This is a genomic window from Bacillus badius NBRC 15713 (assembly GCF_001591605.1).
Lineage (GTDB): Bacteria > Bacillota > Bacilli > Bacillales > Domibacillaceae > Pseudobacillus > Pseudobacillus badius.
The window spans coordinates 1-56,451 of record NZ_BCVF01000023.1 but is presented as its reverse complement, the minus strand read 5'-3'; the positions used below and the strand labels follow the sequence as shown (position 1 = coordinate 56,451).

General features: G+C 44.1%; 59 protein-coding genes (1 of these 59 only partly in view). 44 read left to right on the top strand and 15 right to left on the bottom strand.

Annotation, left to right across the window (positions count from 1 at the left end):
* Both BBA02S_RS12455 and BBA02S_RS12450 read left to right on the top strand, forming a co-directional pair.
* Nucleotides 1–807: the 3' portion of an EamA family transporter gene (locus BBA02S_RS12455; RefSeq protein WP_041101560.1), read on the top strand. Its footprint begins 96 nt before the window's first position; 807 of the gene's 903 nt are visible here — the last part of the coding sequence; the start codon falls outside the window, past its left edge; it ends in the stop codon at nt 805–807.
* Between the two features lie 78 nt (nt 808–885).
* On the top strand, nt 886–1,980 hold the full coding sequence (locus BBA02S_RS12450) for a nitric oxide synthase oxygenase (protein WP_041101562.1): 1,095 nt from the start codon (nt 886–888) through the stop codon (nt 1,978–1,980).
* Between the two features lie 63 nt (nt 1,981–2,043).
* Here the strand turns inward: BBA02S_RS12450 and mreBH are convergent, their stop codons facing one another.
* On the bottom strand, nt 2,044–3,051 hold the full coding sequence (gene mreBH, locus BBA02S_RS12445) for a rod-share determining protein MreBH (protein ID WP_041101563.1): 1,008 nt from the start codon (nt 3,049–3,051) through the stop codon (nt 2,044–2,046).
* 264 nt (nt 3,052–3,315) lie between these two features.
* Nucleotides 3,316–3,825, bottom strand: a complete 510-nt coding sequence (locus tag BBA02S_RS12440; protein ID WP_041101566.1) for an acyl-CoA thioesterase — start codon at nt 3,823–3,825, stop codon at nt 3,316–3,318.
* A gap of 193 nt (nt 3,826–4,018) precedes the next feature.
* Here BBA02S_RS12440 and argF point away from each other — a divergent pair, with 193 nt between their 5' ends.
* Both argF and gltC read left to right on the top strand, forming a co-directional pair.
* Nucleotides 4,019–4,972 (top strand): ornithine carbamoyltransferase, encoded by a 954-nt coding sequence (argF, locus tag BBA02S_RS12435; protein WP_041101568.1) that lies wholly within the window; start codon nt 4,019–4,021, stop codon nt 4,970–4,972.
* A 128-nt stretch (nt 4,973–5,100) separates the two neighbouring features.
* On the top strand, nt 5,101–6,006 hold the full coding sequence (gene gltC, locus BBA02S_RS12430) for a glutamate biosynthesis transcriptional regulator GltC (RefSeq protein WP_041101570.1): 906 nt from the start codon (nt 5,101–5,103) through the stop codon (nt 6,004–6,006).
* A gap of 86 nt (nt 6,007–6,092) precedes the next feature.
* On the opposite strand, the gene BBA02S_RS12425 is transcribed toward gltC, so the two are convergent.
* Nucleotides 6,093–7,331, bottom strand: coding sequence for an aminopeptidase (locus BBA02S_RS12425; protein ID WP_041101572.1), 1,239 nt, complete (start codon nt 7,329–7,331; stop codon nt 6,093–6,095).
* 176 nt (nt 7,332–7,507) lie between these two features.
* The gene (locus tag BBA02S_RS12420; protein WP_041114376.1) at nt 7,508–7,954 is read right to left on the bottom strand and encodes an RrF2 family transcriptional regulator; all 447 of its coding nucleotides are present in this window, start codon (nt 7,952–7,954) and stop codon (nt 7,508–7,510) included.
* Nucleotides 7,955–8,129: 175 nt separating this feature from the next.
* Between BBA02S_RS12420 and hmpA the strand changes: the two genes are divergently transcribed.
* Nucleotides 8,130–9,335 carry an NO-inducible flavohemoprotein gene (gene hmpA, locus BBA02S_RS12415; RefSeq protein WP_041114377.1) on the top strand — a complete coding sequence of 402 codons (1,206 nt, stop codon included), beginning with the start codon at nt 8,130–8,132 and terminating at the stop codon, nt 9,333–9,335.
* An 83-nt stretch (nt 9,336–9,418) separates the two neighbouring features.
* Here hmpA and BBA02S_RS12410 read toward each other — a convergent pair whose 3' ends face one another.
* Nucleotides 9,419–11,434, bottom strand: coding sequence for a bifunctional diguanylate cyclase/phosphodiesterase (locus tag BBA02S_RS12410; protein ID WP_041114378.1), 2,016 nt, complete (start codon nt 11,432–11,434; stop codon nt 9,419–9,421).
* 259 nt (nt 11,435–11,693) lie between these two features.
* Here BBA02S_RS12410 and motA point away from each other — a divergent pair, with 259 nt between their 5' ends.
* The 4 genes from motA (at nt 11,694) to BBA02S_RS12385 (ending at nt 15,920) form a co-directional block, all read left to right on the top strand.
* Complete coding sequence (gene motA, locus BBA02S_RS12405; protein ID WP_041101580.1) at nt 11,694–12,485, top strand: flagellar motor stator protein MotA; 792 nt, start codon at nt 11,694–11,696, stop codon at nt 12,483–12,485.
* Nucleotides 12,478–13,251, top strand: a complete 774-nt coding sequence (gene motB / locus BBA02S_RS12400) for a flagellar motor protein MotB (RefSeq protein WP_041101582.1) — start codon at nt 12,478–12,480, stop codon at nt 13,249–13,251. Before motA ends, motB begins: the two co-directional genes overlap by 8 nt.
* Before the next feature lie 636 nt (nt 13,252–13,887).
* Nucleotides 13,888–15,270 (top strand): alanine/glycine:cation symporter family protein, encoded by a 1,383-nt coding sequence (locus BBA02S_RS12390; RefSeq protein ID WP_041101584.1) that lies wholly within the window; start codon nt 13,888–13,890, stop codon nt 15,268–15,270.
* 131 nt (nt 15,271–15,401) lie between these two features.
* Nucleotides 15,402–15,920 carry a type 1 glutamine amidotransferase domain-containing protein gene (locus BBA02S_RS12385; protein WP_041114380.1) on the top strand — a complete coding sequence of 173 codons (519 nt, stop codon included), beginning with the start codon at nt 15,402–15,404 and terminating at the stop codon, nt 15,918–15,920.
* A 29-nt stretch (nt 15,921–15,949) separates the two neighbouring features.
* Here BBA02S_RS12385 and BBA02S_RS12380 read toward each other — a convergent pair whose 3' ends face one another.
* Together BBA02S_RS12380 and BBA02S_RS12375 are read right to left on the bottom strand one after the other, a co-directional pair.
* A complete protein-coding gene (locus BBA02S_RS12380) occupies nt 15,950–16,171 on the bottom strand; it encodes a DUF1128 domain-containing protein (RefSeq protein WP_041101588.1) in 222 nt (73 codons plus the stop codon).
* A gap of 123 nt (nt 16,172–16,294) precedes the next feature.
* A complete protein-coding gene (locus BBA02S_RS12375) occupies nt 16,295–17,653 on the bottom strand; it encodes an alanine/glycine:cation symporter family protein (RefSeq protein WP_041101590.1) in 1,359 nt (452 codons plus the stop codon).
* A 424-nt stretch (nt 17,654–18,077) separates the two neighbouring features.
* Between BBA02S_RS12375 and BBA02S_RS12370 the strand changes: the two genes are divergently transcribed.
* Nucleotides 18,078–18,428 (top strand): YtxH domain-containing protein, encoded by a 351-nt coding sequence (locus BBA02S_RS12370; RefSeq protein ID WP_041101681.1) that lies wholly within the window; start codon nt 18,078–18,080, stop codon nt 18,426–18,428.
* Nucleotides 18,429–18,439: 11 nt separating this feature from the next.
* Nucleotides 18,440–19,273 carry a YihY/virulence factor BrkB family protein gene (locus BBA02S_RS12365; RefSeq protein WP_082028274.1) on the top strand — a complete coding sequence of 278 codons (834 nt, stop codon included), beginning with the start codon at nt 18,440–18,442 and terminating at the stop codon, nt 19,271–19,273.
* 111 nt (nt 19,274–19,384) lie between these two features.
* Here BBA02S_RS12365 and BBA02S_RS12360 read toward each other — a convergent pair whose 3' ends face one another.
* On the bottom strand, nt 19,385–21,301 hold the full coding sequence (locus BBA02S_RS12360; protein WP_041101592.1) for a heavy metal translocating P-type ATPase: 1,917 nt from the start codon (nt 21,299–21,301) through the stop codon (nt 19,385–19,387).
* Between the two features lie 293 nt (nt 21,302–21,594).
* Between BBA02S_RS12360 and BBA02S_RS12355 the strand changes: the two genes are divergently transcribed.
* From BBA02S_RS12355 to rlmD, 8 genes are all read left to right on the top strand, one after another.
* Nucleotides 21,595–21,984 carry an OsmC family protein gene (locus BBA02S_RS12355; protein ID WP_041101594.1) on the top strand — a complete coding sequence of 130 codons (390 nt, stop codon included), beginning with the start codon at nt 21,595–21,597 and terminating at the stop codon, nt 21,982–21,984.
* A gap of 83 nt (nt 21,985–22,067) precedes the next feature.
* On the top strand, nt 22,068–23,120 hold the full coding sequence (gene cax / locus BBA02S_RS12350) for a calcium/proton exchanger (protein WP_041101596.1): 1,053 nt from the start codon (nt 22,068–22,070) through the stop codon (nt 23,118–23,120).
* A gap of 105 nt (nt 23,121–23,225) precedes the next feature.
* The gene (locus tag BBA02S_RS12345) at nt 23,226–24,029 is read left to right on the top strand and encodes a YfkD family protein (protein WP_041114381.1); all 804 of its coding nucleotides are present in this window, start codon (nt 23,226–23,228) and stop codon (nt 24,027–24,029) included.
* 109 nt (nt 24,030–24,138) lie between these two features.
* Nucleotides 24,139–24,315 (top strand): SE1561 family protein, encoded by a 177-nt coding sequence (locus BBA02S_RS21000; RefSeq protein ID WP_087903772.1) that lies wholly within the window; start codon nt 24,139–24,141, stop codon nt 24,313–24,315.
* 152 nt (nt 24,316–24,467) lie between these two features.
* A complete protein-coding gene (locus BBA02S_RS12340; protein ID WP_041101599.1) occupies nt 24,468–26,009 on the top strand; it encodes a fumarate hydratase in 1,542 nt (513 codons plus the stop codon).
* Nucleotides 26,010–26,197: 188 nt separating this feature from the next.
* On the top strand, nt 26,198–27,133 hold the full coding sequence (locus tag BBA02S_RS12335; RefSeq protein ID WP_041101686.1) for a 1,4-dihydroxy-2-naphthoate polyprenyltransferase: 936 nt from the start codon (nt 26,198–26,200) through the stop codon (nt 27,131–27,133).
* A 72-nt stretch (nt 27,134–27,205) separates the two neighbouring features.
* On the top strand, nt 27,206–27,991 hold the full coding sequence (pdaA, locus tag BBA02S_RS12330) for a delta-lactam-biosynthetic de-N-acetylase (RefSeq protein ID WP_041101601.1): 786 nt from the start codon (nt 27,206–27,208) through the stop codon (nt 27,989–27,991).
* Nucleotides 27,992–28,066: 75 nt separating this feature from the next.
* Complete coding sequence (gene rlmD / locus BBA02S_RS12325; RefSeq protein WP_041114382.1) at nt 28,067–29,443, top strand: 23S rRNA (uracil(1939)-C(5))-methyltransferase RlmD; 1,377 nt, start codon at nt 28,067–28,069, stop codon at nt 29,441–29,443.
* A 63-nt stretch (nt 29,444–29,506) separates the two neighbouring features.
* Here rlmD and BBA02S_RS12320 read toward each other — a convergent pair whose 3' ends face one another.
* On the bottom strand, nt 29,507–29,893 hold the full coding sequence (locus tag BBA02S_RS12320; RefSeq protein WP_041114383.1) for a tyrosine-type recombinase/integrase: 387 nt from the start codon (nt 29,891–29,893) through the stop codon (nt 29,507–29,509).
* Between the two features lie 64 nt (nt 29,894–29,957).
* On the opposite strand from BBA02S_RS12320, the gene BBA02S_RS21775 reads away from it, so the two are divergent.
* The 7 genes from BBA02S_RS21775 (at nt 29,958) to BBA02S_RS12295 (ending at nt 34,392) form a co-directional block, all read left to right on the top strand.
* Complete coding sequence (locus BBA02S_RS21775) at nt 29,958–30,185, top strand: hypothetical protein (RefSeq protein WP_156141518.1); 228 nt, start codon at nt 29,958–29,960, stop codon at nt 30,183–30,185.
* Nucleotides 30,163–30,753, top strand: a complete 591-nt coding sequence (locus tag BBA02S_RS12315) for an RHS repeat-associated core domain-containing protein (protein WP_052475342.1) — start codon at nt 30,163–30,165, stop codon at nt 30,751–30,753. Before BBA02S_RS21775 ends, BBA02S_RS12315 begins: the two co-directional genes overlap by 23 nt.
* An 18-nt stretch (nt 30,754–30,771) precedes the next feature.
* A complete protein-coding gene (locus tag BBA02S_RS12310) occupies nt 30,772–31,284 on the top strand; it encodes a barstar family protein (protein ID WP_041101607.1) in 513 nt (170 codons plus the stop codon).
* 160 nt (nt 31,285–31,444) lie between these two features.
* On the top strand, nt 31,445–31,780 hold the full coding sequence (locus BBA02S_RS12305) for a hypothetical protein (protein ID WP_041101609.1): 336 nt from the start codon (nt 31,445–31,447) through the stop codon (nt 31,778–31,780).
* A 164-nt stretch (nt 31,781–31,944) separates the two neighbouring features.
* Nucleotides 31,945–32,106, top strand: a complete 162-nt coding sequence (locus BBA02S_RS20700; RefSeq protein ID WP_156136675.1) for a hypothetical protein — start codon at nt 31,945–31,947, stop codon at nt 32,104–32,106.
* A gap of 320 nt (nt 32,107–32,426) precedes the next feature.
* Nucleotides 32,427–32,918, top strand: coding sequence for an STAS domain-containing protein (locus BBA02S_RS12300; RefSeq protein ID WP_041101613.1), 492 nt, complete (start codon nt 32,427–32,429; stop codon nt 32,916–32,918).
* A gap of 172 nt (nt 32,919–33,090) precedes the next feature.
* Complete coding sequence (locus tag BBA02S_RS12295; protein WP_041101615.1) at nt 33,091–34,392, top strand: uracil/xanthine transporter; 1,302 nt, start codon at nt 33,091–33,093, stop codon at nt 34,390–34,392.
* A 130-nt stretch (nt 34,393–34,522) separates the two neighbouring features.
* Here the strand turns inward: BBA02S_RS12295 and BBA02S_RS12290 are convergent, their stop codons facing one another.
* Nucleotides 34,523–35,428 carry a TIGR01777 family oxidoreductase gene (locus BBA02S_RS12290; protein ID WP_041101617.1) on the bottom strand — a complete coding sequence of 302 codons (906 nt, stop codon included), beginning with the start codon at nt 35,426–35,428 and terminating at the stop codon, nt 34,523–34,525.
* 112 nt (nt 35,429–35,540) lie between these two features.
* Between BBA02S_RS12290 and recX the strand changes: the two genes are divergently transcribed.
* A complete protein-coding gene (gene recX / locus BBA02S_RS12285; protein WP_041101619.1) occupies nt 35,541–36,338 on the top strand; it encodes a recombination regulator RecX in 798 nt (265 codons plus the stop codon).
* 2 nt (nt 36,339–36,340) lie between these two features.
* On the opposite strand, the gene BBA02S_RS12280 is transcribed toward recX, so the two are convergent.
* Nucleotides 36,341–37,009 carry an SDR family NAD(P)-dependent oxidoreductase gene (locus tag BBA02S_RS12280; RefSeq protein WP_041101688.1) on the bottom strand — a complete coding sequence of 223 codons (669 nt, stop codon included), beginning with the start codon at nt 37,007–37,009 and terminating at the stop codon, nt 36,341–36,343.
* Between the two features lie 71 nt (nt 37,010–37,080).
* Between BBA02S_RS12280 and BBA02S_RS12275 the strand changes: the two genes are divergently transcribed.
* Nucleotides 37,081–37,398, top strand: coding sequence for a YfhH family protein (locus tag BBA02S_RS12275; RefSeq protein WP_223662760.1), 318 nt, complete (start codon nt 37,081–37,083; stop codon nt 37,396–37,398).
* A gap of 26 nt (nt 37,399–37,424) precedes the next feature.
* On the top strand, nt 37,425–37,694 hold the full coding sequence (locus BBA02S_RS12270) for a YfhJ family protein (protein ID WP_041101621.1): 270 nt from the start codon (nt 37,425–37,427) through the stop codon (nt 37,692–37,694).
* Nucleotides 37,695–37,811: 117 nt separating this feature from the next.
* On the opposite strand, the gene BBA02S_RS12265 is transcribed toward BBA02S_RS12270, so the two are convergent.
* Nucleotides 37,812–38,798, bottom strand: a complete 987-nt coding sequence (locus BBA02S_RS12265) for a metal-dependent hydrolase (protein WP_041114384.1) — start codon at nt 38,796–38,798, stop codon at nt 37,812–37,814.
* 132 nt (nt 38,799–38,930) lie between these two features.
* Here BBA02S_RS12265 and mutY point away from each other — a divergent pair, with 132 nt between their 5' ends.
* The 10 genes from mutY to BBA02S_RS12215 all read left to right on the top strand — a co-directional run bounded on the left by mutY (nt 38,931) and on the right by BBA02S_RS12215 (nt 49,578).
* Nucleotides 38,931–39,992: an A/G-specific adenine glycosylase gene (gene mutY / locus BBA02S_RS12260; RefSeq protein WP_041101692.1), complete on the top strand. Its 1,062-nt coding sequence runs from the start codon at nt 38,931–38,933 to the stop codon at nt 39,990–39,992.
* 68 nt (nt 39,993–40,060) lie between these two features.
* A complete protein-coding gene (gene fabL, locus BBA02S_RS12255) occupies nt 40,061–40,810 on the top strand; it encodes an enoyl-[acyl-carrier-protein] reductase FabL (RefSeq protein ID WP_041114385.1) in 750 nt (249 codons plus the stop codon).
* Nucleotides 40,811–40,875: 65 nt separating this feature from the next.
* Nucleotides 40,876–41,070, top strand: coding sequence for a gamma-type small acid-soluble spore protein (locus BBA02S_RS12250; RefSeq protein WP_370670956.1), 195 nt, complete (start codon nt 40,876–40,878; stop codon nt 41,068–41,070).
* A gap of 179 nt (nt 41,071–41,249) precedes the next feature.
* Nucleotides 41,250–41,780 (top strand): nucleoside tri-diphosphate phosphatase, encoded by a 531-nt coding sequence (ntdP, locus tag BBA02S_RS12245; protein ID WP_041101629.1) that lies wholly within the window; start codon nt 41,250–41,252, stop codon nt 41,778–41,780.
* 76 nt (nt 41,781–41,856) lie between these two features.
* Nucleotides 41,857–43,605 carry an ABC transporter ATP-binding protein gene (locus tag BBA02S_RS12240; RefSeq protein ID WP_041101631.1) on the top strand — a complete coding sequence of 583 codons (1,749 nt, stop codon included), beginning with the start codon at nt 41,857–41,859 and terminating at the stop codon, nt 43,603–43,605.
* Between the two features lie 353 nt (nt 43,606–43,958).
* On the top strand, nt 43,959–44,948 hold the full coding sequence (locus BBA02S_RS12235) for an ABC transporter ATP-binding protein (RefSeq protein ID WP_041101633.1): 990 nt from the start codon (nt 43,959–43,961) through the stop codon (nt 44,946–44,948).
* Entirely contained in the window at nt 44,945–45,922 is a 978-nt protein-coding gene (locus tag BBA02S_RS12230) for an ABC transporter ATP-binding protein (protein WP_041114386.1), read from the top strand. Before BBA02S_RS12235 ends, BBA02S_RS12230 begins: the two co-directional genes overlap by 4 nt.
* 32 nt (nt 45,923–45,954) lie before the next feature.
* Nucleotides 45,955–47,562 carry an ABC transporter substrate-binding protein gene (locus BBA02S_RS12225; RefSeq protein WP_041114387.1) on the top strand — a complete coding sequence of 536 codons (1,608 nt, stop codon included), beginning with the start codon at nt 45,955–45,957 and terminating at the stop codon, nt 47,560–47,562.
* Between the two features lie 83 nt (nt 47,563–47,645).
* Nucleotides 47,646–48,650, top strand: coding sequence for an ABC transporter permease (locus BBA02S_RS12220; protein WP_041114388.1), 1,005 nt, complete (start codon nt 47,646–47,648; stop codon nt 48,648–48,650).
* Between the two features lie 13 nt (nt 48,651–48,663).
* Nucleotides 48,664–49,578 (top strand): ABC transporter permease, encoded by a 915-nt coding sequence (locus BBA02S_RS12215; RefSeq protein WP_041101641.1) that lies wholly within the window; start codon nt 48,664–48,666, stop codon nt 49,576–49,578.
* A gap of 33 nt (nt 49,579–49,611) precedes the next feature.
* Here BBA02S_RS12215 and BBA02S_RS12210 read toward each other — a convergent pair whose 3' ends face one another.
* Both BBA02S_RS12210 and BBA02S_RS12205 read right to left on the bottom strand, forming a co-directional pair.
* Complete coding sequence (locus tag BBA02S_RS12210) at nt 49,612–50,691, bottom strand: FUSC family protein (RefSeq protein ID WP_041101643.1); 1,080 nt, start codon at nt 50,689–50,691, stop codon at nt 49,612–49,614.
* 54 nt (nt 50,692–50,745) lie between these two features.
* Nucleotides 50,746–52,035: a glutamate-1-semialdehyde 2,1-aminomutase gene (locus BBA02S_RS12205; RefSeq protein WP_041101645.1), complete on the bottom strand. Its 1,290-nt coding sequence runs from the start codon at nt 52,033–52,035 to the stop codon at nt 50,746–50,748.
* A gap of 143 nt (nt 52,036–52,178) precedes the next feature.
* On the opposite strand from BBA02S_RS12205, the gene BBA02S_RS12200 reads away from it, so the two are divergent.
* The 4 genes from BBA02S_RS12200 (at nt 52,179) to perR (ending at nt 54,809) form a co-directional block, all read left to right on the top strand.
* Nucleotides 52,179–52,580, top strand: a complete 402-nt coding sequence (locus tag BBA02S_RS12200; protein WP_041101647.1) for a potassium channel family protein — start codon at nt 52,179–52,181, stop codon at nt 52,578–52,580.
* A gap of 202 nt (nt 52,581–52,782) precedes the next feature.
* The gene (bcp, locus tag BBA02S_RS12195) at nt 52,783–53,253 is read left to right on the top strand and encodes a thioredoxin-dependent thiol peroxidase (RefSeq protein WP_041101649.1); all 471 of its coding nucleotides are present in this window, start codon (nt 52,783–52,785) and stop codon (nt 53,251–53,253) included.
* A gap of 20 nt (nt 53,254–53,273) precedes the next feature.
* On the top strand, nt 53,274–54,221 hold the full coding sequence (locus BBA02S_RS12190) for a D-2-hydroxyacid dehydrogenase (RefSeq protein WP_041101651.1): 948 nt from the start codon (nt 53,274–53,276) through the stop codon (nt 54,219–54,221).
* A 135-nt stretch (nt 54,222–54,356) separates the two neighbouring features.
* Complete coding sequence (perR, locus tag BBA02S_RS12185; RefSeq protein ID WP_041101653.1) at nt 54,357–54,809, top strand: peroxide-responsive transcriptional repressor PerR; 453 nt, start codon at nt 54,357–54,359, stop codon at nt 54,807–54,809.
* A gap of 99 nt (nt 54,810–54,908) precedes the next feature.
* Here perR and BBA02S_RS12180 read toward each other — a convergent pair whose 3' ends face one another.
* A complete protein-coding gene (locus tag BBA02S_RS12180) occupies nt 54,909–55,259 on the bottom strand; it encodes a YgzB family protein (protein WP_041101655.1) in 351 nt (116 codons plus the stop codon).
* Between the two features lie 147 nt (nt 55,260–55,406).
* Here BBA02S_RS12180 and BBA02S_RS12175 point away from each other — a divergent pair, with 147 nt between their 5' ends.
* Nucleotides 55,407–56,276, top strand: a complete 870-nt coding sequence (locus BBA02S_RS12175; RefSeq protein ID WP_041101657.1) for a nucleotidyltransferase-like protein — start codon at nt 55,407–55,409, stop codon at nt 56,274–56,276.
* Nucleotides 56,277–56,451: the final 175 nt, after the last annotated feature.

Here is a 56,451-nt window from a genome sequence, read left to right as displayed (position 1 = left end):
CAGGCGAGCCAGATGACAGGCTCGCAATATCTTTTTGGCCTTCTTTTGCTGCTCATTCCTTTCTTGCTGACGACCCGCATTTCATTGACATTTAAGCAAGTAGCTGCACTGCTTGGACTGGGGGTGCTGTTAAGCTTAACAGGTGTGTTCTATGCAACGAGCATTCAAGATCTTTCGGCCTCCATTGCCATTGTTCTGCTTTTTCAATTCACCTGGATGGGGATTTTCATTGAATCCTTATACTTGAAAGCTCTTCCATCTGGTGCAAAGATCATTTCAGCTCTGCTGTTGTGGGCAGGCACTTTTCTTGCCGCTGGAATATCTTCAGAAGGGATAGAATGGACCGGCCACACAAAAGGGATTGCTTCTGGCTTTTTGGCGGCCTTGACGTTTGCTTTATTCCTTTTCTTCAGCGGCAAGGCAGGAAAAGAAGTGCCGGCTATTCAAAAAAGCTTTATTATTTCTGCCGGCGGGCTGCTGACGGCTTTTTTATTTGTGTCGCCGGCTTTTATCACGGACGGCACGTTAACTGGCGGCTTATGGAAGTACGGGGTGCTTGTCGGGCTGCTCGGAGTGCTCGTGCCAGTTATTCTGTTTGCGCTCGGCACGCCGCACGTTGAACCGGGGATAGCAACGATTCTTGGCGCGGCAGAGCTGCCCGCAGCTATGATCGGGGCAATGTTCATCGTTGGTGAACACCTGACGTTTGGGCAAGCAGCCGGGATTACGCTCATCTTAATTGGCATTGCTGTACCCCAATTCATCAGCAACAGAAGGATAGGGCCCAAGCACTTGTACAGCGGCTGATTTCTCCAAGTTGTCACAAAGCAGAAAACCGAACAATGGTATACTGTCAGTAAATATGATGTACAGGGCGGTAAATAGATGAATAAACAATTATGGCAGAAAGCAAAAGACTTTATTACGGTATGTTACCGGGAATTAGATAAGCCCGCTGAAGAAGTGAACAGGCGGTTGAATGGGGTAAAAGAGGAAATTGAGAGAACCGGAAGTTATACACAAACGTTTGAAGAGCTGAGCCATGGGGCAAAAATGGCTTGGCGCAACAGCAATCGCTGTATTGGCCGTTTGTTTTGGCAAACCCTGCACGTATTTGATGAAAGAGCGGCAGCAACAGAGCAAGAAGTATTTGACGCTTTAACCCGCCATGTAGAGTTTGCGACGAATGACGGGAAAATCCGGCCAACGATTACAGTGTTTCGCCCAACGGCGCCTAACCAAGAGGACATCCGCATTTGGAATCATCAATTGGTCAGATATGCAGGATATCAAACAGAAGCAGGCCTAAAGGGTGATCCTGCTTCTGTTGAATTGACGGCCAAATGCCAGCAGCTGGGCTGGAGAGGAGCAGGCACCGATTTTGATGTTCTTCCCTGGGTGGTGCAAATAGGACAGCGGCCGCCGAAGCTGCTTGAAATTGACAAGGAGATTGTCAAGGAAGTCGCTATTACCCATTCGTCATATGACTGGTTTGCTGATCTTGGGCTGAAATGGTACGGCGTGCCGATCATTTCTGACATGAAGCTGGAAATAGGCGGAATTGATTATAAATTTGCTCCTTTCAACGGCTGGTATATGGGAACAGAAATCGGCGCCCGCAATTTAGCTGATGAATTTCGCTATAATCAGCTTCCTCTGATTGCAGAGAAGCTTGAATTAGATACCACTAAAGCCTCGACTCTTTGGAAAGACCGGGCGCTAGTCGAATTAAATACTGCTGTTCTGCATTCCTTTAAGTGTGCGGGCGTAAGTATCGTTGACCATCATACGGCAGCCCAGCAATTTAAAACGTTTGAACAAAATGAAGAAAGGGAGGGAAGGGGAGTGACTGGCGACTGGACCTGGTTAATTCCGCCAATGTCACCGGCAGCTGTTCATATTTTTCATAAAGAATATGAAGACGCGATCCAAACTCCGAATTACTTCTATCAGGAGCCGGCTTATCCGTTAAAAAAATAGAAGGCAAACAAAAAAGCAGCTATGTGACCGGCTGCTTTTTTGTTGATCATTCTGCTGTCAGAGTTAGCTTGTTACTTTTTGCAGGCTTTTCATCACGTGAAGCGAACGGCCCGTGCCAATGGCCACTGACTCCAGCGGATTGGGGGCCAAGTGGACAGGCACAATGATTTCTTCGCTGAGCCAATCCTGCATGCCATTTAGCAAAGAGCCGCCGCCGCTGATGACGACTCCTCTGTCGACGATATCACCGCTTAATTCCGGAGGGGAATTTTCCAGGGTTACACGGATGGTTTCTAAAATAGCCAGCAGCGATTCTTTGATTGCTTTTTGAATTTCATAAGAGCCGACTTCAATGGTTTTAGGCAAACCGGTGACCAGGTCCCGGCCGCGCACATCCATGATAATCTCTTCATGATCAACTAAAGCATAACCAATCTCCATTTTGATTTTTTCTGCCGTCCGCTCACCGATGAGCAAATTGTATTGCTTGCGCACGTATTGAACGATATCTTCATCCAGTTTATCGCCGCCGACGCGGATAGAGTTGCAGGACACTACGCCCCCATAAGAAATGATAGCCACTTCAGTTGTACCGCCGCCGATATCGACGATTAAGTTGGCGATCGGCTCCTCTACAGGCAAATCGGCCCCAATCGCTGCAGCGACAGGCTCTTCAATTAAATGAACGGATCTGGCTCCCGTGCTTTTTACAGCATCCTGGATGGCTCTCTTTTCAACAGATGTTGCACCGGATGGGGTGCATACAACCACACTAGGCTTGCGGATACTAAGCCCTAATACTTTGCCGGCCTTTTTCATCAGGCCTTTCAGTAATTCAGAAGTGATATCAAAGTCGGCAATGACCCCGTCTTTCATTGGGCGTGTAGCTATAATCCGTCCAGGCGTTTTTCCGATCATTTCCTTGGCCTCGGTGCCGATGGCCAGTACTTTTTTCGTTTCTGTATCAATCGCGACTACTGAAGGTTCATTCACGATAATCCCTTTGTCTTTGCTGTAAACGAGCAAATTGGCTGTTCCTAAATCTATTCCAATTTCGATTTGTCCAAACATAAATCATTCCTCCAACTGGCAATCCTCTTGAGTTTCTTTCATAAGTATAAAGATGAACAAAACAGGATGTATATGGGACAAAATGTGGAAAGCGGAATGTTACAATCCTGACTCTATTGTTACAATGTTTTTCTGCCATAGGAATAACTATTTATCAGAATTGAAAAGTAAAAAGCAGGGACCGCTGTTAACAAATTTTAATCTTCGTAAACTAAAAAGCCGCTGTAATTCAGCGGCTTTCACAGTTTATTCCATTCCTTCGGTCTATTTTCCCGGGGAAGAGAAAAATTCAACCAGTTCTTTGCTATATTTTTTTCTTGCTTTCCGATGGCTTGCCCGATTCACTGCTGTTTCGTTCAGCCACTTCTCGTCCTCTGTCTCAGGCAGCACTTCAGGAATAGCTGTCGGATGACCTGATTCATCTAAAGCAACGAATGTTAAAAAGGAAATGGCGGCAACTTCTTTTTCCCCTGTCATCAGATTTTCGGACAGGACTTTCACAAAGACCTCCATACTTGTTGTACCTGTGTATGTCACCATTGCTTCAAGCGTCACTGCATCGCCTACGCGAATGGGCTTTAAGAAATCAACGGAGTCTGTGGAGGCAGTAACCACAGGCTTTCTAGCTAGTTTTGTTGCTGATATTGAAGCGATATCATCTATATAAGCCATTAATTTTCCGCCGAATAAAGTGCCGTGATGATTAGTGTCAGGAGGTAGGACATACCCTGTTTTAATAGACAGTGTGTCTTTCATTGATCTTTTTTCTCTCATATACAGCACCTCGCTAATTATTTCATACACGTAGTATAACCTATGTACGCATAAATCTGTTGCTTTCTGAAAAAATAGAAGAATTCAGAAATTAAGGTTGTATTTTAATTAATTATAATGTATAAATATTAAATAAGATCATAAATGAAAAGAAACTTGCAGATAAAAAAATGAGGCATATGAGGTGAAAAGAATGCTAGTGACAGATATAAAAAACAGTCAGGAACTGAAGGGGAAAGATTTGTTAAAGCTTGCGGATTACACTCCTGAAACCATCGAAACGCTTGTATATTTAGCGGATGATATGAAGAAAAATAAGGAAAAGTATGCGGAAGCCTTAAAAGGGCAATTGCTCGGAATGATTTTTGAAAAGCATTCGACACGTACGCGTGTGTCGTTTGAAGCGGCTATGATTCAGCTTGGAGGACACGGCATGTTCTTAAGCGCCAATGATATGCAAATTGGGCGCGGAGAAACAATTGAAGATACCGGAAAAGTGCTAGCCGGCTATTTGGATGGCATCATGATCCGCACGCACAGCCATTCCAGAATTGAGGCGCTCGCCGAAGCGGCAAACATCCCGGTTATTAACGGGCTGACGGATTTATATCATCCGTGCCAGGCGCTCGCTGACCTCTTAACTGTATATGAAATCAAAGGGAAATTTAAGGGAAGCAAAATGGTCTACGTTGGTGACGGAAACAACGTGGCTCATTCATTAATGATCGGCGCGGTCATGGTTGGGATGGACTTCACGCTCGCTACGCCGGCCGGTTACGAAGCAGCGCCTCAAGTAGTGGAAATTGCCAAGGGAATCAGCGAGCAGACGGGAGCCAAGCTGGAATTTGTTGAAAACCCTGAGGAAGCCGTAAAAGATGCAGACTTTATTTATACAGATGTTTGGACCAGCATGGGGCAAGAGGAGGAGTCGGCCATCCGTTTACAGGCATTTGCTCCTTACCAAGTAAATGAGCAGCTTATGTCTTTTGCTAATCCGGATTGCAAATTTATGCATTGTCTGCCGGCGCACCGCGGTGAAGAGGTGTCGGCCGGAATTATGGATGGCACAGCTTCTGTTGTATTCCAGCAAGCTGAAAACCGGATGCATGCCCAAAAAGCCGTTCTTTATAGTGTAATGAAAAAGTAATTAACTCAATGATACAGGAAGAAATTCAGAAACGGACTTTTACGAGTCCGTTTTTCTGTTTGGAAAAAGATATCGTGGTAAAATAAGAAGATAAACAGAAGGAAAATGGCTGAAAAGGTGGGAGCAAAATGGAGCTTCGGCAAATTAAATATTTTATGGAAGTGGCAAAAGAGGAGCACGTCACGGAAGCGGCTCACCGCCTTCATGTGGCCCAATCCGCCGTCAGCCGCCAAATCGCCAAACTAGAAGATGAGCTTGGTGTTGAATTGTTTTTGCGGGAAGGCCGAAATGTGAAGCTGACCCATGCCGGGAAAATATTTTTGCAGCACATGGAATCTGCGATGAATGAAATTGACCGGGCCGTTGCTGCTATTGACAGCTACTTGAATCCGGAAACCGGAAAAATTCGGCTTGGCTTTCCTAACTCTTTAGCCACTAAGACGCTGCCGCGTGTTATTTCTGCTTTTCGCAGCCAATACTCAGATATCGGCTTTGATTTTCACCAAGGCGCAAACAAGGAGCTGCGGGAGCTTGTAGAAAGAGGAGAGATTGATCTCGCTTTCGTTTCCCCGGTGCCGGAAAGCACGCCGGAAATCTCAACGGAGGTTTTTTTCTCGGAAAGCATGCGGGTTCTCCTCCCAATCCAGCATCGTCTAGCCAAAAAAGACAGTGTCAATTTGCGTGAGCTGATGAATGACCAATTTGTGTTATTTCGCACAGGTTACGACATGAGAAGCCTGGTGATTGAGGCATGCCGGCAAGTGAGTTTTGAGCCTAAGGTCGGATTTGAAAGTGATGATGTGTATACAATGAAAGGATTGGTGGAGGCTGGGCTAGGGGTCAGTTTACTCCCGGAAACGCTTCTTGCTGAGCAAACACCGCCCGGAACGGTCAGTTTGCCTATTGGCGTACCGCAAGTGACCAGGACGGTGGGAGTGATCGTAACAAATGTGCGGACCTTGCCGCCTTCAGAAAAACTGTTTTATGATTTTCTTATTAGTTACTATCGCCGCTTAAATCAGTTTAGTCTGTAGAGCTGGCTGCAGCGTCACTAAAAAAACTGTTTCCAGCCACTGGCGGCTGGAAACAGTTTGGTGAAGCGGTGAGTGTTCACCTTCTATTAAATGCCTTCTGCCCAATTCCCATTGCGGAAGATCGGTTCGCTGTTCCCGCTTTCGGTTATTCCGTCAATGTTCATTTGGTCGGAGCCGATCATAAAGTCAACATGGGTAATGCTTGTATTTAAGCCATGCTGCTCAAGCTCATCTTGCGACATCGATTTGCCGCCTTCAATGCAAAATGCATACGCGCTGCCAATGGCCAAATGGTTAGATGCGTTTTCATCGAATAGCGTGTTGTAGAAAAGAACATTCGATTGCGAAATAGGCGAGTGATGAGGCACGAGAGCGATTTCACCGAGATAATGGGAGCCTTCATCTGTTTCGACTAATTTCTTTAAGACCTCTTCTCCTTCTTCCGCTTGGACTTCGGTAATTCGTCCATTTTCAAATGTAACTTTAAAGTTGTTAATGATATTTCCGCCGTAGCTTAAAGGCTTCGTGCTCGATACATATCCGCTTACCCCGGTTTTATGAGGAACGGTAAATACCTCTTCCGTTGGCATGTTCGCCATAAATTCATGGCCTTGTTCATTGATGCTGCCCGCTCCGACCCAAAGGTGTCCTTCAGGAAGCTCGATGGTTAAGTCTGTTCCCGGAGCCGTATAATGCAGCTTTTTATAGCGTTTGCCGTTTAAATAATCGACCTTTTTATGCAATTCCTCATCATGATTTTTCCAAGCTTCTACCGGGTTGTTTGTATCAGCCCGGACAGCTTTGAAAATGGCTTCCCATAACGCCGGGATTTGCTCTTCTTTCGGGAGATGTGGAAAGACTTTTGCTGCCCATGCTTGGGATGGCGCGGCAATGACTGTCCAGCTGACTTTATCAGACTGAATGTACTGCCGATATTTTTTCATAGCCTGGCCGGCAGCTTTTTGGAAGCTCGCAATTCGATCCGGCTCTACCCCCTTTAATAAATCGGGGCTGGAGGAAACAATCGACATAAAGGCGGCGCCTTCTTCCGCCAGCTGTTCGAGCATCTGAACACGCCATTTCGGGAATTCCTGAAACGCTTCGTCCGGTGCCAAGTCATATTTAAGGCGGGATACTGTATCATCATCCCAATTGACTTGCACATTCTTCGCGCCTGCTTCGTAGGCTTTTTTTACGATTAATCGGACGAGCTCTGCAGAATCAATCGATGTGTTAATCACCAATGTTTGGCCTTTTTGGATATTTACCCCTACTTGCACTGCTAATTCAGCGTACTTTTCTAACGTGTTCTGGAAGTTTTCCATATGTATGCTCCTTTATTAAACAGAATAGTGAATATATTCTATTGTAACAAGAATGGAGGGAGAGGCAAAATTTTAGGGAAGGCAACCTGGTAAAAAGGAGCCCTTTTGATGTGATCGCAGTCCATTTAACTGACCCGGGCAAATATCAGCCGGGGAGTAAAAAAACTCCGGAGAGTCTACTCTTCGGAGTTTTTTACTAGCAAAGCGCTCAAAGCTTCCGGATTGGCCGCTAAATCTTTCAGTGTATACCGGTCGAGCACAGCTAAATAGGCTCGCAATGCTTGAAAAAGAACATGCTTTAAACCGCAGACCGATGTAATGGCGCAGCGGTTTGTATCAGGGTTAAAGCATTCCACTAAATGAAAGTCATCTTCTGTTTGCCGAACTACTTTGCCGATATTAATTTCTTCAGGCTGAAGAGCGAGGCGGATCCCGCCATTTCGTCCGCGTATAGTTTCAATCAATCCGAGCTTGCCCAGCTCGTGTGTCACTTTCATTAAATGGTTTTTCGAAATGTGATAAGCTTCTGCTATTTCCTTAATATTAGAAAGCTCGTCTCTCGGACGGGCAGCTAAAAAGATCAGCACGCGCAAGGAATAATCTGTATAGAGAGTTAATTTCATATTTCACCACTACTTTCGTCTTATATTCATTATATATGTGTGAACAAGAGGAATCAAAAGAATGTGAACGTTTTATTACACTAATTAAAAAGCGTTGCTTTAAGGGTAAAAAAGGATTATAAATAAGATGTATCAAAAATACATCTTTTAAAAACACTTTATTGGAGGGCTTTATATGCTATCCCAAAAAACGATTGATATCGTAAAATCTACAGCTCCTGTGCTTGAAGTGAAAGGCAAAGACATTACTACTCATTTCTACCGCGCCATGTTTGCGGACCATCCTGAACTTTTGAATATATTTAATCACGCCAATCAAGAAAAGGGGCGCCAGCAAACAGCGTTGGCCAATACCGTGTACGCAGCGGCCAAATACATTGACCAGCTGGAAGTATTGGTTCCTGCTGTTAAGCAAATTGCCCACAAACATCGCAGCTTAGCCGTTAAGCCTGAGCATTATCCAATTGTGGGCGAGTATTTATTGAAAGCGATTAAAGAAGTGCTTGGCGATGCAGCAACTGATGATATTATCAATGCATGGGCAGAAGCATATGGCGTCATCGCCCAAGTATTTATCGATACGGAAGCGCAAATGTATAAGGAAGCCAGTGAGCAGGCAGGCGGCTGGATGGACTTTAAGGAATTTGAAGTGGCTGATAAAGTGAAGGAAAGTTCTCTTATTACTTCTTTCTATTTGAAGCCAAAAGACGGCGCTCAGCTGCCCGCCTTCCATCCGGGGCAATATATCACGATTAAGCTGAATATTCCTGGGGAAGAAAACATTGTTAACCGGCAGTACAGCTTATCAGCTGCGCCGAATAAGGAGTATTATCGCATCTCTGTGAAACGTGAAGCGGACTATCAGCCAGAGGGAACAGTGTCTAACTATTTACATGATCATATCGGTAAAGGGGACACTGTGGAAGTAAGTGCGCCTGCGGGAGATTTCTACCTGGCTAATGATCGGAAAGAACCGGTTGTGCTTATTAGCGGAGGAGTGGGAATTACCCCGATGATGAGCATGCTGGAAACCCTTGCAGCAGAAAACAGCAAACGGGAAATCGTTTTTATCCATGCAGCCCGTAACGAAGAGGCGCATGCTTTTAAAGAGCATACGGAGCAGCTAGTGCGCGAACTGGACAATGCCCGTTCCTATATGGCTTATGGAGAGAAAAAAGATAAGCAGACGATTTGTGATGTTGAAGGACATATTGATGCGGAGTTCTTAAAAGAAGTCGTTCCAAACAACAGCATCTGTTACGTTTGCGGACCAGTGCCATTCATGGGAGCGGTGATTGGACATTTAAGTAAAAACGGCCTTTCAGAAGCTCAAATTAAATTTGAATTTTTTGGACCAGCTGTTCAATTGCAGCAAGCATAACGAAACTGTACCTCAAAGCCGGACTTCTCTAGTCCGGCTTTTTGATTTTATCGAAAAGCAAGCGTTTCAATCAGGCTGTTTTTTTATACGGCAGTGAAGGCTTTAAAAAACTCATCCAATTCATGTGCCTGCAAAGGTTTGCTAATGTGATAGCCTTGTATTTCATCACATTTTAATGAGATAAGAGTCTGCAGCTGTTCTTCTGTCTCTACACCTTCTGCGACGACGTGCAAGTGAAACAATTTTGCTAAATGAATAATCATTTCAACGAGAGCCTTTCCTTCTGGTGAAGTATGGACATCGTCAATAAAGGATTTATCAATTTTTAGCGAATGAATCGGCAGTTTTTTTAAATAGGTAAGTGAAGAAACACCCGTGCCGAAGTCATCAAGCGCAATCGAAATGTGGTCCGCTTGAAGCCGTTTAATGACCTTTACCGCTGTATCCAGGTTTTCCATAATGGAAGTTTCGGTAATTTCAAGTTCCAAGTGCCTGCCGTCTAACCGATATTTTCTCAGTATGCCGGTTACGGTTTGGTGTAAAGCATGAGACAAGAACATCGGCGCTGAAATATTGACTGCTATTTTCTCAAGCGGATGGCTCTTATTTCTCCATTCCTTCATTTGTCTGCAGGCTTCATTTAAGGTCCATTCCGTTAATTCAGTGATAAAACCATTTTTCTCAGCAATAGGGATAAAGATAGAAGGAGGCACAAAGCCGAATTCAGGGCTGTTCCATCGGACAAGAACTTCAGCACAGCTGATTCTTTTTTCTTTCACGTTATACTTCGGCTGATAGCATAAGTAAAATTCATTGTTCTGCAGTGCTTCCCGGAAGCTCATAGCTATCTGCCGTTCTTTCTCATTATCATGTACTGCTGGATTATAGACGACAAGTTGATTTTTACCGTTCGTTTTAGCAAAATATAATGCTTTCTCAGCGGCGGCATTTAGCTGTTCAAATGTATAGCCATGTGCCGGTGCCAAAGAGATTCCCGCTGAAGCAGTGACAGTGACTGGATAATTGCTGATTACAAATGGGGCAGCCAGCTTTTTCAGCCAGCTTCTTGTTAGTTCAAATGCTTCTTTTTCCGTGTAAGTCTCCATAAGAAGAATAGTAAATTTATTGCCTTCTACCCGGCTTAGCAATCCATTGGGAGGAATAAGCTGTTCAAGCCGCTGTGAAAGAGCTCTCATCAATAAATTGCCATTCATAAATCCAAAGGTTTCATTGATCCACATGAAATTATCAATATCCATCATGATTAAAAGAAGAGGTTTCTTTCTCTCTCTTAAATAGGAATCGACAGTCACCTGAAGCTTCCGCCGGTTTGGCAGGTCTGTCAGATCATCGTAATAAGCAAGCCGTGTGGCAGTTTGCTGATCAAAAATAGCAACAGTCAGGAAAAAGATAAACAGCAAGCCGACCACAAAGAGAATGAGAAGAATGAGCGACAGCGGCTGCTCAAACAGTTGGCCGCTGCTGGGAAAATGGCCCATCATTGAGAAGTTAGCTGCTTTCATCCCGATGTAATGCACACTCGCAATTCCAAGGCCTAAGAGGATACTGGCTATAAACCGGTAAAAAGTCTCTTTTTTCTTGTTCAAAACATACAGGATGTAAAGTGAAGCATAAGAAATCAAGGTTGCTGTTACAACAGACAAGAGTATAAGAGAGGGACGATAGGAAATGCTCGCATTCATCTTCATCGCACTCATCCCCAAGCAGTGCATAGCCACGATGGATAAACCGATCAGAAATCCCGCGCTAAGCATCGTTTTTGGTTTTATTTTGCGGTTATGGAGCGTATACAAAGCAATGCCCGAAGCTCCGGCTGCGGGCAGAACCGCTAATAAAACCAATCCTATTTCATACTCCACATAAACGGGCAAAGAAAAAGCCAGCATCCCAATAAAATGAACCGACCAAATCGTTAAGCCCATGGATAAAGAAGCAAGAAACATCCATACATTCTTCTTTTTCTTGTTTGAAGAAGTAATTCGGTCATTTAAGCTTATTGAGACAAAAGACCCAAAAACGCCGATGATAATGGAAAGAAGAACAATGTTGCTTTGATAAAACTCTGGTAAAGGTTTCATTGTATAGACCGTCTTTCTTTATTTTTGTCTATGTTTCAGTCAGCAATAGCTTTACTTTACATGCTAAGTTAAAAATTTTCATCATGGATAAAAAATCTCTGTAAATATTCGACAAAAACATACGATATATCTATAGTATCGACTGTGTTTTTCTTTTATTAAGTCTTTTTACCTGCAAAATACTTATGGAAAAGAATACAAAAAATTTTTTTCTGACCGATATTAGATATACAAAAATAAAAATACAGGGTGAATGAGAATGGATAAAAGTACAATTATAGGAATTATTCTTGGAATTGTTGCTGTTGGCGTAGGAATGGTATTCAAAGGTGTAAGCCCGATGGTCCTCATTAATCCGGCAGCCTTGTTAATTATTTTGCTCGGAACGGTCGCCACTATCGTCATCGCGTTTCCGGCAAGTGAGCTCAAAAGATTGCCAAAATTATTTGGCATTATTTTTAAGGAAAGAACACTGATGTCTCCGCAGGAAGTCATCAGTCAGTTTACTGGCTGGGCTGAATTGGCGAGAAAAGAAGGGCTGCTGGCTCTTGAATCCAAAATCAATGAAGTGGATGAGCCCTTCTTGAAGAATGGACTGAGTTTAGCGGTGGATGGCCAAAACGCTGATTACATTCGCGATGTGATGAGTGAAGAGCTTTCAGCGATGGAAGAACGCCATAGCGCCGGAGCGAGCATGTTTGTTCAAGCCGGCACATACGCACCGACGCTTGGAGTGCTTGGAGCGGTTATTGGTTTGATTGCCGCTCTTGGCAACATGAATGACACAGAAACACTTGGACATGCGATTTCAGCAGCTTTCGTGGCAACATTGCTGGGGATTTTCACTGGTTATGTGCTCTGGCATCCATTTGCCAACAAGCTCAAGCGAAAATCCAAACAAGAAATTAAAGTAAAAGAAATGATGATTGAAGGCGTGCTTTCTATCCTAGAAGGAGAAGCGCCTCGTGTTCTTGAGCAAAAACTGGCTTCTTATTTGCCTGCAGAGGAGAAAAGAAAATTAGTTGAGGAAAGCGGCGAGAACAATGAGTAAGCGAAAGAAAAACAAGGAGAATGATCATATAGATGAATCGTGGCTCCTGCCATATGCTGACTTATTGACGCTGCTGCTGGCTCTATTTATCGTCCTGTTTGCCATGAGCTCTGTTGATGCCAAAAAGTTTCAGTTGGTGTCTCAGGCCTTCAACAGTGCTTTTCAAGGAGGAACCGGAGTGATGGACTTTCCTGAGCTGTCCCCTCCTGAAACAACGTCTGATGGCAGCGCCAATGATAAAGGACTGCTGGAAATGAAGGAAAAGGATAAAGAAGAATTAGCTAAAATGCAGCAGAAAATTAACGACTATATTAAAGAAAATCAGCTGCAAAACAAGGTGGAAACGGTATTAAATGGCGAAGGGCTGCTGCTGCGCATCCGGGAGAATGTCTTGTTTAATTCCGGTGTAGCTGAAATCAGGGAAGATGATAAACAAGCAGCGAGGGAGATTTCTAAGCTTTTGGAAATGGATTTGCCCCGCATGGTGATTATTAGCGGACATACGGATAATATTCCTATCAAAACATCGGAATTTGAATCGAATTGGGAGCTGAGTGCCATGAGGGCGGTTAACTTTATGAAAGTTATTCTTGAAAATAAAAAGCTTGACCCTCGTCTATTCAGCGCTAAAGGATACGGTGAATACCAGCCGATTGCTTCCAATGAAACAGAGGCTGGACGGGCAAAAAACCGCCGGGTGGAAATATTGGTATTGCCGCAAGGAGAAAAAGAAAATGGCCAGCAAGGTCCTGCTGCAACAAACTGAATCGAATTTGGTTTAGTTTCAGGCTGCGGATAAACTCAATGAAAATTGACGTTTGCCCGCAGTCTTTTTATTTTATCCATGGATGGGTAAGGTTGATTTCCATTCCAGGCGCTTCGCTTTCCGCGGGGCGGGCGGCGAGCCTCCTCGGCGCCAAAGCGCCTGCGGGGTCTCGCCTGTCCCGCAAATCCCGCCGGAGTCTGCGCGCCTTCCATTTCAATTTGCAGGGTGCGCTAAAAGGGGGCGCTGTACAAAACGCTTGCGGCAGGGCAGAGGATTTCGAAACACAACCCATTTAACGGGAACAAATAGACAGATCGCTTTAGATCAGCTTGTGTGAGGGATCATCTGGTTCGCCAGGTGGGGTATACGGTGGATAACGTGAAGGGAGCTTAAAACAATGCTGCTTGCTTTTGCTGTTATGAACCTCAGGAACGGGGCGTAAATAATGAGTATAGAGAGGTCTGTTATTCTCTCAGATGGCTCAGCATAGGACCTTATTCCGCCCTCCTTTTGTTGACAAACTGAAACTGAACCGAATTTGGTTCAGTTTTTTTATGTTTGCTAAATAAAAAAGAGGGTATAGGGGAAGATACCATTTTTGTAGGTATATTACAAAAAATATGAAGGAGGAAGATTTTGGACAAAATTATTGCCGGAGTAGAAAAGTTTTCAGGATGGCTATGGGGAGTGCCTTTAATCGCACTGCTAACGATTACAGGAATCTTTATGACTGTAAAATTAGGATTCTTTCAATTTAAATACCCGCTTTATATCTTTCAGCAAACATTAGGAAGCGTTTTCAAAAAGCCGAAAGGTGAAGGGACAGTGACTCCCCTGCAAGCTTTAACTTCCGCTTTATCTTCCACGATCGGTGCGGCCAATATTGTCGGAGTGCCGGCAGCCATCATGTTTGGCGGGCCGGGAGCGGTTTTTTGGATGTGGGTCATTGCGGTCATCAGCATGGCTGTGAACTTCGCGGAGAGTGTGCTGGCAGTTCATTATCGCGAAAAAAATGAGGAAGGCGAGTTTGTCGGCGGCCCGATGTACTATATGAAGAAAGGGCTGAACATGAAATGGCTCGGTGTCTGGTTTTCTTTTGCTTTAATGATCGAACTGATCCCGAGCATTATGGTTCAAGGAAATTCAGTTGCCGCTACCGTCTCGCAAACATTTAAAATAGATGGCATTTATACAGGTATGATCATTGCAGCCATTACAGGGCTTGTAGTGTTTGGCGGTATTAAACGGATCGGCCGGATTACAGAGATACTCGTTCCTTTTATGGCACTGTTGTACGTTGGCGGAGCCGTGGTAATTGTCATTTTAAATATTAATCAAGTACCAGCAGTTATTTCTTTAATTTTTTCTTATGCTTTCCAGCCGATGTCAGCAGTTGGCGGGTTTGCAGGCGTAGCCGTAGCGGAAACAGTGCGCTGGGGATTTGCCAGAGGGTTATATTCTAATGAAGCGGGACTTGGGACTACGCCGATTGCCCATGCGGCTGCCCAAACAGACCATCCTGTCCGCCAGGGATTTTGGGCAATTATCGGCATCGTTATTGATACATTAGTTGTTTGTTCAGCCACAGCCTTCGTTGTGCTTTCAACAGGAGTGTGGAAGCAAGAAGGAGCGCTTGCTGATCCGGCAGCTTTAACGACAATTGCCTTTAGAGAAAGCTTTGGCGCTTTTGGCAGTTTCCTTGTGACCATTTCATTAATCTTCTTCGTTTTATCCACGATTATTGTGGTTGTCTTTTATGGCTCCAAACAGGCGGAGTTTTTGTTTAACTTAAAAGCCGCTCAGGCAGTGAAAGTCGTCTATTTGGCAGCCATTGTTTTAGGCTCCGTAGGGGCTGCCAAAACCATTTGGTCTTTTCTAGACTTGGCGCTTGCAGCCATCTTACTGCCGAACATTATCGCGGTGCTTCTCCTAAGCAGCAAAGTAAAAGAATTAAAAGACGAGTTTTTTGAATCGGAAAAGTATTATTTGAAAGACATAAAAGAAAAGAAGATTAGCTGAGTGAAGCGGCTGCCCCTTAGGCAGCCGCTTCACTGATATGCAATCCATTTCATTAGGTGAAGGATGTTTATCTCGTGACCAGCAGGGAAATAAACAAGTGGACATAACAGAAAGGAAAGGAGTTTTTTTTGTTGAGTAAAAAGGTTGCTGTACTTGTAACGGATATGGTGGAGGACTCTGAGTATACGGAACCCGTGCATGCCTTTAAAGAGGCTGGTCATGAGGTGATCAACATCGAAAAAGAAGCAGGAAAAACAGTGAAGGGGAAGCAGGGGGAAGCCGTCATCACAATTGATAAAGGCATCGATGAAGTAAATCCGAACGAATTTGACGCCCTGTTAATCCCTGGGGGCTTCTCGCCGGATCAACTGCGTGCGGACGATCGCTTTGTTCAGTTTACTAAAGTGTTTATGGATGAGAAGAAACCGGTGTTTGCCATTTGCCACGGTCCGCAGCTGTTAATTACAGCCAAAGCATTAGATGGCAGAGGGGCGACGGGATATAAATCCATTAAAGTAGATATGGAATACGCAGGAGCTACTTACAAAGATGAGGAAGTTGTGGTTTGCCAGGAGCAGCTTGTCACAAGCCGTACGCCTGATGATCTCCCGGCTTTCAACAGAGAGTCGTTAAAGCTGCTTGCGAAGTAATGAATAAAAGGCCGGTATCTGCCGGCCTTTTATTTTCGTAAATTGCCAAGTTCCTGGGCAATTGCTTGCATTTCACTTGGGCTGAAATTGTTTTTTCTGTTGACTAGTTCATAGATTTCCTTTAAATCTTCATAAGAAGACTCACTGAAATGTTCCGGCTTGATGGCGCCGACATTGACCATGCGGAGTTTAGTAGTAATTTGCTCTAGCATATATTCGATATTTTCAGGAGATTTTACAGACAAGTCCAAAATCTTTTCACCCTCTCCAGTGATTTGATAACATCATTTCACTTTTTATTATGTTTGTCAATCAGCACTTTAAAGAAGGCAGGCCGTAGAAAACAGGCCTGCCTTAGATCGTTTCTTTCTTCATTATGCAGCCATCTTTTTGGCTTTTTCTTCCTTGATCGCTTTTACGATATTCTTGGTTTCATGAATGACGACGCCGGATAAGCCGATGATGCCAACCAAGTTAGGGAAGGCCATTAATCCGTTCATAATGTCAGCAAACGTCCATACTAAATCAAGTTTGGCGATCGCTCCAATGAAAACAGCTGCCACAAAAACCATCCGATAGTATTTGACGACCTTTTTGCTGAACAAATATGAAAAGCATTTTTCCCCATAGTAAGACCAGCCGATGATGGTGGAAGAAGCAAAGAACAGCAGGCCGAGGGCGACCACATAAGAGCCGGCAGAGCCAAGGAACATTTCAAAGGAGGCGGTCGTTAAGGCGCTTCCTTCCAAGCCTTTGTCATATTGGCCAGCCATGACGATAGTTAGTCCGGTAATCGAACAGATTAAGATGGTATCAATAAATACTTGAGTCATTGATACGAGAGCTTGGCGTGCAGGCATATCCGTTTTTGCTGCTGCCGCTGCAATCGGTGCCGATCCGAGACCTGCTTCGTTCGAAAATACTCCGCGGGCCACCCCATAACGAATAACGGCACCAATTGCGCCTCCTGCTACAGCATCGCCGGTGAAGGCATCAGAGAAAATTAAACCGATAGCTGCTGGAACGTCGGCAATGTTTGTCAGCAAAATAATCAGTCCGGCAATTAAATAGAAGGCGGCCATGATCGGTACAAAAAAGGCCGTCACTTTGCCGATGCTTTTAATGCCTCCTAATAAAACAAGAGCAGTAAAGATAAATAAGACAATTCCGGTAATATACGGCGGCACATTAAATGTGCTTTCCACTACACCGGCAACTGAGTTGGCCTGTACCAGATTTCCGATTCCAAAAGCGGCGATTGCCCCAAACAAAGCGAAGAGGATGCCTAGCCATTTCTGATTTAAGCCGCGTTCAAGATAGTACATCGGGCCGCCCGACATTTCGCCGTCCGGGTCCTGGACGCGGTATTTAACAGCGAGAACCGCTTCTGCATATTTTGTAGCCATTCCGAAGAAGGCGCTGATCCACATCCAGAAGACAGCTCCGGGTCCGCCAATTAAAACGGCGGTGGCTACTCCGACGATGTTCCCCGTTCCAACGGTTGCTGCAAGCGCTGTCATGAGCGCTTGGAAGTGAGAAATATCCCCTTCAGAGTCCTTATCCTGGCTTTTGCTGAAAGCAAGTTTAAGAGAATAAGGCAGCAATCTTAATTGTAAGAATCCAATACGGAATGTTAAATAAATGCCTGTTCCTACTAAAAGAATTAGCAGGGGCGGTCCCCAAATGTAACCGCTGATCGTATTCATGATTTCAAGTAATTTTTCCTGAGTCATTTTATCCCCTCCTTCTTCTTAATTATATAAAAATATTGAAAAAATAATAGTCAGTATTTATTAAAAATTTTAAAAAATAATAATTTTCTTTATTGAGAACGTCATTTGCATAGAAAACTGATGAAAAAGGTGATAGAAAGCAGGAAAAGATTTATCCATCGAAGAATATGGTTCGTGGTAATCTTATAGTAGACGAACAACAGCCGAAGCGCTTCTCTAAGTGAAAAGGTTTTTTGTCTCTTCCGCCCATCATGTTTTGTTATTCTGCAAAATGGGAATTGATAGAGCATGAGAATAGGAAAGGGGCTGCAGGCTAAAGGCAGCCAAAAAGCCCATTTATGAGCAAGCGGGCGGCTCGTTCGGACCAATTGTCGGCAGAGAGAATCTGCTGGTATCATTAGTTAGGAAAGGATGGATGATAAAAATGGGAAAAGGTAAGTTTTTTGCAAAGGCAGCCATTGGTGCTGTGATTGGAGGAGCGGTCGCTTTAATGGATCGCCAGACAAGAGAAGAAATGAAGGAATGGGCGGTTTACTTGTTTGAAATGGCCAAAAACCCTGAAAGCCTGTCAGCGTCATCTAAGGAAATCATCAGCCGGGCGAAAGAAACAGCTCAGCAAATCAGCGAGGATGTAAGCTATATCCGCGACAAGGTAGACAATTTAAGAGGCCTGACGCCTGAGGTAAAAGAACTTGTAGATGAAACGAAGAGCACTTTTTTGCCTGATGAAGAAAATACAGCTGGTGCAGCGGGAGAAACTTCAGTGACGCACTAGGAGGAGATAACTTGTCCGATAAAAAGACAGAGACAAGAATTTTTTTAAAGCATTTGCTGAAAAGAATAAAGGAGTCTGACGTTCCGGATATTGCCGCGCAAATGGCCTATTATTTTTTGTTGTCGTTGTTTCCTTTATTAATCTTTGCTGTAACGCTGCTGGCTTACTTGCCGATTAGCCAGGAGGACATGTTCAGCTTAATCCGTGATTTTGCCCCGAGTGATACGGTGGCGACTGTGCAAGGTATATTAAATGAAGTTATGGAAAACCGTAGCGGCGGATTGCTTTCTTTTGGGGTTGTTGCTACTATCTGGTCGGCATCTAACAGCATGAACGCGGTAGTGAAGGGATTAAATCATGCGTATAATGTAGACGAGTCCAGGCCGTTTTATAAGGTAAGGGGCATGTCTGTATTATTAACCTTTGGCTTAATCGTAGTGATAGCGGCCGCATTGGTCTTGCAAGTGTTCGGCAAGCAAATCGGTTTGTTGGCGTCTAATTATTTTGGAATATCTGACCAGTTCCTGACGCTTTGGAACTGGGGGCGCTGGCTCGTTTTCCCTTTATTGCTGTTCGGGGTATTCGTCGGTTTATATTATTTGGCTCCGAATATTCGAGTCCAGTGCTTAACGGTTTTTCCCGGCGCGATTTTCGCTGCTGTCGGCTGGATTGTTGTTTCACTCGGATTCTCCTTTTATGTGAACAACTTTGGCAATTACTCTGCTACATACGGCAGCATCGGAGGGATCATTGTGCTGATGGTCTGGTTTTATTTATCGGCCATGATCATTCTGGTTGGCGGAGAGATTAATGCTTTGAAAAATGATTTAGGCAGCAACTGCTGATAACAGAAGAGGGAAACCCCCGCATGCAAAAAGATGCATGCGGGGGTTTTTTAAGCTGCCGGTCCTGCACTGGGCCGATAAATAAAAAAACCGTTCAGCCAGGCTGAACGGTCAGGATCTTAACAGGCGCAGGCCATTTAAAATGACAAGAATGGTGCTGCCTTCATGTCCGATCACGCCAAACGGCAGATCGAGCACTTGGAAAAAGTTTGAAATGATCAGAAGCATAATGACCGCAATTGAAAAAACGACATTTTGTTTGACGATCCGTCTCATTTTCTTTGATAAGCGAATGGCTTCAGCGATCTTAGGCAGATCATTTTTCATCAGGACGATATCTGCAGTCTCTAAGGCTACGTCCGAGCCTTCTCCCATGGCAATGCCGATGCTTGCAGTAGCCAAAGCAGGCGCATCGTTAATTCCGTCACCGACCATTGCTACAGTTTCATGTTCTTTAATTAGTTTCTTCAGTTGATCCACTTTGTGCTCAGGCAGACATTCGGCAATGAATGTATCGAGATGGGCTTCTTTGGCAATCGCTCTTGCTGTTGTTTCATTGTCTCCAGTCAGCATAATTGTGTAAATGCCTTCCTGATGAAGCAGATCTAAAGCCTGCTTTGTATCTTCACGGATTAAATCCTTTAAAGCTATAACAGCTGCCACTCCGTGTTCATCTTCTACGAAAACCGTTGTTTTCCCGGACGCAGCGAGTTCACTTGCTTTGCCGCCAGAGAAGGCGAAGGCGGCTTCCCGGCCGACAAAATCCGCTTTTCCGACCTTCCACTGCTTTCCATTTACTACTCCCTTTACACCCCAGCCTGCAACATCCTCCAGCTGATCAGGTGCAGAATAAGAGACATTTTGCTTTTGGGCGAAGCGGATAACTGCCTGGGCGAGCGGATGATTAGACTGGCTTTCGATAGAAGCGACCGCTGCAAGCAATTCCTGCTCCGGCAGGCCTTCCCGGACGATCATATCTGTCACTTCCGGTTTTCCTTTCGTGAGTGTGCCGGTTTTATCAAAGGCAATGGCTTTTAAATTGCTTAAGTTCTCTAAGTGCATTCCGCCTTTAAATAAAATTCCATGCCGGGCTCCGTTTGAAATAGCTGAAAGTGTGGCTGGCATAATGGAAGCCACAAGCGCGCAAGGAGAAGCGACAACGAGAAGCACCATCGCCCGGTAAAAGGTTTCCGTCCAGCTCCAGCCAAGAGCAAAGTGAGGAATAAACATCATCAGGCCGACAGTTATTAAGACAACCTTTACATACGTACCTTCAAATTTCTCAATGAATAATTGAGAGGGAGATTTCTCGCTTTGGGCCGACTGGACGAGATTGATAATTTTTTGAAAAAGCGTGTCGCTTGCCGGCTTTGTCACTTCTACATAAACAGAGCCGGTGATATTGACTGTGCCCGCAAATACTTCCCCGTCTTTTTGTTTAGACACAGGGATGGATTCGCCGGTGATCGCTGCTTCATCAATGGTTGTTTGGCCTTTAAAAATAACCCCGTCTGCAGGAATGCGTTCACCTGGTTTAACAAGAATTAAATCACCGACGGCAAGCTCGGATACATGCACTTTTTCTTCTGCTCCGTCTCTAATCAGCCAAGCCTCCTCAGGCTGAATCTCCATTAAGGAAGAAATTTCTTTTTGGCTTTTGTTCATCGTGTAAGTCTCAAGAGCTCCGCTGAGGGCAAAGATGAAAATCAAGATGGCCCCTTCCGTCCAATAACCGATAATAGCCGAGCCGACAGCCGCAAAAATCATAAGCATTTCTACATTTAGCTCTTTATCGGCGATCGTTTCTTCGATTCCTTCCTTCGCCTTCGCAAACCCTCCAATAATAAAGGCCAGCAAGTAACTGGCAACTGCGGCCGAGTGAATGCTATTTTTATCTAAAAGCCATCCGGCTAGAATCAACACACCGCTTAAAATGGCAGCGATCAACTCAGCGTGGACTTTGATGGAATCGATCCAGCGGCTTTCCGGCTGCTGCTTGGCTTGTAACGCTTTGGCTTGTGCGCTCATCTATCTTCCTCCTTAATTGAGATTAAAAACTTTTAATTGAGAATAGTAATCAAAGTCGAAACAATTCCCACTACTGAAAAGCATTCTCATTTCCTTTGTAATAAGGATTTTTTGTTTTTATGGTTCTTTTATTAAATTAAAATAATTATAATTAAGATTATATTAACATAGCCTAGATGAAAAAGAAAGGGGAAATCTTTTTGGAAGGAAATTAATCATATATTTCCCCTAATATGGAAGTTTCTTCGCCAATCCTCTAAAATAGAATCAATTAATTAAGTGAGGTGGCATGCATGGAATTCAAAATGAAACAAGGCGGGTTTACAACAGATCTTGCCTATGGAAAGCTCCATATTTCAGGTGATGAACAGTATGGGTTTCGTCCGTATCAATTGCTCACCGCGTCTATCGCTGTTTGCAGCGGAGGTGTCCTCCGAAAGATTTTGGAGAAAAAGCGGATGCAAGTGGAAGATATCACTATCCAGACAAATGTTTTGCGAAATGAGCAAGAGGCTAACCGGCTCGAAAAAGTAGAGATTCACTTTATCATTAAAGGAAAAGAGCTGCCGGAAACGCAAATCAAGAAGGCGATGGAATTGACAAGAAAAAACTGTTCAATGGTGCAGTCGGTCATTCCTGCGATCGAAGTCGTGGAAACTTTTGAAATCGTTCCAGCTGAATAAACATCTTAATTAGCGTTAACAAATAAAAAAATAGGGTATGTTGATTAAAAACGCTATGTTCAATTAAGAAAAGAGGTCAGCTAATGGATAAATTTTTTGGGGGAATGGTGCTGCTTGGTGTTCCGCTATCTATAGCCGGATCGCTGATGCACTGGCCGACTCTGATGATGTTCGGTATTTATTGTTTAACAATTATTGCTTTGTCCAGCTATATGGGCCGGGCAACAGAAAGTCTTGCCATTATAACAGGACCGCGAATCGGCGGATTGCTAAATGCAACGTTTGGAAATGCCGTAGAGCTGATTATTTCTATTTTTGCATTGAAGGCTGGACTAATCGAAGTGGTTCTTGCTTCTTTAACGGGTTCTGTACTGGGAAATTTGCTTCTTGTCGCCGGGTTATCATTTTTTCTCGGAGGACTCAAATATAAGAGGCAGACGTTTAATGAACACGATGCCCGTCATAATTCCGGTCTCTTAATGTTCGCGGTCATTGTGGCTTTTGTTGTCCCGGAAATTTTTTCTATGGGAATGGATGAATCCAAAACATTATCTTTAAGCGTTGGAATTTCCATTATTATGATTGTGCTGTATTTGGCTGCGTTATTTTTCAAGCTGGTCACCCATCGAGGGGTATATGCCGGGAAATCTGAAGAATCTCCTCATCATGAAGAGCCGGAGTGGTCGAAAGGAAGAGCTATTGCAGTGCTGCTTGTAGCTACCCTTGCTGTGGCGTACGTATCCGAAAACCTAGTTCACACATTTGAAGTAGTCGGGGAGAGCTTCGGCTGGACAGAGCTATTTATCGGGGTGATCGTTGTAGCGATCGTCGGAAATGCAGCCGAACATGCTTCAGCTATCTTAATGGCAATGAAGAATAAAATGGATGTAGCTGTGGAAATTGCGGTTGGTTCAACCTTGCAAATTGCCATGTTTGTTGCCCCGTTGCTCGTGCTGCTTTCATTAATGTTTAATGAATCGATGCCGCTTGTATTCACTGTGCCTGAACTTGTATCGATGGTAACAGCGGTGCTGTTGGCAGTTATTATTTCTAACGATGGCGAGACAAACTGGTTTGAAGGTTTAACGCTTCTTGCCGCCTATGTCATTATGGGGATTGGTTTTTATCTATTATAGACAAAAAGGCTGCGCAAGTGACTTGTGCGGCTTTTTTCTAGTTATGCGGATAAGTTAAAAAGCCAGGAGCAAACTAAGCAAAAGAATGAAGGAGGACAGAGTGCAATGAATGGAATCCGTTTGCTTTTGTGCATATTTATTGCCTTTATATATACGGGGAACCCGCAGCTTGCTGCGGCAGAGAAGAAGGAAAAAGCGTTTAATCAAAAAATGCCAGCTTCAGTTAAAAATATTGCACGTGAAAATACGTTTCTCAATGAAGAGGAAGAATTGTCTCAATTGGAGCCAAGTGAATTAACAAAAGAGCTGCTTAGCACCTCGCAGACGAAAATCACCAATCCTTTGCTTGTACGTATGCTAAATGAGTCGACAATCAAAAAATCTCCATTTGCTTTCGGGACGAGAATGTCGGTCTTTCTCGGGGAGTGGCCGCTCGCTTATCATTCGAAAGAAACGAGCGCCAACTGGGAATATCAGAAGGTCAACACAAACTTTTACGATAATCGCGGGGGGAAGAAGAATTATCAAATTCATTATGTGCAAGAGGCTCACAAGGTCGTTAAGGGCGGCTTATCCGCCAAGCTGCCAAAAACGGAGGAAGTGCAGCAAATGATTTTAAAAGAGGCGATTGATAAGACGGGCTGGCCGCTAGCTTATACAACAGCTGTCGGAGCGGGTACAAAGCAAAATGAGGTATATAATGTGCCGCCCGGAACAGCGGGGTATTTATACGGATTTGCCCCTGCAGTGCATGAGCGGGGAGCTGTCACTTACGGAGAAGTTTACCTTGTGGTATCCGGCTGGAAACGGGCGATCGTTGTAAAAAATGTCAGCTCCAAGCCGGTCAGCGCCTGGATCCCTATTAAAAACCATATATCCTTCAGCTATAAGTCGGTACAACAGCGGTGAAACACAAAGAAGAAGCGCTTTCTGGGATGAAATGATTGAATAAACCGGCTAAATCCTTTACGATGGAAGGCAGACAATAAAAGTAAATATACAGGAGTGCTAATGAGTTATGAAGCCCATCATCGATAAAGAATCACAAATTAGTTATTTAAAGCAGCGCTTAAATATGTTCATGGAAGTGCTGGATGCAATTGAGCCCGAAGAGACAAAGCTAGAGGATATTGACCGTCTTCTGGAAATGATTGATGACATTGAAGAGAAATGTGAGCAATTTAAAAGCAGATAATCAGCAGAGTTGCCTATGCACAGGAACCAGCCATTCGGCTGGTTCTTTTTGTCAGAGGGAAGTTCTCCTTTAAAACAACAAAATTCAGCAGTATAATAAAATTATTGCCATGCAAAGACATACATAAAGAGTGAGTGGGAAGGGGAAAGATCATGAATTTGGAACAGTTCCAACAAAGCATGTACGAGTTGATTGTCGAAACATCCACTAATTTGCCGAAGGATGTGCGCCGGGCAGTAAAAGCGGCAGTTGTCCGTGAGAATGCCGGCACAAGCGCAGCCATGAGCTTGAATACAATCACAAACAACATTCAAATGGCAGATGAAAAGGTATCACCGATTTGCCAGGATACAGGGATGCCGACGTTTAAAGTGAAAACACCGGTTGGCGTGAACCAGCTGCAGCTGAAACAAGCGATCCACGAAGCGTTGGTGCAAGCCACGAAAGATGGCAAGCTGCGCCCGAACTCGGTTGATTCATTAACAGGTGAAAACAGCGGAGACAATTTAGGAGCTGGCACGCCGGTTATTAAATTTGAACAGTGGGAAAAAGATTATATTGATGCCCGCCTGATTTTAAAAGGAGGCGGCTGTGAAAATAAAAACATTCAATACAGCCTTCCTTGTGAGCTTGAAGGTCTTGGAAGAGCGGGCCGTGATTTAGATGGCATCCGCAAATGCATCATGCATTCTGTATACCAGGCACAAGGGCAAGGCTGCAGCGCCGGATTTATTGGCGTAGGCATCGGCGGCGACCGGACCACAGGCTATGAGCTGGCGAAGGAACAGCTTTTCCGCCGTGTGGATGATGTGAACCCGAACGAACAGCTTCGCCAGCTTGAAGAATATGTGATGGAGCATGCAAACGAGCTTGGAATCGGTACAATGGGCTTTGGCGGCGAAACCACTTTGCTTGGCTGCAAAGTGGGAGTGATCCATCGTCTGCCGGCGAGCTTCTTTGTTTCCGTAGCCTATAACTGCTGGGCTTTCCGCCGCCTGGGCGTACAAATTCATGCCGATACTGGCGAAATTCAAGAGTGGTTTTACCAAGATGGCGAAAAGATCTCCTTTGATTCTGCTCAGTCTGAAACAGAAGAAACAAAGTCGGAGAGCCGCACGTTTACACTAACCGCACCGATTACGGAAGAACAAATCCGTGAATTAAAAGTAGGAGATGTCGTGAAAATCACTGGCAGAATGTACACAGGCCGTGATGCGATTCATAAATATTTAATGGATCATGATGCGCCAGTTGACTTGAATGGCCAAGTTATCTACCACTGCGGTCCGGTCATGCTGAAAGATGAGCAAGGAAATTGGCATGTGAAAGCAGCTGGTCCAACTACTTCTATCCGCGAGGAGCCTTATCAGGGAGATATTATGAAGAAATTCGGCATTCGCGCGGTCATCGGCAAAGGCGGCATGGGTCCAAAAACTCTCGCAGCCTTAAAAGAGCATGGTGGTGTGTATTTGAATGCGATCGGCGGCGCCGCTCAGTATTATGCGGATTGCATTAAATCAGTAGATGGCGTGGACTTAATGAATTTTGGTATTCCAGAAGCAATGTGGCACCTGCAAGTAGAAGATTTCACCGCTGTGGTGACCATGGATTCACACGGCAACAGCCTGCATGAGCATGTGGATAAATCTTCTTTAGAAAAGCTTTCTCAATTTAAAGAACCAGTGTTTAGCTGATCCCTTTGCTCTCAAAGGCTCCTCTTCCCCAACAAGCTGTTGGCTGGACGGGGAGCTTTTTGTGCGGATGAGAATAATCAAGAAGCTTGCAGCACGGCAAATCAAAAAGCCGGCCCTTTCAGTTATTTTTCGGTTATAATGAAGGGGTTCAGGCAAATTTATTATGGGAAGTTGAGAGGAAGAGAGGAATGAATCAAGAACATACATCAAATAAATCCAGCGCTGCCGATAAGCAAAGCACAGCCAAAATATTGTGGCAGTTAACCCGGCCGCATACATTAACCGCTTCTTTTGTTCCAGTGCTAATCGGAACTGTATTAGCGATGTTCTACACCGATGTAGATGTCTGGCTTTTTCTGGCTATGCTTTTTGCTTGTTTATGGATTCAAATTGCTACGAATTTGTTTAACGAATACTATGATTTCAAACGGGGATTGGATACAGAAGAGTCTGTCGGCATCGGCGGGGCAATCGTCCGCCATGGAATGAAGCCGAAAACGGTGCTGCAGCTGGCGCTGGTTTTTTATGCTTTAGCGCTGATGCTAGGGGTGTATATATGCGCAAGCAGCAGCTGGTGGCTGGCTCTTGTGGGTCTCGGCGGGATGGCGGTTGGCTATTTATATACAGGCGGTCCGCTTCCGATCGCTTATACACCGTTCGGAGAGCTTTTCTCGGGCTTATGCATGGGTTCTTTTTTTATTTTAATTTCATTTTTCATTCAGACTGGAGTCGTTAATACGGACAGCATTCTGATTTCTATTCCCATTGCGATCCTTGTAGGGGCCATTAACCTCTCCAACAATATCCGCGACATTGAAGAAGATAAAAAAGGCGGCAGGAAAACGCTGGCGATTTTAATGGGCCACGAAAAAGCAGTGTACTTTTTAGGCTTTTTGTTTGCGTTTTCCTATCTATGGGTTGTCGGACTGGTCGTTTTTAACGACGTCAGTCCTTGGCTGTTCCTCATCTTTTTGAGCGTGCCTAAGCCTGTTCAGGCGATCAAGGGGTTCCTCGGAGACCAAGCCCCTAAACGAACCGGCTTAGCCATGAAAGCAACAGCACAGACGAATACATTTTTCGGCTTTCTGTTGTCTGTCGGATTATTTATTAGTTATTTTTGGTGAAAATAGCATCGGAAAACGAGGATATTTTCTTTGTTTAAACTGAAACTAAAGAAAAAGCAAAGGAAGATGATCATGAAACGGATCCTTTACAGCGTGTGCGCTGTCTTGTTTTTCTTTAGTTTCACTTATCCCGCCATGGCGGCTTCCAACCAAGCCATTCATTGGGGGTTTAAAAAAGGCGGCAATGGCCAGCAGGCAGAAGCCGGGCAGGAGCTCGACAAGCTGTTAGCTGACAACGGCGCCTTTTACAAAGGGAGCTCCAAGGAGAAGGTGTTGTATTTAACTTTTGATAACGGTTATGAAAACGGCTATACCGCCAGTGTTTTAAATACGCTGAAAAAAGAAAAAGTGCCTGCGGCGTTTTTCATTACAGGCCACTATTTAAAAAGCGCCCCTGATCTTGTAAAACGAATGAATAAAGAAGGGCATATTATTGGCAATCACTCTTGGCATCACCCTGATTTAACCCAAGTCAGCGATGAAAAATTAAGGGAAGAGCTGAAGCTGGTGGAGAAAGAAACGGCGCGCCTTACGAAGCAGAAACAGATGAAATATCTCCGTCCGCCGCGCGGCATTTTCAGTGAAAGAACATTAAAGGTGGCGCGGGAAGAAGGATACACTCATGTTATGTGGTCGCTGGCTTTTGTTGATTGGCAGACGAACAATCAAAAAGGATGGCAGTATTCATACGACAATATTATGAAGCAGATCCACCCTGGAGCTGTTATTTTGCTTCATACGGTTTCTAAAGATAACGCTGAGGCGCTGCCAAAGGCCATCAAAGAACTGAAAAAGCAAGGCTATCGTTTCGAAAGCCTTGATGATTACCGTAAAAAACAAAAAAGAATTTCGGCATAGGGCTGCTGCGGCAGTCCTGTTTTTTCGTTATAATGAGGGGATAATATGGGGCAAAAACAGTGAGGACGTGACGAAGTGAAACAGGAAGATAAAGCAAAGATCAAGGCAAAACAGACGTTTCCTCTGACAATTAAGCGCATTGGCATTAACGGGGAAGGGGTTGGTTACTTTAAGCGGCAGGTTGTTTTCGTTCCAGGTGCGCTTCCTGGAGAAGAAGTCGTTGTAGAAGCAGTAAAGGTACACCCGAAATTTACAGAAGGGCGCATCAAAAAAATCAGAAAAAAATCGGAGCATCGCACGGTGCCGCCATGCTCCGTATACGACCAATGCGGCGGCTGCCAGCTGCAGCATATGACATATAGCGAGCAGCTTCGGGCTAAGCGCGATATTTTAATTCAGGCGCTTGAGCGGTATACGAAGGTGGCGATAGATACACTAGAGATCAGGCCGACGATCGGCATGGAAGAACCGTGGTTTTACCGCAATAAAAGCCAATTTCAAGTTGGCAAGCAAGACGGCATGGTGATTGCCGGATTGTACAGCATGAATTCTCATAAGCTGATCGATATTCCTAATTGTATCGTCCAGCAGCCGGTGCTGAACGATGTGCTTAAGCAAGTAAAGCAAATATTGCAGGATTTCAACATTTCCATCTATGACGAGAAGAAAAACAAGGGAGCCGTCAAAACGGTTGTTGTCCGGGTGGGCGTTGCGACAGGCGATGTCCAGGTCGTCATCGTGACAGCGGTGAATGAACTGCCTAAAAAAGAACTGATCGCACAAGAAATCCAAAAACGGCTTCCGCATGTAAAGTCAATTATTCATAATATTAATCCTAAAAAAACATCGCTGATTTTTGGAGAAAAAAGCGTGCCGCTCGCCGGTCCGGAAGCTATCGAAGAACGGCTTGGCAACCGCCGATATACCTTGTCTGCCCGGGCGTTTTTTCAGCTTAATCCAGAACAAACTGCCAAGCTTTATGATGAAGTAAAGAGAGCTGCTCAGCTGACAGGCAGCGAGAAAGTCGTCGATGCCTACTGCGGGTCGGGTACGATCGGTCTGTGGATAGGAGAAGGAGCAGCGGAGATCCGGGGAATGGATGTCATTCCCGAATCGATTAAAGATGCAAGAGAGAATGCGAAAGCTCTAAAGATCAAAGCGGTGTATGAGGTGGGAACAGCAGAGCAATGGCTTCCTGCATGGTTAAAGGCTGGCTGGAAGCCGGACGTCGTGATTGTTGATCCCCCGCGTACAGGCTGTGACCAAAAGCTGCTCGATACGGTTAAAAAGGTCAAGCCGAAACGGTTCGTATACGTGTCTTGCAACCCGTCAACACTTGCCAAAGACATTCACCAATTGAGCCGTTTGTACAAAATCGAGTACATTCAGCCTGTAGATATGTTTCCGCAAACGGCCCATGTAGAGTCTGTAGCTCTTTTAACCTTGATATAAAAGGGTTTTTAAGCAAGGTATGTAGGTTCTGACCACATTTTGACCACATACCTTGCTTTTTTATCATTTTGAAATGTATTTTTCGAATAGATCGGCCGATTTTTCTTTCATATTTTTTGTGACATGAGCATACACATCTCCGGTTGTGCGGATACTACTATGGCCGAGACGGTCTTGTACTTCTTTTAAAGACATACCGGCTTCTAAGCACAGAGTAGCGTGAGTGTGTCTTAAATCGTGAAATCTAATTTTAGGAACACCAGCAGCTTTTATAGCCTTGTTAAACTGAAAAGTTAGGTAACGAGGGAAAAGCGGTTTCCCTGTTTCGGTTGTAAAAACTAAATTTTCTTCCGCAAATGTTTTACGAAAGAGCATTTTTATTTTATTTTGTTGAGCCTTCCATTGGCTTAAATCTTTGATAAGAGATTCTCCAATTACTATTCTTCTCACAGATGTTTCTGACTTTGGAGTACCAAACCGATAACCTTCTTTATCATATATCAATAAAGACCAAGTGCTGTTTGAAACTAATGATTCGGGTTCAATTATAGCGGAATACAGCTATGACGATTATGGTCGTCCATTGACAATGACAAGGAATGGGCAAACGTACTATTATGTACTTAACAAGCATAAAGATGTAACGGCGTTAACTGATGCGTCTGGTAATTTTGTAGCCACTTATAAGTATGATGCTTGGGGAAATATTCTGTCCCAAAATGGCAGATTTAAATCCATATAGATATGCTTCTTACCGCTTTGACAATGAATCTGAATTATATTATCTAATTGCTCGGTACTATGATCCAAAAGAAGGATTATTTTTATCTATCGATCCAGATCCTGGTGAAAATGAACAACCTGCTAGCCAACATTTTTACATGTATGTTCAAAAAAATCCAGTAATGTTGGATGATCCAGATGGAGAACATCCTGTTGTTGTAATAGTAGTCTCAATAGGCGGACGTTACGTTATAAAGAAAGTGGCCAAGACTGCAGTAAAGAAAGTCTCAAAGTCAACGTTAAAAAAAGCTAAAGGAAAGTTGTATGTAAATAGAAATGCGTATAAGGTTAATAACAAAGTTGCCAAAAATAAAGGAAAACCTCTTAAAGGATACAAAGGAGGTACTTTCGGCAATAGGCGAAACCAGTTACCGATAAATGCACGTTATACCGAGCATGATATTTATCCGTTGTCAAAAAGTCGGGGTAAAGGGAAAAAGAGGGGAAAGCAAAGAATTGTTCGTGGTTCCGATGGAAAAGTTTATTATACGAAAAATCACTATAAGACTTTTATAAGAATAAAATAATTCAAAGGAGAGATTCAGTTGACTTCAGCAGAATTTTTTTTGCCTCAGAATTCTAAGTTTCATATTGTATCAACAAAGTTCATCCATGAATTTGATAGCTTACCCTATATAAAAGAAAGGGAAAAAGAGCTAAATATCATTAAAATTGATGGAAATCAATGTGTAAACAAAAGAAATCTGTTTAATGAATGTAGAACACAACTAAATCTTCCACTTTATTTTTCAGATAATTGGGATAGCCTTAATGATTGCATAAATGATTTGAGTTGGTTCCCTGAAAAGAAAGGCTTTCTTTTAATTATCAGAAACGGTGAAAGCTTGCTCAGAGATCAAGAAGATGACCTTTCTATTTTTTTAGATTTGTTACATGACACGATTCAAGAATGGAAAAAAGGAAGGGATTACGGTGATTTTGTTATCCCTCCAACTTCATTTAATGTAGTGTTGATCTGCAAAGAAAATTTTATTGAAAAATTAAATGAAGAACTGTTGGAAATTAACGGAAGTGAATTTCATATTAACGTTGGTTGAGTTGCTGAATTACTAATCTCTAGTATAAGATTTTTTTAAGGTCGAGTTCATAAGTCCGTCTTTGAGCGGGCTTTTTTTTGAAAAGCACCAAAGAAATCCTTTAGTTATAATGCAAGCAATGAGCCGACACTAGGGCTATATCTATAGGGAAGGAAACAATATGTTTATAAGATTATATTTAAATGCAAAAAATAAAGATGAAGCTCAACATGCCCTAAACAAGTTTTTGCAAATACTTAAACCCATAGTAGAAAATAATAAATTGTTAAAAATTGAACCTTATTGGAAGATAGAGAATATCTACGTGGTAGAAATAGATGTAATCAATACAAAAAACTATACCAAAACGAAATTAAATGAATTACTCAGAGAAATTTCAGACAATTGGATAGAATTCGGTGACCCAGTTAATGAATTACTGGCTAGTTCTACAGGTGATAGTTGCAATTTTATACTTCCAGAATTTAATATGATCAATATTTATTTAGATTGGTAAAATCTTTTTGATTATGACGCTTAAGCATAGAGTCTGCAGGTGAAACCTTATTCAAAGGTAAGTCTGTAGGCTTTTTATGTAATAAAGCCTGCTGCTAATGAACAAAGGAGGGAGGACGTCAGTGACAGCAGCAAAGAGACGTCTACCTAAGGAGCCGAGATAGGGTGTTCCTTCCAGAAAAAGAACAGCAGTCGGAGGAATTGCCGTTAAGTTCGATTAGGGAAATTAAATTAGTGAAGGTGAAAGGAAGCCACCTTATTTATCAGTGGAACAGTAATAATCCTAGCTCTTATTTTTTGACCACTGACCACAACATTGACCACTAACTTTCTATAAAAGGATAGAAATAGGAATGGCTGTTCGAAAAGTGTTTTTTATGAGAAAATCAAAAGAAAAGGCAAAATGAAAAGTAATGCAAAAGGGTAAGGAGCACTCCGCAAACGGCCCATGTAGAGTCTGTGACCTTGCTGACACTGAAGGGCTTCCGCTTGAAAAGGGGAGGTTTTTATAAATAAACAGTTATGGAGGTTCTCTTGAATGATACATGGAAAGAGAGGGCATTCAGATGCTTTTTATCCTTGCTTTTTGCTATAATGAAGGATAGTTTCAGGCCTTTTGAAAATCATAACGGGGGTTCAAATAGATTATGGAGAGAGAAGTAGACGAATTAAAACAAGAGATAAAGGAATTAAAGCGGCAAATAAAAGAATATGAAGAGTTAATTAATGAAATCTCTGTACCGGTCATTCCATCCATTATTCCAGAAACAATTTTGGTGCCCGTGACAGGAAAGCTATCTCCTGATCGACTGGAATTAATTTTCACGAAAATCAGTGAAACAGCTTATCGGCTATCCTATAACGAAGGCTTAAATACTGTTATTATTGATTTTACGGCTATTTCCCAAAAGGAATTAGGAGAAATAGATACACTTGGCATGTATATTGAGAATGTTCAAAAGGCTTTAAACTTGATGGGAGTAGACGTTTTGTTTGTCGGTTTTACGCCGGCGGTTACCCAGGATCTTATCCAGTCGGGCTTGTCCATTGTCGATAATTTAAATACATTTTTGTCTTTCCGGGCAGCTCTTCGTCATTTAATGAAAAAGCGGGGCCTCACGTTCGAGCAAATTAGATGAAGAGATCACCTGTTCACCAATAAAAGACAATATCCAGCAGATCAACCATACCATGAGCACAAAGCTTCCCTGATCCTCCCGCAGCAATGTAAGGTGCGGCGGCAGGCAAGCCGGCTATGGGATGGTTTTCTTTTTTATCAGGAGGAGGGTGCAAGGGGGAGGAGAGAAGAAGATGAGAGTTTTTAAAGCGCTGCCGACAAGCATGGCAGCTATCCAATGGGTATTTTTTATTTTTGCCAATACGATTGTCGTGCCCGTTTCGATTGGGACTGCCTTTGATTTATCCGCACAAGAGGTAGCAATGACGCTGCGCAGCTCACTTATCTTCACAGGAGCAGCCTGTGTGCTGCAAGGGCTGTGGGGACATCGCTACCCATTAATGGAAGGGCATTCAGGTCTTATGTGGGGCTTGCTCTTGAACTTAAGTGCTTCTGCTTCTGCGCTGGGCATGGATTTGCAGACAATTGGGGGCGGCGTTGCTACCGGAATGATGGCTTCGGCTGTTTTTATGATAGCCGCCGGTTTATTAGGCTTGTCTTCGGTCATTAAAAAAGTGTTTACGCCGATGGTGATGAGTGTCTACCTGTTCTTGCTTTCCGCTCAGCTTATCTTTATTTTTTTCTCGGGAATGCTGAAGCTTACCCCTGAGGGAACATTGGATGTCCCCGTCAGTTTGTTATCAGTAGGCATTGTCTTTCTCGTCACAATTTTGAAAGTAAAAGGAAAAGGGGCGATCAGCAACTTTTCTATTTTAATAGGGATTGTAGTCGGCTGGATTTTACATAACTGCTTTTTCCCGGGAGATGCGGCATTATCGGCATCGAGCCAGTCATTTTCGCTTTTTCCATTAGGAGCACCGAACCTGGAATGGGGAATCGTTTTGACGACTTTCACAGCTGGTGTGCTTAACATTAGCAATACGATCGCCTCGATACAGGCAGCCGGGCGCCTGTACTGCCAGGAGCCGTCAGAGAGCCGGTACAGCCGCTCCTTGACCTTAACCGGCTTTTATACAGCGGCTGGTTCTGTTTTAGGATTAGTGCCTTACGCTCCTTTTACTTCCACAATCGGTTTTTTAGAAAGCACCCGTATTTTAGAGCGGCTGCCTTTTTTGCTGGGCGGCGCTTTATTTAGCCTGCTTGGGCTTATTCCGGCTGTCGGCTCGTTCTTTGCCGCCATGCCGATGACTATCGGAAATGCAGTCTTATTTGTAGCCTACTTGCAGCTGTTTGGAACGGCTCTGCAGTCTATTCAAGGAACAATCTTTAACTCGAACACGATCTTTCGGATTGCCTTGCCTGTGCTGGCCGGCATTAGCTTGATGACAGTAGATCCGCAGATATTCAGCCAGCTGCCAGTCTATATGCAGCCTCTTTTCTCCAATGGCTTGATAATGGGGGTGCTGCTGTCAATGGCACTGGAGCTATCGATTAAATGGGAGCGCTATGAGAGTCCAAGAAGGTTCGAGCCGTAGGTCTTCCACATCTTATTCACATATTGTGGATAAATTTTTCCACACTTTCAAGAAAAATAGTGCCTAATAAATAAGAGACTGCACAAAAATATCCACAAAGCTAACAGCTTGTGGATATTTTTGTGCACAATTATGTATAGATATCTGCCAATGCCTCTTTAATATGGGGAAATTTAAAAACAAAAGAGTGAGCCGTTAATTTTTCAGGAAGGACGCGCTGTCCTTCTAAAATGATCGTGCTCATCTCACCAAGCGCCGCCTTTACGGCAATAGATGGCACAGTCAGCCAATGAGGGCGATGCAGCACGTCCCCTAAAGCCTTTCCCAGTGTATGGAGGCGTTCCGGTGAAGGGGCTGTTAGGTTAACCGGCCCGTTGATTTCAGGGTGTTCCATAATAAAGCGAAGCGCCCCGGCCACATCGGCAATGTGTATCCATGACATCCATTGCCTGCCTGAGCCGATTTTTCCGCCAGCGAACAATTTGTACGGCAGAGCCATGCGGGGAAGGGCTCCTTCTTCTTTTCCCAGGATGACTCCAAACCGGCTCATCGCCGTCCGGATACCGAGCCGCTCTGCTTGCTGTGCTTCTTTTTCCCAGATGTGTACGGTTTCAGCAAGGAAGCCGTCATTTGCAGTAGGTGATGCTTCCGTGAATGTTTCTTCTTCAGAAACAGGATAGCAGCCAATCGCGCTGGCGTTGATCAACACATCGGGCTTATGCGGAAGCTCCTCCATGATTCTAATGATCTCCCGTGTTGAGGAGATGCGGCTGTCAATAATCTGCTGTTTGCGCTGGTCCGTCCAGCGGCCGCTGTTAATCGACTCGCCTGCGAGATTGATAAAAGCGTGGACATCCTCAAGCTCTTTTTCTGGATGGGAGCCGGCGGACAGCCACTTCACATAACGAATGTTTTCTGTATTTTTCTTGTTTTCCGGGTTCCGCGTTAAAATAACGACCTGATGGCCGTTTTTTAACAGTTCATTGATCAATGCTTTTCCAACAAATCCAGTGCCGCCGGCAATAGCTGCCTTCATGGCGATCCCTCCCCATTTTCCATTAAAAAATTATTTTTTAATTATTATAGTACCCTTCATTTACCGGTAGTGAAACATTTTCATGTTACATTAGAAGAAAGAGGTGATAAAGATGAAGGTAATTACGAAAATCTCTCTTCAGCAAAAGCTGACAGATCGTTACAACATCTTTTTAAACGAGGAATACGCATTTAGTGTCGATGAATCCGTTCTTATTCAATACGGTTTAAAAAAGGGAATGGAGCTGAAGGCTGATCAAATAGCGGCCATTCTCCGGCACGACGACATTCGAAAAGGCTTGAATATGGCTATTCATTTTCTATCAATCCGGATGAGGGCAGAAAAAGAAGTACGAGAGTTTCTTGCCAAAAAAGAAATCGAACATGAGGCAGCGGAGGAAATTATTCACACACTTTACCGGATGAGTTATTTAGATGATAACGAATTTGCCGCCGCCTATGTGAATACGCAAATAAATACGTCCGATAAAGGACCGCAAGCGATTGAACGGGAGTTGAAAGAGAAAGGAATCAAGCAATCCTTTATAGAACAGGCATTAGCCAAATTTACAGCTGGCCTTCAGGTGGAAAAAGCGTTAAAGCTTGCTGACAAATATAGACGAAAATATGTGAAGGAATCGCCAGTTATCCAAAAGCAGAAGGTGGAACAGACGCTGGCCAGAAAGGGATATGGATGGCCGGTTATTCAGGAGGCTGTGGCGGGGTCAGCCAGTGAGGAGAGTGAGGAAGAGCGCCTCCAAGCGCTCATGTATCAAGCGGAAAAAGCCCATCGCCGGTATAGCAAGTTTTCAGGCGGTGAATATCGCCAAAAAATGAAGCAGGCCTTATATAGAAAGGGGTTTTCCATTAGTGATATCGAACAAGCCATAGAAAAGCTGCAAGGCGAGTAGGGCTACCTTTCGATAATAATTTCCAGCTTTTCTTCTGCTTCTTGAACAATCTGTTCGGCCACTTGCTTCGGCGATGGCAGCACAGAAGGGTCTTTCACATGCTTTGACTGCTCCCAAAAGGGCGTATTCATGCCGCCCATATAAGCTGCCACAAATCGCGGGCCGCTTTCTTGATATTCTTTTTGAAGGCTTTCGGTCAATCCGCGCAAGGCAAATTTGCTTGCGCAATAAAGCGCTTCATGTTTCTTCCCGCGCAGCCCGGCCGTTGAGATAATGTTGACAACTGAAGAGCGACTCCCTAAAAGCGGCAAAAAAGCTTTTGTCAGCATAATGGGGGCGCAGACATTGACTGAAAATACAGCTTCGATGTCATCTGGCGTGATCGTCGGAAAAGGCCCGAAAATCCCGATGCCTGCATTGTTGATAAGAAGGTCCAGTGTTTGACCGTTGGCTTGAAAAGAGGCGGCAAGCTGTTCGATCTCTGCCGCGTTCCGGACATCAAGCTCGTAAATGGCTGCTGTGCCGCCGCCGGCTTCGATGGCTTTTTTTACGGCCTCCAGCTTGTCAGCCCGGCGTCCGGCGAGAAGAACGTGACATCCTTTTTGGCTGTAAAGGAGGGCAAGCTCTTTTCCCAGACCGGAACCGCCGCCGGTAATGAAGCAATTTTTCAAGAAAACCATCCTTTCTGCTTTCTTATTTGGTGTTATTTCACTATACTGAAGGAAAAAAGGGTGTGCAACTATTGGAACCACAGAAACGCTATAGCGATATGGAAGAATTCGAATTAAGGCAGGAAATTGCCCGCTTAAAAGAAAAAGCGCGCAAAGCGGAGCAGCTTGGCATTGTCAACGAATTTGCCGTTTTGGAAAGAAAAGCACTAATGGCAGAAGCGTACTTAATGAATCCTGATGATTTTACTCCAGGCGAGCTTTATGAAATGAAAGGGGCTCCGGGAGCTTATTTTAAAATTGATTATATGAACGGGGTTTTTGCTTGGGGCTATCGCATCGGCGGCGATGGCAAGGAAGAAGGGCTGCCGATCTCGATGTTAAAGCTTTAATTAGTTTAAAGAAAGGAAAGGATACGATGGAAGATATTTTTGAACGGCTGACGAGTCTGTTGCTCAGCAAAAACAGCAGTCTTTCCTATGCCCGCGCCCGGACCTGGGTGGAGCTTTTGTGGGAAGATTTCGAGGCGACTTATGCCAAGGCCGGCCGGGATTATCAAGGAAAAGAAATGACCGAAAAAGTCGTTTGGCAATGGCTTGAAAATTACGGAAGTCGGCTTCATGAATTTGCCGGCCGCAATCCGAAATACAGTCATTTGCTTGAGGATGAAAATGATCTGACTCATTAATAAAACCCGCTGTCCGGCGGGTTTTATTAATGGAGGAACGCTCGGCCTCTGTCATCTTGCATAAAGCAATGAACAGAAAAAACACTCTCGCAGCTGTTTTAAAGCCGCGAGAGTGTTCTAATGAGATTCTGGGATAAATGTGAGTTTTTTTCGCAATTTTTCCTCGCTGAAAATCCAGCCAGTGTAAGAGCCGATCACGTTATAGTCAAGATCGAGCTGGACGACCGCAACAAATGGATAATACCCGTTGTTGCGGTAGCGAAGGTCGATGAATTTTACTTCGAAGCAATCGTTATATTCCGCTACTTCCCAGCGATATACGGGTGAGAAGTGAAGAAAGGCTGCCAGATTTTCATTTTTCTTTGCTGCCCGGAACAGCTCGGAGTCCGGAATTTTCACTCGTTTGTATTTGTCCAGTATCGTAACAGACCTTCTATAGCCGCGGGCTACGTAAAAATGCTGCGGAGTTTTGACCGCGATGCGCCATTGATTAAAGCGGATGGTTGGCGCAATGATAATCTCCTCGGCGTCGGGGATCAGCCTTTTTACAGAGCTTCTAATAGCTCCTTGCATTTGAAAGCGCAAAATGTAATAGCCAATCAGGATTAAATAAATCACTAAAAATGTATAGCCTGGATGAGCGCCTAATGCCCATAAGAGGAGCCCGGCTATATGCATGGCAAAAATAAACGGATCAAATGTGTTAATGACCCCCAGGGCAAGCCAGTTAGAGGAAAACGGCCGAAGCGCCTGGGTTCCGTAAGCGTTAAATATATCCACAAATACATGAAGAAAGACGGCAAATTGAGTCCACAGCCATAAATGGAGCAAATTGCTGCCCGGAAATAAAAGATGAATAACTGCGGTAATTAATAAGGGCCACAAAATAACCGCTGGTATCGAGTGGGTGGCTCCGCGGTGATTGCGTATATAGACAGCATTGTTTCGAAGTTTTAAAATTGTATCTATATCGGGAGCTTGCGAGCCGACTATGACGGCTGTTATGACTGCATATTTTGTCATCGGATCAGCAGCAACGGCAGAGTCAAGCGTCGCCAGGCCGCCCAGCGCAACCCCCATTACGAGATGAGTGCCAGTATCCAAGTGTGTCCCTCCTTTTGTCAAATGCGGGTGGTGCGGTGTTGGTTCTAAATTTTACTATTCCCTATATCTTTTTAATTTTAACATCTATGGAGGCTTGTTGTGAATTTTCCATCACTTAATAATATAGAAAAGATGAATATTGAGCAGTTTCAGCACGATCTGCTTCATTGGTATGAAGCGGAAAAGCGGGAGCTGCCTTGGCGGACAGACCAGGACCCTTATAAGGTATGGGTGTCGGAAATTATGCTCCAGCAAACGAGAGTGGATACCGTCATTCCATATTTTGAGCGGTTTATTGCTCAATTTCCGACGGTTGAGGCTTTGGCTGAAGCAGAGGAAGAGAAAGTATTGAAAGCGTGGGAAGGGCTCGGATATTATTCGCGCGCCCGTAATTTGCAGGCGGCTGTGCGGGAAGTCCAAGAGAAATATGGAGGAAAAGTACCTGATACAAAAGAAGAAATCTCTTCTTTAAAAGGAGTAGGCCCTTATACAAGCGGTGCTATTTTAAGTATTGCCTATGGAGTCCCCGAGCCGGCCGTGGACGGCAATGTCATGCGGGTCATCTCAAGGATCTTATCGGTTTGGGACGATATAGCGAAAGCTTCTTCCAGAAAAATCTTTGAGGAGGCAGTCCGGCAATTAATTTCGAAAGAGGACCCTTCTTCGTTCAATCAAGCCCTCATGGAGCTGGGGGCATTAATTTGTACCCCGACTTCGCCTTCTTGCCTTCTATGTCCGGTAAGGGAGCATTGCTGCGCCTTCCATGAAGGAACAATAGCTGAGCTGCCTGTCAAAACAAAAAAGAAGACAGTGAGGCATGTTCATTTGGCAGCCGCCGTTCTAAAGACGGAGAATGGGGAGGTAGTCATCCAGAAGCGGCCTAAAGAAGGGCTGCTGGCTAATTTATGGGAGTTTCCAAACACAGAGCTGAGCGGAATCGGAAACCCGAAAGTTGAATTGGAGCTTTTTTTGGAGCGGGAATATGGAGTGGATGTCCATCTCGATTCTGAGCCGTTTGCCAAAATCCAGCATGTGTTTTCTCATTTGACGTGGGATATTGATGTATATGCCGGGAAGATGATCTCAGCAGAGCCGCAGAAGGAAAACAGCCGCCTTGTCAGAGCTGACGAAGTAGAGCAATACGCTTTTTCCGTTTCCCATCAAAAAATTTGGAAAAAGGCGCAGCACCGCTGAAGACAGCGTTGTTTCTTTGCCGCAAAGACCGTACAATTTAAAAGAGGAAACAGAAGGGAGAAACAATAATGGAACAAAAAGTCGCATTAGTCACCGGGAGCAGCCGGGGAGTAGGGAAGCAAATTGCATTGGAATTAGCCAGAAACGGTTACGATATCGTTATTAACTATGCGCGCAGCAAAACGGCCGCCTTGGAAACAGCCGAGGAAATCGAACAGCTAGGGCGAAAAGCGCTTGTCATTAAAGCGAATGTAGGCGACATGGAAAAAGTAAGAGCTATGTTTGCCGAGATCAAGGAAAAGTTTGGCCGGCTGGATGTTTTAATCAACAATGCGGCCTCAGGCGTGCAGCGGCCGATTATGGAGCTTGAGGAAAAACATTGGGACTGGACGATGGATATTAACAGCAAAGCCCTGCTGTTCTGCTCCCAAGAAGCGGCCCGCCTTATGGAAAAAACAGGCGGGGGCAGCATTGTGAGCATCAGCTCGCTTGGCGCCATCCGCTATTTAAAAAATTACACGGCAGTCGGCGTGTCAAAAGCGGCAGTTGAAGCGCTGACGCGGTATTTATCAGTCGAACTGGCTGACAAGAATATCGTTGTCAATGCGGTTTCTGGCGGGGCGATTGATACAGAAGCGCTGAAGCATTTCCCGAACCGTGAAGAAATACTGGAGGATGCCCGGGTGAATACACCAGCGGGAAGAATCGTTCATATAGAAGATATTGTTCATACAGTAATGTTTTTGATTTCTGAGGGCGCTTATATGATCCGCGGACAAACAATCATTGTTGATGGCGGCCGTTCATTGTTAGTGTAATTTTTTTTATGATACAAGGATAAGTTTTAACCTCCCGGGGCAAATTAGTTCTTGTGGAGGTGATAATGATGGCAAACAACAGACAAAAAACACAAGCGGGTACAGATGTAAATGAAGTAAAACGCCGTAACGCTGCTTCTACAGCAGGGCAAAACGCTGAATTCGGTACTGAATTTGGTGCTGAGACAGATGCTCAGCAAGTAAGACAACAAAACACTCAATCAGAGGCTCGCAAAGGCAGAGCTCCTCGCAACCAATAAGCGTCACCAACACAAAAAGGGCTGTCAGCATGTATGCTGACGGTCCTTTTTCTTATTCTTCTGCCTCTTTTGTTTCAATTTGCTATTTAAATCGTTATAATAGTGGAATATAACGTTTATTTGTTCACGTAAAGGAAAAAGTAAAGGCAAACAGTTTGGAATGAAAGTAGGGGAAAACCATGGCAATTCCCAAGGAAGGTGCATCCATTCAAATCCACAGCTATAAACATGACGGGCACATTCATCGCGTTTGGGAAGAGACCATAGTCTTAAAGGCAACAAATAATCTTGTGATTGGCGGCAACGATCACACGGTCGTTACAGAGTCAGATGGACGGACATGGATTACAAGAGAACCGGCTATTTGTTATTTCCATGCCAGACAATGGTTTAATGTAATTGGTATGTTAAGAACGGACGGTATTTATTATTATTGCAATATTAGTTCTCCATTTGTATATGATCAGGAAGCGCTTAAGTATATTGACTATGATCTCGACGTAAAAGTATTTCCGGATATGTCATACATTTTACTTGACGAAGATGAATATGAGCAGCACAGCAAAAAAATGAATTATCCGGAAGTGATAGACAAAATTTTACGGCGCAATGTGGATCATTTAATTCAGTTGATCCGCCAGCGTCAAGGTCCGTTTTCACCAAATTTTATCGATAAATGGTACGGGAAATATTTAACGCACCGAGGCTAGTATCTCGATAGAAAGAGACGGCGCCTGTTGAATTTTCAACAGGTTTTTTCTTATTTTAAGTGAGGGGGGAGCGGGAATGGATGCAATCAAACGCTATATGCAATTTGTCAGGCCATACTGGTGGCAAATTATCGGGACACTGCTGATTGGTATTATCAAGTTTGGGATTCCATTATTGATTCCGATATTGATTAAATATGTCATTGATGACATTGTGGGAAGCGGGGGAATGACAACGGCAGAGAAACAGCATCAATTGTTTCTTGTATTGGGCAGCATGCTCGTTTTGTTTGTCGTTTTGCGCCCGCCTGTCGAGTATTACCGCCAATATTTCGCCCAGTGGACAGGCAGCAAAATTCTGTATGATATTCGCGACCGCCTGTTTTCGCATATTCAGAAGCTGAGCTTTAGATATTATGCCAATACAAGGGCCGGAGAAGTGATTTCAAGGGTCATTAATGATGTCGAGCAGACAAAGAACTTCGTCATTACAGGCCTGATGAATGTCTGGCTGGATGGGGCGACAATTTTAATAGCCATTATAATTATGATGACAATGGATGTGAAATTAACCATTGTTTCCCTGATTGTTTTTCCGTTTTATGGTCTTTCTGTCCGGTATTTTTTCGGCAATTTGCGAAAGCTGACGAGAGTGCGGTCTCAGGCTTTAGCAGAGGTGCAAAGCTATTTGCATGAACGGGTACAAGGAATGTCCGTCATTAAAAGCTTTGCTATTGAAGAGTATGAACAGACGCAGTTTGATGCGCAGAATAAAAATTTTTTAACAAAAGCGCTGGATCATACGAGATGGAACGCGAAAGCCTTTGCCGTAGTTAATACCATTACTGACATTGCACCGCTTCTCGTTGTTGGCTATGCGGGGTATCAAGTCATTCACGGCCAGTTAACGGTCGGAACGATGGCGGCATTTATCGCATATGTTGACCGCCTGTATAATCCGCTCCGCCGGCTTGTTAACTCATCCACAACGATGACGCAGGCGATCGCATCAATGGACCGGGTATTTGAACTGCTTGACGAAAAGTATGATATTACCGATAAGGAAAATGCAAAAGAAGTAGGCGAAGTTAAAGGACACATTGTGTTTGAAAACGTACATTTTGCCTATGATGAAGGAGAAGAAAACGTGCTGCACGACATCCAATTGGATGTAAAAGCAGGGGAGACGGTGGCGCTCGTTGGCATGAGCGGCGGCGGAAAGTCTTCGCTTGTCAGCTTGATTCCCCGCTTTTATGATGTGAACGCCGGCCGGATTTTACTGGATGAGACGGATATTCGAGATTTTAAAGTCCGCAGTTTAAGAGATCATATCGGAATGGTACTTCAAGATAATATCTTATTCAGCGAGTCTGTGAAAACAAATATCTTGCTCGGGAAGCCGGATGCTACAGAGGAAGAAGTCATTGCGGCTGCTAAAGCGGCAAATGCCCATGATTTTATTATGAACCTGCCGGAAGGGTACGATACGAAAGTAGGAGAAAGAGGCGTTAAGCTTTCCGGGGGACAGAAGCAGAGAGTGGCTATTGCCCGGGTATTTTTAAAAAATCCGCCGATTCTGATCCTGGACGAGGCGACATCGGCTTTAGATCTGGAAAGTGAGCATTTAATTCAAGAAGCGATGGAGGAACTGGCGAAAGATCGGACGACATTTATAGTTGCCCATCGCTTGTCGACTATTACTCATGCTGACCGAATTATTTTAATTGAACATGGCCGGATTGTAGAAAGCGGCTCTCATGAAGAGCTCATGCAGAAAGAAGGCGGGTATTACCGTCTATTCCAAGTGCAGCAGCTGGATCATTAATGTAGAACCTGGAGAATCGTTCTCCGGGTTTTTTATGATTCATCTTTAACATAAAACAGGCGAAATAAAGGATGGATGCTTCTCCGGCTGATTGGAAGGAACACATCCGCCGCTTGTGTTTGAGAAGAAAACGGGCTGTCTCGAAAAGTCATTTTTCATGGTTTTTCGGGACAGCTCTTTTTTGATGTTTGAAGGGTATTTAAGGAATTTTGATTGTGTGAGCCTTATATCTAAATAGTATTTTTTCAAAATATGGATAGACTTTCAAAAAAATAATTGTTAAAATATTTTTAACTTTGGAAAAATGGTAATAATTTTGTCGGAAAAATTTATAAATAAAAGGGGGATAAGTTGTGTCTGCTCCTGTGTTGGATGTAAAAAAATTGAAAACTTCTTTTTTTACGGATGACGGACCATTAACAGTAGTGAATGAAGTAGATTTTCAAGTGCATGCGGGAGAGGTCCTCGGCATAGTGGGAGAATCAGGGTGCGGAAAGAGCGTTACCTCTTTATCGATTATGGGACTTGTGCCGGCTTTAACAAGCAAAGTGGAAGGGGAAATCTTATACAGAGGGGAAAACTTAACTCAAGCTTCTGAAAAAAGAATGCGCCAAGTGCGCGGCAATGATATCGCTATGATTTTTCAGGAACCGATGACAAGCTTGAATCCGCTGTTTACCATTGGCAGTCAATTGACAGAAGCGCTGCGCCTGCACCATAAAAAGCTGTCTAAGAAAGAAGCGTTGCAGCAAGCGGTTGCTATGTTGAAAAAGGTAGGGCTGGCCCGCGCCGAACAGCTGGTCAATGAATACCCTCATCAATTATCGGGAGGAATGAGACAGCGCGTCATGATTGCTATGGCTATGATTTGCAACCCGCAAATCTTGATTGCGGATGAACCGACGACGGCATTAGATGTGACGATTCAAGCGCAAATTCTTGAGTTGATGAAAAAATTAAATGAAGAAACAGATACAGCGATTATTATGATCACACATGATCTGGGCGTAGTAGCTGAAATTTGCCAGAGGGTTGTCGTAATGTATGCGGGAAGGATTGTGGAGGAAGGAACAGTTGAATCGATCTTCACGCATCCATCGCATCCTTACACAATTGGCTTGCTGAGATCTGTTCCCGATATGCGCACAAAGAAACAGCGTTTATTTTCCATACCAGGAAACGTGCCTAAGCCAGGCAGTTTGAATATCGGCTGTCAATTCGCCCCGCGCTGCAGCCAGGCTCATGAAAAATGCCTGAAAGAAGCGCCAGATTTGAAAGCGCTGTCAAACGGACAGAGAGTGCGCTGCTGGCTGTATGAAGAAGAAAAGGAGTATATCGTATGACAGAAGCTTTGCTAGAGGTGAAACATTTAAAAAAGGTTTTTCCTATCCATGGCGGCCTGTTTGGGCGCAGAGTGGGAGAAGTTAAAGCGGTAGATGATATCTCCTTTTATATAAAAAAAGGAGAAACGCTTGGCTTGGTCGGCGAGAGCGGATGCGGAAAGTCCACGACCGGACGCATGCTTCTCCGGCTGCTTGAGCCGACAGAAGGAACGATCCGGTTTGAAGGCCAGGACTTAACAAAGCTCTCAAGAGAAGAAATGAGAAAGATGCGCAAGGAAATCCAAATGGTGTTCCAAGATCCGTTTGCCTCTTTAAATCCGCGCCATACAGTAGAGAAAATCCTCGAAGAGCCGCTGATTGTGCATGGATTGAAAAGCAAAACCGAACGCAAAAAGCGGGTTCAGGAGCTGTTAGAGATTGTCGGTTTAAGCAGCTGGCATGCGAACCGCTACCCTCACCAGTTCTCAGGCGGACAGCGGCAGCGCATCGGCATTGCCCGGGCATTGGCGGTTCACCCGAAGCTGATCGTTGCGGACGAGCCAGTATCTGCTCTGGACGTATCCATTCAGGCACAGGTGCTAAACCTTCTGCAAGATTTGCAGAAGGAATTCGGGCTTACTTACTTGTTTATTGCTCACGACTTAGGTGTTGTACGGCATATAAGCGATCGCGTCGGCGTGATGTACTTAGGGCAAATGATGGAGCTGGCGGACAGCGAAGCATTGTATGATTCACCGAAACACCCTTATACAGAAGCCTTGTTGTCAGCAGTGCCTGTTCCGGATGTAGATATTAAAAAGGAACGGATTGTTCTGAAAGGCGATGTGCCAAGTCCGGCAAACCCGCCGGCGGGCTGCCCGTTTCACTTGCGCTGCCCAAAGGTCATGGAAGCATGCGCGTCTATCCGCCCGGCTTTTAGAGAAGTAGAACCAGGCCATTACGCTGCTTGTCATCTATATGGCGAACAGCTGTAATTATAAATTTAGAGATACAAGGGGGAAAAATCATGAAGAAAAGGCTGTTGGGAATGCTGGCATTCCTGCTCGTGCTTTCTATGGCACTGATTGGCTGCTCGTCCAATTCCTCTGATGGAGGCGGAAGCAAAGGGGGAGACAGCGCGGGAGGCGGAACATTAATTTATGGACGCGGTGGAGATGCGGTCTCGCTTGATCCGGCGATTGTGACGGATGGAGAGTCTTTAATCATTGCTGAGCAAGTATATGAAACACTTGTCAACTTTGATAAGAAGACAACAAAAATTATTCCGGGACTTGCGAAGAAATGGACAGTCTCAGAAGACGGATTAACTTACACCTTTGAATTGGAGGATGGAATCAAGTTCCACGATGGAACAGACTTTAACGCAGAAGCTGTCGTCAAAAATGTGGACAGATGGCTTACCAGCAATGATGAGGCCAAATTTGCTTACTTCGCCTCTCAATTCGGCGGGTTTAAAGGCAGCGACACAGCTATTATTAAAGAGGTAAAAGCGGATGGAGACAACAAAGTGATCTTCACGTTGAACAAGCCGCAGGCGCCATTTTTGAAAAACCTGGCGATGTCGCCATTTGCGATAGCCAGCCCTGCAGCTATTGAGAAGCACGGTGATAAATACGGCGAAAACCCGGTTGGAACCGGACCGTTTAAATTCGAGAGCTGGAAACGCAACGATACCATCACTTTAGTAAAAAATGAGGATTATCATAAAAAAGGCGAGCCAAAAGTAGATAAACTGATTTTTAAAGTCATTGAGGATAATTCTGCCCGCTTAAATGCCTTGATTAAGGGAGAAGTAGATTTAATTGACGGCTTAAACCCGAGCGATGCGGAAAAGGTAAAAGGAGACAAAAATTTACAATTATTTGAGCGGCCATCTTTAAATGTAGGCTACCTTGGCTTTAATGTGGAAAAAGAACCTTTCAACAATCCAAAGGTGCGCCAAGCTCTGAGTCATGCTGTGAACAAGGAAGCATTAATTAAAAACTTCTACGAAGGAACAGCAGAACCGGCCAAAAACCCAATGCCTTCAACTCTTCAAGGCTATAATGACGAAATCAAAGATTATGAGTTTAATCTTAAAAAAGCAAAAAAATTATTGGCTGAAGCCGGCTATAAGGATGGCTTTAAGGTAGATTTATGGGCAATGCCGGTGCCGCGTCCTTACATGCCAAATGGACAAAAGGTGGCCGAAGCGCTGCAGGCAGACTTTGAGAAAATTGGTGTGAAAGCAAATATTGTCACAATGGAATGGGCCACTTACCTGGAGAAGGTGCAGGCTGGAGAATCGGCTCTGTTTATGCTCGGCTGGACAGGAGATAACGGAGATGCTGACAACTTCCTGTATACGCTTCTTGATAAAGATTCCATCGGCTCCAATAACTATTCCCGTTATGCGAATGAAGAAGTTCATAAGCTGCTGTTAGAAGCACAGGCGGAAACCGACGAAGCAAAACGGGCTGAACTGTATAAAAAGGCACAAGCAATCATCCATGAAGATGCTCCTTGGGTGCCTTTAGCTCACTCCACTCCGCTCTTAGCCGGAAAAAGCACGATTAAAAACTTCTTCCCGCATCCAACTGGCTCACAGCCAATGGGAGGCGTATCGATCGAATAAGCAAGGGAGGGGGAGCGGGAAAGCTCCTCCTCTATTTTTCGAGAGGACGAAATGAGAATTAATTACTGAGAGCAGGTGACTAAATGTTTGCTTATACCATTCGTCGTCTATCCATGCTGATTCCTGTTTTATTGGGAATGACATTGATCGTATTTTCTCTGATCCACGCCATTCCCGGCAGCCCGGCGCAAATCTTGCTTGGGCAGCAGGCATCGCCGGCGGCTGTTGCTGCCTTAACAAAGGAAATGGGGCTTGATCAGCCGTTATATATCCAGTTTGTTGATTACATCAAAAATCTGCTTACAGGAGATCTTGGTGAATCGTTTCGAACGAGAAGCCCGATTAGCGCAGAAATTTGGCCTTATCTCGCGGCGACTATTGAGCTTGCTTTGTTTGCCATGATCGTTGCGGTTGTGGCCGGCGTCAATGCCGGCATTATTTCGGCATGGTTTCAAAATTCTTGGTTTGATTATTTATTAATGGTCTTTGCTTTGGTGGGGGTTTCGATGCCGATTTTCTGGCTCGGTTTAATGGAGCAGTACGTCTTTTCTATCCAGCTTGATTGGCTGCCGACAACTGGACGGGATAATATTCGTGATCCGGTTACTGCCATCACCCACTTATATTTGCTTGATACGCTGCTGCAAGGACGGTTTGATCAATTTATCGAGGTTGTCAAGCATCTCATTTTACCGGGAGTTGCTCTTGCCACCATTCCGATGGCGATCATTGCCAGAATTACACGTTCGAGTATGCTGGAAGTGATGCGTTCCGATTATATCCGGACGGCGCGCGCAAAAGGAATGAGCATGCTAAAGGTTGTATATAAGCATTCTTTGAAAAATGCATTTATTCCTATCCTAACCATTATCGGTCTCCAAACGGGTCTCTTGTTAGGCGGAGCGATATTGACAGAAACGATATTTGGCTGGCCCGGAATCGGAAATTACATTTATTCGGCTATTCAATTTCGTGATTATCCGGTGATTCAGTCTGGCATTTTAGTAGTTGCTGCCATCTTTGTATTGATTAACCTGATTGTTGATTTGCTCTATGCCGCAATCGATCCGCGGATTAAATACCGTTAAAGGAGGGGAGTATATGGCGGAAATTGCAGAACAAACTCAGTTGCCTCCGTCCGGTCCAGAAATGAATATCCAGCAGGAAGACAAGGCTGTTTCACCGTGGGTCGACGTCTGGAGGAGATTCCGCAAGAATAAGGCGGCCTTGTTTGGAGCCGCCCTTGTGTCTTTCTTCATTTTATTAGCTATCTTCGCTGATTTAATTGCTCCTTATGGCTTTAAAGAAACGGCGCTTTCCAACAAGCACTTGCCGCCGTCATCTGATCACTGGTTCGGAACAGATGAGTTTGGGCGTGATATTTTCAGCCGCGTCGTCTACGGGGCCCGCATTTCTTTATGGGTAGGATTTATTTCAGTAGCTGGTTCAGTTGTTGTAGGATCAAGCCTCGGCATTATTGCCGGCTATTACGGCAGATGGGTGGACGCGCTTATTTCCCGCCTGTTTGATATTTTGCTGGCGTTTCCGAGCATCTTGCTGGCGATCGCTGTTGTGGCCATGCTTGGGCCTTCTTTGCGAAACGCTTTAATTGCGATTGCGATCATCAATGTGCCGACATTTGGCCGCCTTGTCCGTTCGAAGGTGTTGACGGTAAAGGAAGAAGAATACATTACAGCGGCTAAAGCGATCGGGATGAAGGACAGCCGGATTTTGCTCCATCATGTGCTGCCCAACAGCCTGGCTCCCATTATTGTTCAAGGAACATTGGCGATTGCTACAGCGATTATTGAGGCGGCGGCGCTGGGCTTTCTTGGCATGGGAGCCCAGCCGCCGACACCGGAATGGGGAAAGATGCTTGCTGACTCCAAGGACTTTATTATGCAGGCGCCATGGACCGTCTTTTTTCCAGGAATCGCCATTATGCTGACTGTGCTTGGCTTCAATTTAATGGGGGACGGGCTGCGTGATGCGCTTGATCCCCGCATGAAGAATTAACTGAAAAACCAGCTGCCTCAGGGCAGCTGGTTTTTATTCGCCTTCTTCAAACTCAGGAAGTTCGTCGTCGTGATGAAATTTTGAAAAACTTGTGATGAGATGGTCAAGATGCTCCAGGTTTTCTCCGTATTCCAGTACGGAAGAAAGAAGGTGAAGCAAGTGGATGGAGAAATTTGCCTCATCCGAAGTGTTTGATTTAATTTCAGCCGTGAATAACGACATAAACTGCTCGCGGTCTACCCACAGCTCAAATACATCATCTATTTCAACCGTTGTTTTAACTTTGCCGATAAAGCGCAGGAGCAAATGCTCATGGTAGCTCATTAATGAATCAAGATAATCGACAAGCGTTTTTTGCAGATCCGGCGTTAAAAGAGAAATATCGTTTTCAAATTGATTCATTCGCCGCAGGATATCGTAGCTTCTGCGGGTAGACAAGATCATTTTGCGGTATAGAACCATTTTCCGCTTTTTTGAAGTGAGATTCTTCGTTAGCGTTCCGCGATCTTCTTTATACAGTAAATAAAGGTTATCAACAGCTATCAGCCGTTCGCGAATCTTGCTGATATCCTTTTTCAAAACGTGATAATCTGTGCCAGTTCGCAAGCTCAGCCGGATCCATTTTAATGTTTCCTCAGTTACACTGTTAATCTGCCCGAACAGCTTTGTTTCGTATTGAGGGGGCAGAAGGATCAGGTTTACCACTGAAGCGGCTAGTACTCCGATCATAATTGTGAAAAAGCGAATGAGGGCAAACTGGATAAAGTGTTCGCTCTGCAGCTCCATAATGACCATTAAGGTAACGAGTGCCAGCCCGATCGATTTTTCTAATCGTAAATTCACCATGACGATCAAGGCGACGATAGCTGCCAAACCGACAAATATAATGTGATTGCCGAATAGAAGAACAAATGAAATAGCAATGGCTGCTCCAACAAGGTTTGCCTGTACTTGCTGAATTAAAGTTAAATAGGAGCGGTAAATCGTAGGCTGAATGGCAAACACTGCTGCGATGCCTGCAAAAACCGGAGAAGGCAGGCCTAATAGTGTTGAAACGAATAAAGCTAAAACAATAGCAATTCCCGTTTTAAAAATTCGTGCACCCAGCTTCATAAATGAAATGGTTCCTTTCTCAGTTATAAATGTATTAGGTGACGATTATATCACTTAACGCAGCTTGGAAAAAGCAAAATCTACTGCTTGAAGAGTTTTCTCGATATCTTCATCTGTATGCTCTGTTGTTAAGAACCATGCTTCATATTTAGAAGGAGCCAGGTGAATGCCTTGAGAGAGCATCAGTTTAAAGAAGCGGCCGAACATTTCCCCGTCAGTGGCTTCAGCTTGTTCATAATTAACGACCTTTTCAGTCGTGAAATAAATCGTTAAAGCTCCCTTTAAACGGTTGATTGTGATTGGAGTGCCGTATTTCTTGGCAGATGCAAGAATTCCTTCTTCCAAAATCGCCCCCAGGCGGTCCAACTCTTCATATACCCCTTCTTCTTGCAGTACCTCAAGACAAGCGATGCCGGCGATCATAGAGGCTGGATTGCCCGCCATTGTTCCCGCTTGGTAGGCAGGACCGAGAGGAGCAACCTCTTCCATAATTTCTTTGCGGCCGCCGTAAGCGCCGATTGGCAGTCCTCCGCCGATAATTTTCCCCATAGCTGTCAAGTCAGGGGTGATGCCCAATAAGTTTTGTGCGCCTCCATATGTAAAACGGAAGCCGGTAATCACTTCGTCAAAAATAAGCAGGGCGCCGGCTTCTTGGGTTAATTTTTTCACCTCTTCCAAAAAGCCTGGTTTCGGTTCGACAATGCCGAAGTTGCCGACGATTGGCTCAATGAGTACAGCAGCAATTTCTTCTCCCCATTTTTCCAATGCTTCCTTCAATGGCTCTGTTTCATTGAACGGAACAGTAATGACTTCCTGGGCAATGCTTTTCGGCACACCGGCAGAATCAGGAGTGCCCAGCGTAGAAGGACCAGAACCGGCTGCGACAAGAACTAAATCGGAATGTCCGTGATAACAGCCGGCGAATTTGATGATTTTATCCCGGCCGGTATAAGCGCGGGCTACGCGGATGGTCGTCATGACAGCCTCTGTTCCGCTGTTGACAAACCGGACTTTATCCATGCCTGGGATCGCTTCTTTCAGCATTTTGGCAAATGTCACTTCGTAGGGGGTGGGCGTACCGTACAGGACCCCGTTCTCAGCGGCTTTTTTGATCGCTTCCGTAATGTGCGGGTGCGCATGGCCGGTAATAATCGGTCCATAAGCAGCGAGATAATCGATGTACTGATTGCCGTCAACATCCCAGAAGTAAGCGCCTTTTCCTCTTTCCATGGCGACAGGAGAGCCGCCGCCAACTGCTTTATAAGATCGGGAAGGACTATTCACTCCTCCGACAATGTGCTTTAGTGCTTCTTGATGAAGCTGTTCAGAATTAGTATGTTGCATGTATAGGCCTCCTTGTGATAGATACATATAACATTTTAGACTTGCCTTGGCGTTTAAGCAACGGAAGTCCGCCGATCATAAACAGATTCTTTTTGGCGTATATATGAAAGAAAAAAAACGGGCAGCAGCAGGGAGGCGGAAGGATGACTGCTGTAATTTTCAGCGCCGTCGTTTTTTGTTTAACGATGAGCATCAAAGGAATGTTTGTTCCGGGAAAGCCGCGGCACCGCTATTTATCGCTGCATTATTTTCTCTATTTCGGCTGTTTGTACTTAACGGTCATGATCGGCTTTGCTTTAATCTATACTTTATTGCAATTAAATGGACAGGCTGTTTGGGCAGGGGAAGAGAAGGGCACTCTTCATTTTTGGGGCAAATTCTTTACTTCTTTATATTTCAGCGGCATTACGCTTTTTTCTGTCGGTTACGGAGATATTGTTCCGGAGGGGGCAGGGCGTTGGGTAGCTCTTATTGAAGCGTGGATCGGTTATACAATTCCAACGGCTTTTGTCGTACGGACAATGCTGGAAAAGGATGAAGATTAATTATTATTGCCATATTTTTTCCCATCCGCTACGCTAGTAGTAAGAGAATTCAGATCAATGAAGGTTATGGTTGATCTATTTTAGCAACAGGCTCTGTTAGTATTGATTGTTGATGTCTCAATCGTTCGCGTGAAAGAGCAGAAAGCGTCCGACGGCAGCAGTCATTAGCTGAGTCTAATCAAAGACAAAGGAGAGAAGAAGAATGACCGTAAAGGCAGGAGAATTAGCTCCGGATTTTCAATTGACAGCAAACAGTGGAGAAAAGGTAGGTTTATCTGATTACAAAGGTAAAAATATTGTTCTTTATTTTTACCCGAAGGATATGACGCCAGGCTGTACAACACAAGCTTGTGACTTTCGGGATAAGCATGATCAATTCAGTGACTTGAATACAGTGATTTTAGGAGTCAGCACCGATCCGGTCGCCCGCCATGAGAAGTTTATTGATAAGTATGATCTGCCATTTTTGCTGCTTGCTGATGAGAATCATGAAGTGTGCGAGCTGTATGGCGTGTGGAAACTGAAAAAGAATTTCGGAAAAGAGTATATGGGAATTGAACGTTCTACTTTTGTTATTGACTCAGATGGAAAGCTTGTGAAAGAGTGGAGAAAAGTGAAAGTAGCTGGACATGTAGAAGAAGCGCTTCAGTTTATTAAAGAGCAGCTATCGTAAGGGAGCAGGGGGAGAGGGAATTGAAGATTGTATTTACTTTTCGGCCTCCGCGGGCACTGCAGGAACAGTTAAGAGAAGCATTCCCTGAAGAGACATTTAGCTACTATAAATCTGTAGAGGAAGCAGCAGATTTGCCGGAAGCTGAAGTCATTGTTACATTCGGTGAAGATTTGACTGCACAGCATATTCATCATTGTCCGCAATTGAAATGGATCATGGTGGCCTCTGCCGGCATGGAAAAAATGCCCTTTGAAGCTATCGAAGAAAAGGACATCCTCGTTACCAATGCCAGGGGAATACATAAAATTCCGATGGCTGAGTTCACGCTTGGATATATGTTGAATCATGTGAAACGCTTTCCGGAAATGCTGGAATTTCAAAAGGAAAAAACATGGAATAAAAAGCTGCCAATAGGCGAGCTTGCTGGCAAGCGCTTGCTTGTGCTGGGAACAGGAGCGATTGGTACGGAAATCGCGCGCCTTTCTCAAGCTTTTCGGATGAGAACGGCCGGCGTCAACCGCAGCGGGCATAGCAATGACTATTTTGAGGAGATTTACACCATGGACAAGCTTCCTGAGCTGCTTCCTGAAGCGGATTTTATCGTTTCTATCTTGCCAAGCACAGACGAAACGAGATTTTTGCTGAAGAAAGAACATTTCGAAGCGATGAAACAAACGGCAGCATTCATTAATATCGGACGCGGAGATTTACTGGAGGATGCGGTCTTGCTGGACGCCTTGAGCAATAAAGAGATTGCTCATGCTTATTTGGATGTTTTTGCGGAGGAGCCTTTGCCGCCGGATCATCCGCTATGGGCGATGAACAATGTGACCATTACTCCTCACATTTCCAGTGTAACGAGCAACTATGTGCCGCGAGCCATGGAAATATTTGCGCATAACCTGGAAGTGTATAAAGGCAACGGGTCTGATTATGAGAATAAAGTTGATATAGGAAAGGGATATTAGCCAAGAGAAGGAAGAACCTTTATAGTCGGTTTGTACTGTAAAGGCTTCTTTCTTATTGACAAAGTGCAGAAAAAATTAGTACACTATTTGTAAAGATTATAATATAATAATACTTTTTATAATGAAAAGAGGTGCATGGCGGTGTCTCATGAGCATAATCATCTACAGGAAGCACTGGATACGTTGAAAGCAACCGGAGTCCGGATTACTCCTCAGCGTCATGCGATACTTGAATTTTTAATTCAATCTATGACCCACCCGACAGCAGATGATATATATAAAGCGCTTGAAGGGAAATTTCCTAATATGAGCGTAGCGACAGTCTACAACAATCTGCGCGTATTTCGTGAGGTTGGGCTTGTGAAAGAGCTGACATATGGAGATGCGTCCAGCCGGTTTGATTTTGTGACGACGGATCACTATCACGTAATCTGCGAAGAATGCGGCAAGATTGTTGACTTTCACTATCCAGGCTTGGATGAAGTCGAGCAGCTTGCATCGCATGTCACGGGATTTAAAGTGAGCCATCATCGAATGGAAGTGTACGGAACCTGTCCGGAATGTACATCAAGCAAAGAGGTTCATTAAAAAAGAATTGTTCGCCAGACGAACAATTCTTTTTTGTTGGTTATGTTAAAGTGGTATACGGATTGTTAAGCTTATTTAAGGATACCAAAGGAATCAGATTTAGTTATTCTTGCGATTATAGTTTTCATCAAATTCTTTGCCTTCCAAGCTTTGGTCAAGTGTTAGAGGCTCCTTGCAATGCATGCACATATCCACCCGGCCAAGCATTTTTGTCGGTTTGCCGCAGCTTGGACAAACCACTTGCACCGCTTTTGTGGAAAGCATGCCGATCCAGAAGTAAACAACCGTACTTGCGATGATCGATAATAAGCCGAGAAGCATGAATAACGTCATCCAGAACGGGGATTGCCTAAAGAAAATTCCTACATACATAATGACAAAGCCGATAAAAATTAAGCTGAGCGCGAATGTGCGTATCCGGTTAATTTTACTTGAATAATTTTTAGCCATGTTCTTTAACCTCCTAAAAATAAACTATATCATAATTTATAAATGAAAAAGCAGTAGAATCTCTTAATTTCAAAAGTTTTAAAGGGATTCTTTCTTAATTTGTCGAAATAATGGAGACAGAAGAAATCCGTGTTTGGAGGAATGACTATGGAGGACATCCTTCGTCCGCTTTACCAGGAACGGACAAGCCAACAGAATACAATGGGCGTAATCGTCATAGAAAAAAAGGAAAGCGAGTTATCCTTTACAGAAGGATTTGATGTGATTTTGCTTACTATAGTAAAAGAAGCAGATTCACCCGTTTTTATAAAGCACTATGTATATGAAGAAAAGAAAGCTGCTCTTTATATAGTGACGGAGAAGCAGCTGGAAGAATGGATGCTGCTTGGCAACAACAGAAAGTTCATCGAATGGCTTTATCATGGCAAGGTGCTGTTTGACAGGAATGAATATGTGTATAAGCTAAAACAGGAAATGAGAGAATTTCCTTTCTTTGGGCGAAAAATAAAAATGGCGATCGAATTTTCTAAGTTAATTAGAAGGTGGACGTACGGCCGGGACTTTTTTAAGAGCGGCCACTATTTAGATGCTTACAATCATGTTATGCACTCCCTGCATCATCTGGCCCGTCTGGCTGTCATTGAAAATGGGTTCTATCCCGAGGTGACCGTCTGGCTGCAGGTGAAACAAATGGAGCCGGAGATTTATAAGCTGTATGAAGAGCTGTTAACAAGCGATGAGGAATTAGAGAAACGTCTGGAGCTCCTTTTTATTGCCATTGACTTTCTAATCTACTCGAAAACAGAAAATGGAGCAGCTCATTTGCTTTCTATATTGAAAGAAAAAGACTCATGGTCCTTTCAAGAACTTTTGAATCATCCGGAAGTTAACTACTATGCCGTTGATCTAAGTGTTTTACTAGAATACTTAGTTGGAAAGTCTTTTGTTGAAGTAAAGCCGATAGAAACGAAGGGACAAGGGATTTATCACAGATATTATTGTGTCATAAACGAGTGAAAAAACTTTTTTGGAAAAAGTATTGACGCTTGTTAAAATCCTTGTTATATTAATAAGCGTCGCTGATGACAACAAACAACAGCGACGCAAAAAACTTCAAAAAAAGCTTTGACAAACAAAAAGCTTTGTGGTAAGATTAAAAAGTCGCTGTTAAAGAGGCGATGGAAAATTGATC

What these genes read in the sequence shown, in the direction of transcription:
- BBA02S_RS12450 (WP_041101562.1), top strand. Translation starts at nt 886, where the DNA reads ATGAATAAACAATTATGGCAGAAAGCAAAAGACTTTATTACGGTATGT.
- mreBH (WP_041101563.1), bottom strand. Translation starts at nt 3,051, where the DNA reads ATGTTTGGACAAATCGAAATTGGAATAGATTTAGGAACAGCCAATTTG.
- BBA02S_RS12440 (WP_041101566.1), bottom strand. Translation starts at nt 3,825, where the DNA reads ATGAGAGAAAAAAGATCAATGAAAGACACACTGTCTATTAAAACAGGG.
- argF (WP_041101568.1), top strand. Translation starts at nt 4,019, where the DNA reads ATGCTAGTGACAGATATAAAAAACAGTCAGGAACTGAAGGGGAAAGAT.
- gltC (WP_041101570.1), top strand. Translation starts at nt 5,101, where the DNA reads ATGGAGCTTCGGCAAATTAAATATTTTATGGAAGTGGCAAAAGAGGAG.
- BBA02S_RS12425 (WP_041101572.1), bottom strand. Translation starts at nt 7,331, where the DNA reads ATGGAAAACTTCCAGAACACGTTAGAAAAGTACGCTGAATTAGCAGTG.
- BBA02S_RS12420 (WP_041114376.1), bottom strand. Translation starts at nt 7,954, where the DNA reads ATGAAATTAACTCTCTATACAGATTATTCCTTGCGCGTGCTGATCTTT.
- hmpA (WP_041114377.1), top strand. Translation starts at nt 8,130, where the DNA reads ATGCTATCCCAAAAAACGATTGATATCGTAAAATCTACAGCTCCTGTG.
- BBA02S_RS12410 (WP_041114378.1), bottom strand. Translation starts at nt 11,434, where the DNA reads ATGAAACCTTTACCAGAGTTTTATCAAAGCAACATTGTTCTTCTTTCC.
- motA (WP_041101580.1), top strand. Translation starts at nt 11,694, where the DNA reads ATGGATAAAAGTACAATTATAGGAATTATTCTTGGAATTGTTGCTGTT.
- motB (WP_041101582.1), top strand. Translation starts at nt 12,478, where the DNA reads ATGAGTAAGCGAAAGAAAAACAAGGAGAATGATCATATAGATGAATCG.
- BBA02S_RS12375 (WP_041101590.1), bottom strand. Translation starts at nt 17,653, where the DNA reads ATGACTCAGGAAAAATTACTTGAAATCATGAATACGATCAGCGGTTAC.
- BBA02S_RS12370 (WP_041101681.1), top strand. Translation starts at nt 18,078, where the DNA reads ATGGGAAAAGGTAAGTTTTTTGCAAAGGCAGCCATTGGTGCTGTGATT.
- BBA02S_RS12360 (WP_041101592.1), bottom strand. Translation starts at nt 21,301, where the DNA reads ATGAGCGCACAAGCCAAAGCGTTACAAGCCAAGCAGCAGCCGGAAAGC.
- BBA02S_RS12355 (WP_041101594.1), top strand. Translation starts at nt 21,595, where the DNA reads ATGGAATTCAAAATGAAACAAGGCGGGTTTACAACAGATCTTGCCTAT.
- cax (WP_041101596.1), top strand. Translation starts at nt 22,068, where the DNA reads ATGGATAAATTTTTTGGGGGAATGGTGCTGCTTGGTGTTCCGCTATCT.
- BBA02S_RS12345 (WP_041114381.1), top strand. Translation starts at nt 23,226, where the DNA reads ATGAATGGAATCCGTTTGCTTTTGTGCATATTTATTGCCTTTATATAT.
- BBA02S_RS21000 (WP_087903772.1), top strand. Translation starts at nt 24,139, where the DNA reads ATGAAGCCCATCATCGATAAAGAATCACAAATTAGTTATTTAAAGCAG.
- BBA02S_RS12340 (WP_041101599.1), top strand. Translation starts at nt 24,468, where the DNA reads ATGAATTTGGAACAGTTCCAACAAAGCATGTACGAGTTGATTGTCGAA.
- BBA02S_RS12335 (WP_041101686.1), top strand. Translation starts at nt 26,198, where the DNA reads ATGAATCAAGAACATACATCAAATAAATCCAGCGCTGCCGATAAGCAA.
- pdaA (WP_041101601.1), top strand. Translation starts at nt 27,206, where the DNA reads ATGAAACGGATCCTTTACAGCGTGTGCGCTGTCTTGTTTTTCTTTAGT.
- BBA02S_RS12315 (WP_052475342.1), top strand. Translation starts at nt 30,163, where the DNA reads ATGGCAGATTTAAATCCATATAGATATGCTTCTTACCGCTTTGACAAT.
- BBA02S_RS12305 (WP_041101609.1), top strand. Translation starts at nt 31,445, where the DNA reads ATGTTTATAAGATTATATTTAAATGCAAAAAATAAAGATGAAGCTCAA.
- BBA02S_RS12300 (WP_041101613.1), top strand. Translation starts at nt 32,427, where the DNA reads ATGGAGAGAGAAGTAGACGAATTAAAACAAGAGATAAAGGAATTAAAG.
- BBA02S_RS12295 (WP_041101615.1), top strand. Translation starts at nt 33,091, where the DNA reads ATGAGAGTTTTTAAAGCGCTGCCGACAAGCATGGCAGCTATCCAATGG.
- BBA02S_RS12290 (WP_041101617.1), bottom strand. Translation starts at nt 35,428, where the DNA reads ATGAAGGCAGCTATTGCCGGCGGCACTGGATTTGTTGGAAAAGCATTG.
- recX (WP_041101619.1), top strand. Translation starts at nt 35,541, where the DNA reads ATGAAGGTAATTACGAAAATCTCTCTTCAGCAAAAGCTGACAGATCGT.
- BBA02S_RS12270 (WP_041101621.1), top strand. Translation starts at nt 37,425, where the DNA reads ATGGAAGATATTTTTGAACGGCTGACGAGTCTGTTGCTCAGCAAAAAC.
- mutY (WP_041101692.1), top strand. Translation starts at nt 38,931, where the DNA reads ATGAATATTGAGCAGTTTCAGCACGATCTGCTTCATTGGTATGAAGCG.
- fabL (WP_041114385.1), top strand. Translation starts at nt 40,061, where the DNA reads ATGGAACAAAAAGTCGCATTAGTCACCGGGAGCAGCCGGGGAGTAGGG.
- BBA02S_RS12250 (WP_370670956.1), top strand. Translation starts at nt 40,876, where the DNA reads ATGATGGCAAACAACAGACAAAAAACACAAGCGGGTACAGATGTAAAT.
- ntdP (WP_041101629.1), top strand. Translation starts at nt 41,250, where the DNA reads ATGGCAATTCCCAAGGAAGGTGCATCCATTCAAATCCACAGCTATAAA.
- BBA02S_RS12240 (WP_041101631.1), top strand. Translation starts at nt 41,857, where the DNA reads ATGGATGCAATCAAACGCTATATGCAATTTGTCAGGCCATACTGGTGG.
- BBA02S_RS12230 (WP_041114386.1), top strand. Translation starts at nt 44,945, where the DNA reads ATGACAGAAGCTTTGCTAGAGGTGAAACATTTAAAAAAGGTTTTTCCT.
- BBA02S_RS12225 (WP_041114387.1), top strand. Translation starts at nt 45,955, where the DNA reads ATGAAGAAAAGGCTGTTGGGAATGCTGGCATTCCTGCTCGTGCTTTCT.
- BBA02S_RS12220 (WP_041114388.1), top strand. Translation starts at nt 47,646, where the DNA reads ATGTTTGCTTATACCATTCGTCGTCTATCCATGCTGATTCCTGTTTTA.
- BBA02S_RS12215 (WP_041101641.1), top strand. Translation starts at nt 48,664, where the DNA reads ATGGCGGAAATTGCAGAACAAACTCAGTTGCCTCCGTCCGGTCCAGAA.
- BBA02S_RS12210 (WP_041101643.1), bottom strand. Translation starts at nt 50,691, where the DNA reads ATGAAGCTGGGTGCACGAATTTTTAAAACGGGAATTGCTATTGTTTTA.
- BBA02S_RS12205 (WP_041101645.1), bottom strand. Translation starts at nt 52,035, where the DNA reads ATGCAACATACTAATTCTGAACAGCTTCATCAAGAAGCACTAAAGCAC.
- BBA02S_RS12200 (WP_041101647.1), top strand. Translation starts at nt 52,179, where the DNA reads ATGACTGCTGTAATTTTCAGCGCCGTCGTTTTTTGTTTAACGATGAGC.
- bcp (WP_041101649.1), top strand. Translation starts at nt 52,783, where the DNA reads ATGACCGTAAAGGCAGGAGAATTAGCTCCGGATTTTCAATTGACAGCA.
- perR (WP_041101653.1), top strand. Translation starts at nt 54,357, where the DNA reads ATGGCGGTGTCTCATGAGCATAATCATCTACAGGAAGCACTGGATACG.
- BBA02S_RS12180 (WP_041101655.1), bottom strand. Translation starts at nt 55,259, where the DNA reads ATGGCTAAAAATTATTCAAGTAAAATTAACCGGATACGCACATTCGCG.
- BBA02S_RS12175 (WP_041101657.1), top strand. Translation starts at nt 55,407, where the DNA reads ATGGAGGACATCCTTCGTCCGCTTTACCAGGAACGGACAAGCCAACAG.